The 57,476-nt window shown below is 59.5% G+C and carries 49 protein-coding genes and 1 tRNA gene (1 of these 50 running past the window's edge); 18 read left to right on the forward strand and 32 right to left on the reverse strand.

The features are described from left to right. Positions 1-353: 353 nt before the first annotated feature. Positions 354-2,531, reverse strand: a complete 2,178-nt coding sequence (locus ACP7EE_RS22455) for a malate synthase G (RefSeq protein ID WP_426236850.1) — start codon at positions 2,529-2,531, stop codon at positions 354-356. Positions 2,532-2,986: 455 nt separating this feature from the next. Between ACP7EE_RS22455 and ACP7EE_RS22460 the strand changes: the two genes are divergently transcribed. Beyond that, positions 2,987-3,505: a glycine cleavage system protein R gene (locus ACP7EE_RS22460; RefSeq protein WP_420647247.1), complete on the forward strand. Its 519-nt coding sequence runs from the start codon at positions 2,987-2,989 to the stop codon at positions 3,503-3,505. Positions 3,506-3,727: 222 nt separating this feature from the next. On the opposite strand, the gene rarD is transcribed toward ACP7EE_RS22460, so the two are convergent. The 5 genes from rarD to ACP7EE_RS22485 all read right to left on the reverse strand — a co-directional run bounded on the left by rarD (position 3,728) and on the right by ACP7EE_RS22485 (position 9,479). After that, positions 3,728-4,615 carry an EamA family transporter RarD gene (rarD, locus tag ACP7EE_RS22465; RefSeq protein WP_426236852.1) on the reverse strand — a complete coding sequence of 296 codons (888 nt, stop codon included), beginning with the start codon at positions 4,613-4,615 and terminating at the stop codon, positions 3,728-3,730. Between the two features lie 167 nt (positions 4,616-4,782). Next, positions 4,783-5,757 (reverse strand): serine/threonine protein kinase, encoded by a 975-nt coding sequence (locus ACP7EE_RS22470; protein WP_420647245.1) that lies wholly within the window; start codon positions 5,755-5,757, stop codon positions 4,783-4,785. A gap of 182 nt (positions 5,758-5,939) precedes the next feature. Then, positions 5,940-7,841 carry a PhoX family protein gene (locus tag ACP7EE_RS22475; protein WP_426236855.1) on the reverse strand — a complete coding sequence of 634 codons (1,902 nt, stop codon included), beginning with the start codon at positions 7,839-7,841 and terminating at the stop codon, positions 5,940-5,942. Positions 7,842-7,910: 69 nt separating this feature from the next. Further along, a complete protein-coding gene (locus ACP7EE_RS22480) occupies positions 7,911-8,675 on the reverse strand; it encodes a TOBE domain-containing protein (RefSeq protein ID WP_426236857.1) in 765 nt (254 codons plus the stop codon). A 63-nt stretch (positions 8,676-8,738) separates the two neighbouring features. Next, the gene (locus ACP7EE_RS22485; RefSeq protein ID WP_426236859.1) at positions 8,739-9,479 is read right to left on the reverse strand and encodes a ComF family protein; all 741 of its coding nucleotides are present in this window, start codon (positions 9,477-9,479) and stop codon (positions 8,739-8,741) included. A 91-nt stretch (positions 9,480-9,570) separates the two neighbouring features. On the opposite strand from ACP7EE_RS22485, the gene bioB reads away from it, so the two are divergent. The 10 genes from bioB to ACP7EE_RS22535 all read left to right on the forward strand — a co-directional run bounded on the left by bioB (position 9,571) and on the right by ACP7EE_RS22535 (position 21,859). Further along, positions 9,571-10,626: a biotin synthase BioB gene (gene bioB, locus ACP7EE_RS22490; protein WP_426236861.1), complete on the forward strand. Its 1,056-nt coding sequence runs from the start codon at positions 9,571-9,573 to the stop codon at positions 10,624-10,626. A gap of 7 nt (positions 10,627-10,633) precedes the next feature. Then, positions 10,634-11,812 (forward strand): 8-amino-7-oxononanoate synthase, encoded by a 1,179-nt coding sequence (gene bioF / locus ACP7EE_RS22495; protein ID WP_426236863.1) that lies wholly within the window; start codon positions 10,634-10,636, stop codon positions 11,810-11,812. Then, a complete protein-coding gene (locus ACP7EE_RS22500) occupies positions 11,805-12,536 on the forward strand; it encodes an alpha/beta fold hydrolase (RefSeq protein WP_426236865.1) in 732 nt (243 codons plus the stop codon). The genes bioF and ACP7EE_RS22500 overlap by 8 nt, the downstream gene beginning before the upstream one ends. After that, on the forward strand, positions 12,529-13,341 hold the full coding sequence (gene bioC, locus ACP7EE_RS22505) for a malonyl-ACP O-methyltransferase BioC (protein WP_426236867.1): 813 nt from the start codon (positions 12,529-12,531) through the stop codon (positions 13,339-13,341). The genes ACP7EE_RS22500 and bioC overlap by 8 nt, the downstream gene beginning before the upstream one ends. After that, the gene (bioD, locus tag ACP7EE_RS22510) at positions 13,338-14,018 is read left to right on the forward strand and encodes a dethiobiotin synthase (protein WP_420647237.1); all 681 of its coding nucleotides are present in this window, start codon (positions 13,338-13,340) and stop codon (positions 14,016-14,018) included. The genes bioC and bioD overlap by 4 nt, the downstream gene beginning before the upstream one ends. 106 nt (positions 14,019-14,124) lie before the next feature. Continuing rightward, complete coding sequence (locus ACP7EE_RS22515) at positions 14,125-14,421, forward strand: pyrroloquinoline quinone biosynthesis protein PqqE (protein ID WP_426205663.1); 297 nt, start codon at positions 14,125-14,127, stop codon at positions 14,419-14,421. Positions 14,422-14,698: 277 nt separating this feature from the next. Beyond that, complete coding sequence (locus ACP7EE_RS22520; RefSeq protein WP_420647235.1) at positions 14,699-16,504, forward strand: phenylacyl-CoA dehydrogenase; 1,806 nt, start codon at positions 14,699-14,701, stop codon at positions 16,502-16,504. Between the two features lie 229 nt (positions 16,505-16,733). Further along, positions 16,734-18,023 carry a GGDEF domain-containing protein gene (locus ACP7EE_RS22525; protein ID WP_420647234.1) on the forward strand — a complete coding sequence of 430 codons (1,290 nt, stop codon included), beginning with the start codon at positions 16,734-16,736 and terminating at the stop codon, positions 18,021-18,023. 89 nt (positions 18,024-18,112) lie between these two features. After that, positions 18,113-19,909, forward strand: coding sequence for an acyl-CoA dehydrogenase C-terminal domain-containing protein (locus ACP7EE_RS22530; RefSeq protein WP_426236869.1), 1,797 nt, complete (start codon positions 18,113-18,115; stop codon positions 19,907-19,909). A 171-nt stretch (positions 19,910-20,080) separates the two neighbouring features. After that, positions 20,081-21,859 carry an acyl-CoA dehydrogenase C-terminal domain-containing protein gene (locus tag ACP7EE_RS22535; protein WP_426236871.1) on the forward strand — a complete coding sequence of 593 codons (1,779 nt, stop codon included), beginning with the start codon at positions 20,081-20,083 and terminating at the stop codon, positions 21,857-21,859. A 227-nt stretch (positions 21,860-22,086) separates the two neighbouring features. Here ACP7EE_RS22535 and ACP7EE_RS22540 read toward each other — a convergent pair whose 3' ends face one another. Beyond that, positions 22,087-23,016, reverse strand: coding sequence for a LysR family transcriptional regulator (locus ACP7EE_RS22540; protein ID WP_426236873.1), 930 nt, complete (start codon positions 23,014-23,016; stop codon positions 22,087-22,089). A gap of 169 nt (positions 23,017-23,185) precedes the next feature. Between ACP7EE_RS22540 and ACP7EE_RS22545 the strand changes: the two genes are divergently transcribed. The 4 genes from ACP7EE_RS22545 to ACP7EE_RS22560 all read left to right on the forward strand — a co-directional run bounded on the left by ACP7EE_RS22545 (position 23,186) and on the right by ACP7EE_RS22560 (position 25,646). Beyond that, a complete protein-coding gene (locus ACP7EE_RS22545; RefSeq protein WP_426236875.1) occupies positions 23,186-24,457 on the forward strand; it encodes an aspartate aminotransferase family protein in 1,272 nt (423 codons plus the stop codon). Positions 24,458-24,707: 250 nt separating this feature from the next. Next, a complete protein-coding gene (locus ACP7EE_RS22550; protein ID WP_426205658.1) occupies positions 24,708-25,064 on the forward strand; it encodes a type II toxin-antitoxin system RelE/ParE family toxin in 357 nt (118 codons plus the stop codon). Continuing rightward, on the forward strand, positions 25,057-25,377 hold the full coding sequence (locus ACP7EE_RS22555; RefSeq protein WP_420647229.1) for a helix-turn-helix domain-containing protein: 321 nt from the start codon (positions 25,057-25,059) through the stop codon (positions 25,375-25,377). Before ACP7EE_RS22550 ends, ACP7EE_RS22555 begins: the two co-directional genes overlap by 8 nt. A 110-nt stretch (positions 25,378-25,487) precedes the next feature. Continuing rightward, complete coding sequence (locus ACP7EE_RS22560) at positions 25,488-25,646, forward strand: YqaE/Pmp3 family membrane protein (protein ID WP_003228885.1); 159 nt, start codon at positions 25,488-25,490, stop codon at positions 25,644-25,646. A 2-nt stretch (positions 25,647-25,648) separates the two neighbouring features. Here ACP7EE_RS22560 and ACP7EE_RS22565 read toward each other — a convergent pair whose 3' ends face one another. From ACP7EE_RS22565 to rpsU, 15 genes are all read right to left on the reverse strand, one after another. Beyond that, positions 25,649-27,457, reverse strand: a complete 1,809-nt coding sequence (locus ACP7EE_RS22565) for a prolyl oligopeptidase family serine peptidase (protein WP_426236877.1) — start codon at positions 27,455-27,457, stop codon at positions 25,649-25,651. After that, complete coding sequence (pqqE, locus tag ACP7EE_RS22570; RefSeq protein WP_426236927.1) at positions 27,423-28,559, reverse strand: pyrroloquinoline quinone biosynthesis protein PqqE; 1,137 nt, start codon at positions 28,557-28,559, stop codon at positions 27,423-27,425. Before pqqE ends, ACP7EE_RS22565 begins: the two co-directional genes overlap by 35 nt. Positions 28,560-28,566: 7 nt before the next feature. After that, positions 28,567-28,842: a pyrroloquinoline quinone biosynthesis peptide chaperone PqqD gene (gene pqqD / locus ACP7EE_RS22575; protein WP_426205655.1), complete on the reverse strand. Its 276-nt coding sequence runs from the start codon at positions 28,840-28,842 to the stop codon at positions 28,567-28,569. Then, positions 28,839-29,591: a pyrroloquinoline-quinone synthase PqqC gene (gene pqqC, locus ACP7EE_RS22580; protein ID WP_426205654.1), complete on the reverse strand. Its 753-nt coding sequence runs from the start codon at positions 29,589-29,591 to the stop codon at positions 28,839-28,841. The genes pqqD and pqqC overlap by 4 nt, the downstream gene beginning before the upstream one ends. A 109-nt stretch (positions 29,592-29,700) precedes the next feature. After that, entirely contained in the window at positions 29,701-30,612 is a 912-nt protein-coding gene (pqqB, locus tag ACP7EE_RS22585; protein WP_420647225.1) for a pyrroloquinoline quinone biosynthesis protein PqqB, read from the reverse strand. 80 nt (positions 30,613-30,692) lie between these two features. Next, on the reverse strand, positions 30,693-30,767 hold the full coding sequence (pqqA, locus tag ACP7EE_RS22590) for a pyrroloquinoline quinone precursor peptide PqqA (RefSeq protein ID WP_003444522.1): 75 nt from the start codon (positions 30,765-30,767) through the stop codon (positions 30,693-30,695). Positions 30,768-30,927: 160 nt separating this feature from the next. Beyond that, on the reverse strand, positions 30,928-33,351 hold the full coding sequence (gene pqqF, locus ACP7EE_RS22595; protein WP_426236879.1) for a pyrroloquinoline quinone biosynthesis protein PqqF: 2,424 nt from the start codon (positions 33,349-33,351) through the stop codon (positions 30,928-30,930). 38 nt (positions 33,352-33,389) lie between these two features. Continuing rightward, the gene (locus ACP7EE_RS22600) at positions 33,390-34,184 is read right to left on the reverse strand and encodes a carbon-nitrogen hydrolase family protein (RefSeq protein WP_426236881.1); all 795 of its coding nucleotides are present in this window, start codon (positions 34,182-34,184) and stop codon (positions 33,390-33,392) included. Positions 34,185-34,196: 12 nt separating this feature from the next. After that, a complete protein-coding gene (locus ACP7EE_RS22605; protein ID WP_426236883.1) occupies positions 34,197-35,879 on the reverse strand; it encodes a flavin monoamine oxidase family protein in 1,683 nt (560 codons plus the stop codon). A 146-nt stretch (positions 35,880-36,025) separates the two neighbouring features. Then, the gene (locus ACP7EE_RS22610) at positions 36,026-36,487 is read right to left on the reverse strand and encodes an Lrp/AsnC family transcriptional regulator (RefSeq protein ID WP_426205650.1); all 462 of its coding nucleotides are present in this window, start codon (positions 36,485-36,487) and stop codon (positions 36,026-36,028) included. Positions 36,488-36,546: 59 nt separating this feature from the next. Next, positions 36,547-36,623 (reverse strand) — tRNA-Ile (locus tag ACP7EE_RS22615). 15 nt (positions 36,624-36,638) lie between these two features. Then, positions 36,639-40,385 carry a bifunctional diguanylate cyclase/phosphodiesterase gene (locus ACP7EE_RS22620; RefSeq protein WP_426236884.1) on the reverse strand — a complete coding sequence of 1,249 codons (3,747 nt, stop codon included), beginning with the start codon at positions 40,383-40,385 and terminating at the stop codon, positions 36,639-36,641. 124 nt (positions 40,386-40,509) lie between these two features. Continuing rightward, entirely contained in the window at positions 40,510-42,354 is a 1,845-nt protein-coding gene (gene rpoD / locus ACP7EE_RS22625; RefSeq protein ID WP_420647218.1) for an RNA polymerase sigma factor RpoD, read from the reverse strand. A 67-nt stretch (positions 42,355-42,421) separates the two neighbouring features. Further along, a complete protein-coding gene (dnaG, locus tag ACP7EE_RS22630; protein ID WP_426236887.1) occupies positions 42,422-44,395 on the reverse strand; it encodes a DNA primase in 1,974 nt (657 codons plus the stop codon). A 483-nt stretch (positions 44,396-44,878) separates the two neighbouring features. Next, positions 44,879-45,094, reverse strand: a complete 216-nt coding sequence (rpsU, locus tag ACP7EE_RS22635) for a 30S ribosomal protein S21 (protein ID WP_002551877.1) — start codon at positions 45,092-45,094, stop codon at positions 44,879-44,881. Between the two features lie 202 nt (positions 45,095-45,296). Between rpsU and tsaD the strand changes: the two genes are divergently transcribed. Then, on the forward strand, positions 45,297-46,322 hold the full coding sequence (gene tsaD, locus ACP7EE_RS22640) for a tRNA (adenosine(37)-N6)-threonylcarbamoyltransferase complex transferase subunit TsaD (protein ID WP_420647216.1): 1,026 nt from the start codon (positions 45,297-45,299) through the stop codon (positions 46,320-46,322). Between the two features lie 23 nt (positions 46,323-46,345). Here the strand turns inward: tsaD and plsY are convergent, their stop codons facing one another. Then, a complete protein-coding gene (gene plsY, locus ACP7EE_RS22645) occupies positions 46,346-46,915 on the reverse strand; it encodes a glycerol-3-phosphate 1-O-acyltransferase PlsY (protein ID WP_426236888.1) in 570 nt (189 codons plus the stop codon). A 74-nt stretch (positions 46,916-46,989) separates the two neighbouring features. Here plsY and folB point away from each other — a divergent pair, with 74 nt between their 5' ends. Both folB and folK read left to right on the forward strand, forming a co-directional pair. Continuing rightward, entirely contained in the window at positions 46,990-47,346 is a 357-nt protein-coding gene (gene folB / locus ACP7EE_RS22650; protein ID WP_426205645.1) for a dihydroneopterin aldolase, read from the forward strand. Continuing rightward, the gene (gene folK / locus ACP7EE_RS22655) at positions 47,337-47,852 is read left to right on the forward strand and encodes a 2-amino-4-hydroxy-6-hydroxymethyldihydropteridine diphosphokinase (RefSeq protein ID WP_420647213.1); all 516 of its coding nucleotides are present in this window, start codon (positions 47,337-47,339) and stop codon (positions 47,850-47,852) included. Before folB ends, folK begins: the two co-directional genes overlap by 10 nt. 37 nt (positions 47,853-47,889) lie before the next feature. Here the strand turns inward: folK and ACP7EE_RS22660 are convergent, their stop codons facing one another. The 9 genes from ACP7EE_RS22660 to pdxA all read right to left on the reverse strand — a co-directional run. Beyond that, a complete protein-coding gene (locus tag ACP7EE_RS22660; RefSeq protein ID WP_426236890.1) occupies positions 47,890-49,113 on the reverse strand; it encodes a multifunctional CCA addition/repair protein in 1,224 nt (407 codons plus the stop codon). A 63-nt stretch (positions 49,114-49,176) separates the two neighbouring features. Beyond that, positions 49,177-50,748: a SpoVR family protein gene (locus ACP7EE_RS22665; RefSeq protein WP_420647211.1), complete on the reverse strand. Its 1,572-nt coding sequence runs from the start codon at positions 50,746-50,748 to the stop codon at positions 49,177-49,179. Continuing rightward, positions 50,745-52,016, reverse strand: coding sequence for a YeaH/YhbH family protein (locus tag ACP7EE_RS22670; RefSeq protein WP_420647210.1), 1,272 nt, complete (start codon positions 52,014-52,016; stop codon positions 50,745-50,747). Before ACP7EE_RS22670 ends, ACP7EE_RS22665 begins: the two co-directional genes overlap by 4 nt. Positions 52,017-52,136: 120 nt before the next feature. Then, complete coding sequence (locus ACP7EE_RS22675; RefSeq protein WP_420647209.1) at positions 52,137-54,059, reverse strand: PrkA family serine protein kinase; 1,923 nt, start codon at positions 54,057-54,059, stop codon at positions 52,137-52,139. A 296-nt stretch (positions 54,060-54,355) separates the two neighbouring features. Then, positions 54,356-54,685, reverse strand: a complete 330-nt coding sequence (glpE, locus tag ACP7EE_RS22680) for a thiosulfate sulfurtransferase GlpE (RefSeq protein WP_426205642.1) — start codon at positions 54,683-54,685, stop codon at positions 54,356-54,358. 33 nt (positions 54,686-54,718) lie between these two features. Next, positions 54,719-55,600, reverse strand: coding sequence for a symmetrical bis(5'-nucleosyl)-tetraphosphatase (locus ACP7EE_RS22685; protein WP_426205641.1), 882 nt, complete (start codon positions 55,598-55,600; stop codon positions 54,719-54,721). Then, positions 55,600-55,980: a Co2+/Mg2+ efflux protein ApaG gene (apaG, locus tag ACP7EE_RS22690; protein ID WP_420647206.1), complete on the reverse strand. Its 381-nt coding sequence runs from the start codon at positions 55,978-55,980 to the stop codon at positions 55,600-55,602. Before apaG ends, ACP7EE_RS22685 begins: the two co-directional genes overlap by 1 nt. A 112-nt stretch (positions 55,981-56,092) precedes the next feature. Further along, complete coding sequence (rsmA, locus tag ACP7EE_RS22695; RefSeq protein ID WP_420647205.1) at positions 56,093-56,911, reverse strand: 16S rRNA (adenine(1518)-N(6)/adenine(1519)-N(6))-dimethyltransferase RsmA; 819 nt, start codon at positions 56,909-56,911, stop codon at positions 56,093-56,095. Beyond that, positions 56,908-57,476: the 3' portion of a 4-hydroxythreonine-4-phosphate dehydrogenase PdxA gene (gene pdxA, locus ACP7EE_RS22700; protein ID WP_426236892.1), read on the reverse strand. The gene runs 421 nt beyond the window's last position; only the last 569 of its 990 coding nucleotides appear in the window; its start codon lies beyond the right edge, outside the window; its stop codon occupies positions 56,908-56,910. The genes rsmA and pdxA overlap by 4 nt, the downstream gene beginning before the upstream one ends.

Raw genomic sequence — 57,476 nt, forward strand, 5'->3', positions numbered from 1 at the left:
GGACTCTTGATTCCAGGGCATGGTCAGCACCTCCTGACCATGATTGATACCTGTAAACCATGTCCCCGGTCTCAAACGTAAAGGATGTACCCGGTATTTACCCACCCCAGCCCTCTCCCGGAGGGAGAGGGGGCCGACCTAAGTGTCTGCAGAGTGACATCGACCTGAAATGTCGCGGGTGAATATAGATCTCAAACGCAACAGAGATTGGCTCCCTTTCCCCCCTCGCCCCCTTGGGGGAGAGGGCTGGGGTGAGGGGGTAAGATCTCAGCCACACCACAAATGCCAAACGCACACAAAAAAAGCCCTGATCCGCAAGATCAGGGCTTTTTCGTGTCCGGCATCAGCGCAAGTTACAAGCCGTTGGCAGCCTTGAACTCACGACGCCGACGGTGCAACACCGGCTCGGTGTACCCGTTCGGCTGCTTCGTACCTTCGACAACCAACTCGACCGCCGCCTGGAAGGCGATGTTGCTGTCGAAGTTCGGGGCCAGCGGACGGTACAGCGGATCGTTGGCGTTCTGACGATCGACCACCGGCGCCATGCGCTTGAGGCTTTCCATGACCTGATCTTCAGTGACGATGCCGTGGCGCAGCCAGTTGGCGATGTGCTGGCTGGAGATGCGCAGGGTCGCACGGTCTTCCATCAGGCCGATGTCGTTGATATCCGGCACTTTCGAGCAACCCACGCCCTGGTCGATCCAGCGCACCACGTAACCGAGAATGCCCTGAGAGTTGTTGTCCAGTTCGTGCTTGATCTGCTCTGGCGTCCAGTTCGGGTTGACCGCCAGCGGGATGGTCAAGATGTCATCGACCGAAGCGCGCGCACGTTTGGCCAGCTCGGCCTGACGCGCGAACACGTCGACCTTGTGGTAATGCAGCGCATGCAGCGCGGCGGCGGTCGGCGATGGAACCCAGGCGGTGTTGGCGCCGGCCAATGGATGCGCGATTTTCTGTTCAAGCATCGCAGCCATCAGATCGGGCATGGCCCACATGCCTTTACCGATTTGCGCACGACCTTGCAGGCCGGTGCTCAGACCGATATCGACGTTCCAGTTCTCGTAGGCGCCGATCCACTTCTCGGCCTTCATGTCCGCCTTGCGCACCATCGGGCCGGCTTCCATGGAGGTGTGGATTTCGTCGCCGGTACGGTCGAGGAAACCGGTGTTGATGAACACCACGCGCTCGCTGGCGGCCTGGATGCACGCCTTGAGGTTGACTGTGGTGCGGCGCTCCTCGTCCATGATCCCGACTTTCAGGGTGTTGCGCTCGAGGCCGAGCACGTCTTCGATGCGGCCGAACAACTCGTTGGTGAACGCCGCTTCTTCCGGGCCGTGCATCTTCGGTTTGACGATGTAGACCGAGCCGGTGCGGGTGTTCTTGCGCGAGGTGTTGCCGTTGAGGTTGTGCATGGCCGCAAGGCAAGTGATCAGACCGTCGAGAATGCCTTCCGGTACTTCGTTGCCGTGCTTGTCGAGGATCGCGTCGATGGTCATCAGATGGCCAACGTTACGCACAAACAACAACGAACGGCCGTGCAGGGTCACTTCACTGCCATCGACGGCGGTATAAGTGCGGTCCGGGTTCATGGTGCGGGTGAAAGTCTGGCCGCCCTTGGAAACGGATTCCGCCAGATCGCCCTTCATCAGGCCGAGCCAGTTGCGGTAGATCAGCACTTTGTCGTCGGCATCGACAGCAGCCACGGAGTCTTCGCAGTCCATGATGGTGGTCAGCGCTGCTTCCATCAGGATGTCTTTGACGCCAGCAGCGTCGGTCTGGCCAACCGGGGTGTTGGCGTCGATCTGGATTTCGAAATGCAGACCGTTGTTCTTCAGCAGGATCGCAATCGGGGCATTTACGTCGCCCTGGAAACCGATCAACTGAGCGTCGTTGCGCAGGCCGCTGTTGCTGCCACCCTTGAGGGTCACCACCAGTTTGCCGTCAGCGATTTTGTAGCCGATGGAATCGACGTGGGAGCCAGCAGCCAATGGCGCGGCTTCGTCGAGGAAGGCGCGGGCGAAAGCGATGACTTTGTCGCCGCGAACCTTGTTGTAACCTTTGCCTTTTTCCGCACCACCGTCTTCGCTGATCGCGTCGGTGCCGTAGAGCGCGTCGTACAACGAACCCCAGCGGGCGTTCGAAGCGTTGAGGGCGAAGCGTGCGTTCATTACCGGCACAACCAGTTGCGGGCCGGCAGTACGGGCGATTTCGTCATCGACGTTCTGCGTGGTTGCCTGGAAATCAGCCGCTTCTGGCAGCAGATAACCGATCTCTTGCAGGAAGGCTTTATAGGCCACGGCGTCATGTGGTTGACCGGCACGGGATTGGTGCCAGCCGTCGACACGGGCCTGGAAGTCATCGCGTTTGGCGAGTAGGGCTTTGTTCTTTGGCGCCAGGTCGTGAATGACCTTTTCGGCACCTTCCCAGAATTTGTCGGCGGTGAGGCCGGTACCGGGAATGGCTTCGTTGTTCACGAAGTCGAACAGGACTTTGGCGACCTGCAGGCCACCGACTTGAACGTGTTCAGTCATTGCTTGCCTCACTCTGCTCAGCTATTGCGCTTTTCAGCTCTTCAATTTTGACAATGAAGCCTCTGGCCATTTAAACCACAAACCCCTCGACCAGTACATGCCATTGCTGGCGGCTGGGCTAGGTCCAATCAACGGCTTGAGGGCCTTCTGACGGGGCTTTCAGGGTTGCGAATGTGCCTTGGGCAGACATCGATCCGGCGTTATGTAGTGCTTGCTGCGGCATACTACATGATGAGTTGCGGTTGTGAAAATCAGACTAATAACGTCGTTCTGCGACCCCATGACGCATTGCGGTCACGGCGCGGAACGGGATGTTCTCAAAAAACCAATGGATTGTTCCAGTTAAATATAAAAAGTTGTACACGATTTGCGATTTCACGCGTCTGCGGCCGCGCGCCGAACGCTTGCCTATACTCATCCTTCTATAACAAAAGTCATGACAAGAGGGCTGCGCCATGGATCATCTCGTACTCACGGTCTTCGCTCCGGACAAGCCGGGGCAGGTCGAGCGCATCGCCCAATGCATCGCCGAACATGGCGGCAACTGGCTGGAGAGTCGCATGTCGCGGATGGCCGGGCAGTTCGCCGGGATTCTGCGGGTGGGCGTACCGGCGGAGGCTTACGACGAATTAGTCGATGCCTTACAAGCCCTGTCGGCGCATGGCATCCGCGTGCTGATTGCCGAGAGCGGCATCGAGCAGTCGTGCACCTGGAAACCGATTGCCATGGAGTTGGTGGGCAATGATCGTCCGGGAATCGTGCGCGATATCACCCGGCTGCTGAGTGAGCAGGGCGTCAATCTCGAACGGTTGGTGACCGAAGTGCGTCCGGCGCCGATGAGCAGCGAGCCGCTGTTCCACGCCGAGGCGATTCTGGCGGTGCCGCTGACGCTGTCGCTGGACGTGCTGCAAGCGCGCCTGGAAACCCTGGCTGATGATCTGATGGTGGAATTGGTGCTGCGCACCGAGGTTTAGCAAGGATCAGGTTATCCAGTTTTAACGTGCACCTGCCTGTGGATAACCTGTAGAGACCAGTCGCCAGGCCACGTCCGCCGTGGCCTGGCGAGGATTGATCAAAAAACCGCCAGCATTCAACGACTTGCGCACAATCGCCGGGGATCACGCTGTGGATAACCTTGGGGTGAAACGCTGCAGGCCACGAATAACGTGGCCTACAATGGTTTGTGCGTTTTTTGATCAGCTACGGCGGCGCAAACTTATCCACGCATCGACGCTGTACACCGCGAGACCGACCCAGATAAAGATGAATGCGACCAGTGTGCTGGACGACAAATGCTCATCGAACAGCAGCACGGCTTGCAGCAGTACCAAAGTCGGCGCCAGGTATTGCAGGAAGCCGATGGTGGTGTAGGGCAGGTGCCGCGTTGCGGCGTTGAAGCACACCAGCGGCACCAGAGTCACCGGGCCGGCGGCGACCAGCCACCACGCTTCGGAGGTGGTCCAGAATTCAGCCTGCGCACTGGTGGCACTCGGGTTGAACAGCAACCACGCCACGGCAATCGGCACCAACATCCAGGTTTCGACGACTAACCCGGGCAACGCCTTGACCGGCGCTTGCTTGCGGATCAAACCGTAGAAACCAAAAGTCAGCGCCAGCACCAGCGACACCCACGGCAGACTGCCGACCTGCCACACTTGCTGCGCCACGCCGACCGCCGCCAGCCCCACCGCGATCCACTGCATCCGGCGCAGACGTTCACCGAGGATCAACATCCCCAGCAACACGTTGACCAGCGGATTGATGTAGTAACCGAGGCTCGCTTCGAGCATGCGCCCGTTGTTCACCGACCAGACGTAAGTCAGCCAGTTGGCCGCAATCAAGGTGCCGCTCAGTGCAAGAACAGCCAGACGTTGCGGGTTCTCTCGCAGCTCTCGCCACCAGCCCGGATGCTTCCACACCATCAGCAACAGCGCGCCAAACAGTGCCGACCAGAGTACGCGGTGGATGATGATTTCTACCGCCGGCACTTCGGCGATGGCTTTGAAATAGAGCGGGAACAGGCCCCAGATGATGTAGGCACTCAGGCCCAGAATGTACCCGCGACGCGGGTTGGCGGCTTGCATGCAGAATCCTTGCTTAGGCAACTAACAAAGCAGCGATTGTAAGGAGGTTGTATAGATGTGTCGTGTCAGAAAACAAAAAGATCGCAGCCTTCGGCAGCTCCTACAGGTTCAATGTAGGAGCTGCCGAAGGCTCGGGCCGCGTTCGGACGATCTTTTGATCTTGAAAATTAAAACAGTTTCAGCGGTTCTTCGTTGAGCGCCGAGAGTTGCTCACGCAACGCCAGCACCTGATCGCCCCAATAGCGTTCGGTACCAAACCACGGAAAGCTGTGCGGGAACGCCGGGTCATCCCAACGGCGCGCCAGCCACGCGCTGTAATGCATCAGACGCAACGCACGCAGCGGTTCGATCAACGCAAGTTCACGCGGGTCGAAGTCGTGAAATTCGTTGTAGCCATCCATCAATTCCGACAACTGTCCGAGACATTCCTGACGGTCGCCGGCGAGCATCATCCAGATGTCCTGCACGGCCGGACCCATCCGGCAGTCGTCGAGGTCGACGATGTGGAACATCTCGTCGCGGCACATCATGTTGCCGGGGTGGCAATCGCCGTGCATGCGGATGTTCTGGTGCGGGGTGTTGGCGTAAACGTCTTCAACGCGTTTGAGCAGATCGCGGGCGACCGACTCGTAAGCCGGCAGCAGGCTCTTGGGGATGAAATTGCCTTCGAGCAAGGTGTTCAGCGAGGCATGCCCGAAGTTCTGCACGGCGAGCGCTTCGCGGTGTTCGAACGGACGCGTCGCGCCGACCGCGTGAATGCGCCCGAGCAACTGGCCGAGGCGATACAGCTGATCAAGATTGCCCGGCTCCGGCGCGCGGCCACCACGGCGGGGAAACAGGGTGAAACGAAAACCGGCGTGCTCGTGCAGGGTTTCACCGTTGTGAATCAGTGGCGCCACTACCGGAATATCGACGTCGGCCAATTCGAAGGTGAACTTGTGTTCTTCCAGAATGGCGTCGGTAGTCCAGCGTTGTGGACGGTAGAACTTGGCGATCAGCGGTTCGGAGTCTTCGATGCCGACCTGGTAGACGCGGTTTTCGTAGCTGTTGAGCGCCAGAATGCGCGCGTCACTCAGGAAGCCAATGCTTTCAACGGCATCGAGCACGAGATCTGGGGTGAGGGTTTCAAACGGATGGGCCATGCTGACTCCTGCGCGCAGCAGGCTGCCGCGTCCGGCCCGGCATGGTAGCGCAGATGGCAGCAGCAGAGGTGGTTGGTGTCTGTACCAACGCTATCGCTGGCAAGCCAGCTCCCACAAGGTATCGCGCAAAAACCTGTGGGAGCTGCGGTGCGACGATTCGACTTGCCAGCGATGAGGGCCGGTCAGGCGCCGACGATCCCGCCATCTTCACGGGAAATCGCCATCACCGAAGAGCGCGGCTTACCATTCGGCAGATGCTCAGGGAAGGTCGATCCACCGTTCTCCCCCGGATGCTGAATCCCGACAAACAGCGTCTTGTAATCCGGCGAAAAGCTGATCCCGGTGACTTCACAACCTACCGGCCCGACCATGAATCGGCGAATCTCGCCAGTTGCAGGGTCGGCGCAAAGCATCTGGTTGTTGCCCATCCCGGCAAAGTCCCCGGCATTGCTCGAATCGCCGTCAGTCAGAATCCACAGCCGCCCAGCCTTGTCGAAACCCAAGCCATCCGGGCTGTTGAACATGTTCTGTGGGGTGATGTTCTTCGAGCCACCCTTCGGCGTGCCGGCATGTACACCTGGATTGCCAGCGACCACGAACAGATCCCAGGCAAACGTCTTCGACGCGTGATCGTCGCGGTCGGTGCGCCAGCGCAGGATCTGCCCGTAGACGTTTTTCTCGCGCGGGTTTGGCCCACCGACCGGTTGGCCGTCTTCGCCGCGTTTGGCGTTGTTGGTCAGGGTGCAATAAACCTGGCAGTCTTTCGGGCTGACCACGATCCACTCCGGGCGGTCCATGCGCGTGGCGCCGACCACACTGGCGGCGAGGCGGGCGTGGATCAGCACTTCGCCCTGATCGGCGAAACCGCTGCTGGCGTCGATGCCGTTCTTGCCGTGGGTCAGTTCGATCCACTGGCCCTGGCCTTTCGGGTGATCGGGGTTGCTGTCGCCATTGTCGAACTTGGCCACGTACAGCGTGCCATGATCGAGCAGGTCGCGGTTGGCCTTGGCATTACGGTGATTGATGCGGTCGCGGCTGATGAATTTGTAGATGAACTCGCCGCGCTCGTCGTCGCCCATGTACACCACGGCGCGACCGTCGTCGGTCTCGGCCAGTGCGGCGTTTTCATGTTTGAAACGGCCCAGCGCGGTGCGTTTGACCGGGGTCGATTGCGGATCGAATGGATCGATCTCGACCACCCAGCCGTGACGATTGAGTTCGTTGGGGTTCTTCGCCATGTCGAAACGCGGATCGTGCGGGTGCCAGTTGATCTCGCGGCTGGCGACCGAGACGCCGTAGCGTTTCTGCGCCGCGTCAAATTGCTGCTGGGCGTTGCTGCTGCCGAAGCAATCGGTGAAGTTCTCTTCGCAGGTCAGATAAGTGCCCCACGGCGTCTTGCCGTTGGCGCAGTTCTGGAACGTGCCGAGGACTTTCTTGCCGTGTTTGTCGGCGCTGGTTTTCATCAGATCGTGGCCAGCGGCCGGGCCACTGATGCGCAGCGGCGAGTTACCGTGGATGCGCCGGTTGTAGCGCGAGCCCTGCACGAATTGCCACTGGCCATTCCTGCGCTGCACTTCGATCACCGACACGCCTTCACATGCCAGTGCCTTGCGCACATCTTCCGCCGACTGCGGCATGCCGCCATGCGGGTAGAGGTAGCGATAGTTGGTGTATTCGTTGTTGATCGCCATCAACGCGCGGTTTTTTTCGCCGGGGAATTCGAACAGGCTCATGCCGTCGTTGTTGTCGCCGAACTGCACTTCCTGTGCGGTCGCGGTGCCATTGCCGCTCGGGTCGAACGCCGGGCCGTTCTTTTGCAGCGGCTGGCCCCAACTGATCAGCACCGAAGACTTGTAGCCCTTGGGCAACGTGATGGTGTCAGTGGTGGCGGCCGCGATGCTGTCGAAACCCAGCAGACGGCTGTTGCCGGCGCTGACGCTGGCGGCCAGTACGCTACGGCTCAACAGGTTGCCACCGAGGAACATTGCGGCACCGCACAACGCGCCGGCGCTGATGAAACCGCGACGGCTGAGGCCGACCATTTTTTCCAGGTCAGTCGATTGGTTTTCTTCTAATAGGCTCACATCAGGCTCCCTGCATGGTTTTGGGTGCCACCTTAATGCGCGACGATGACGCTTTCGTTGCAGCGCTCTTTAGAGCGGTGTGCCAAGTAGCACATTGGATGGCGAGAACTGCACCTGCACCGGTTGTTCGAGGGTCAGGCCGCGGGTGCGCAAATCCAGCGGTTCGGCCAGCGCACACAAGGTCTGGCCGTTGGGCAGGGCGATGCGCACTTCGCTCGGGCCGTCCTCGGCGTCGAGGATCGCTTCGATGCGCCCGATCAGGTGGTTATGGCCTGCGACGGGTGAGTCGTTGACCGCGTGCAGATCCAGCCACCCGGCCTTGATCAGCGCGACTACTTCGGTGCCCGTTTGCAGCTCCAGATGCACGGTGCTGTCGTGAGTGATCTGCGCGTCGATGCGCAGGCCCTCGGCCAGCTCCAGACGGATCAGATCGTTGCGGCCCTGAGTTTCAATCGCCACGACTTTGCCGTGCAATTGATTGCGTGCACTGGTTCTGAGCATCAATCGTCCGAGCAGATCGAGGTCGCTGGCATCTTCAGCGGCTTCCAGCACTTGCGCCTGCAAGGCTTGCAGCTTCTGGTACAGGCGCAGCACGCGTTCGCCCTCAGTCGACAACCTCGCACCGCCGCCGCCCTTGCCGCCGACCACCCGCTCCACCAGCGGTTTTTGCGCGAGGTTGTTCAGTTCATCAATGGCATCCCACGCAGCCTTGTAACTCAGACCGGCGCTTTTTGCGGCGCGGGTGATCGAACCCTGTTCGGCGATGTGTTGCAGCAGGGCGATGCGCTGCGGGCGGCGGACGATGTGCTGGGACAATAAGGTGGGCAGGGACATGGCGGGTGCTTTGGGCTCGGTCGATGGGGGAGGAAGTTGGCCGCTTGCGGCGCTTGAGTCAAGTCAGGGCAATTCACCGGGTTTGGGCGTGCGCGCCAGGCAATAGACGTCGACCCGCGCGGCACCTGCAGCGCGCAACAGGCGGGCGAGTGCTTGCGCAGTGGCGCCGGTGGTCAGTACGTCGTCGACCAAGGCGAAATGTCGACCCTGCACATTGGCGTCGGGCTTCAGGGTGAAGGCATTGCGCAGATTGAATTTTCGCGCCTTGGCGTTGAGATCTTGTTGAGCGCTGGTGTCGTGAATGCGCCGCAGAATGGTTTCGTCGCAGGGCAGATCGAGCTGCTGCCCGAGCCAGCGCCCGAGCATCGCCGCTTGATTGAAACCGCGTTGGCGCAGACGCTTGGTCGCAAGTGGCACCGGCAGTAATGCATCGGGACGCGGCAAGTCTTCTTCGAAGCGATGTTGCAGGAATTGACCAAGAACGTCGGCGAGCAGGCGGCCAAACGGCCATTTGGCGTTGTGCTTGAAGCGCGTGATCAGACTGTCCACGGGAAAGCCATACATCCACGGCACAGCGACTTGCTCGAATGCTGGCGGATCTTTCAGGCAGCCGCCACAGGTCAGGCCGGACCCGGGCAACGGCAGGGCGCAAGTGATGCATTGATCGCCAAGCCAGGGCAGCTCGGTTTCGCAGGCCATGCACAGCGGTGTATCCGCATCCGCGGCTTCATCGCACAACAAGCAGTGTTGTTTGTTTTTTAACCAGATGTAAACCGGCTTCTCGCAGTATGGTTGACAGCGCATCGCTCTTCCTTAAATATGCCGAACATCCGTGTCGTGCTTGTGGTTATTCCTTATCCACGGGCACTTGCCAAGCATAACCAAGGAATCGCCCATGAGCGCCAGCACCTCTGCCACCCTGCGTCACGACTGGTCTTTGGCCGAAGTCAAAGCACTCTTCGTACAGCCATTCAACGACTTGCTGTTCCAGGCCCAGACCGTGCACCGCGCGCACTTCGACGCCAATCGCGTGCAGGTCTCGACCCTGTTGTCGATCAAAACCGGCGCCTGCCCGGAAGATTGCAAATATTGTCCGCAGTCCGGTCACTACAACACCGGCCTGGAAAAAGAAAAGCTGATGGAAGTGCAGAAAGTCCTCGAAGAGGCTGCCCGCGCCAAGGCCATCGGCTCGACGCGTTTCTGCATGGGCGCGGCGTGGAAGCATCCGTCGGCCAAAGACATGCCGTACGTGCTGAAAATGGTCGAAGGCGTGAAAGCTCTCGGTCTGGAAACCTGCATGACTCTCGGCCGCCTCGATCAGGATCAGACCGAAGCGCTGGCCAAGGCCGGTCTTGATTACTACAACCACAACCTCGACACCTCGCCCGAGTTCTACGGCAGCATCATCACCACTCGTACTTACAGCGAGCGCCTGCAAACCCTGGCTTACGTGCGTGATTCGGGGATGAAGATCTGCTCCGGCGGGATTCTCGGCATGGGCGAGTCGCTGGATGACCGCGCCAATCTGCTGATCCAGTTGGCCAACCTGCCGGAGCATCCGGAATCGGTGCCGATCAACATGCTGGTGAAAGTTGCCGGTACGCCGCTGGAGAATGCCGAGGACGTCGATCCGTTCGACTTCATCCGCATGCTCGCCGTGGCGCGCATCCTCATGCCGAAATCCCACGTGCGCCTGTCCGCCGGCCGCGAAGCGATGAACGAGCAGATGCAGGCCTTGGCGTTCTTCGCCGGTGCCAACTCGATTTTCTACGGCGACAAATTGCTGACCACCGCCAACCCGCAAGCGGACAAAGACATGCAACTGTTTGCGCGTCTGGGCATCCAGCCGGAAGCGCGCGAAGAACACGCCGATGAAGTGCATCAGGCCGCCATCGAGCAGGCGCTGGTGGAGCAGAAGAGCAGCGAGCAGTTCTATAACGCTGCGGTCTGAGGCCGGCATGTCTTTCGATCTCGCCGCACGCCTGACTGCCCGTCGTGCGGATAATCTTTATCGCCAACGACCGCTGCTTGAAAGCCCGCAAGGGCCGGAAGTGGTGGTCGATGGCCAGCCTTTGTTGGCGTTCTGCAACAACGATTACCTCGGCCTGGCCAATCACCCGCAAGTGATCGAAGCCTGGCGTGCCGGGGCTTCGAAGTGGGGCGTCGGTGGTGGCGCGTCGCATCTGGTGATCGGCCACAGTGGCCCGCATCACGCGCTGGAAGAAGCCTTGGCTGATCTCACCGGACGGCCACGTGCGTTGCTGTTCACCACCGGATACATGGCCAACCTCGGCGCGGTCACGGCGCTGGTCGGGCAGGGCGATACGGTGCTGGAAGATCGCCTGAATCACGCCTCGTTACTGGATGCCGGTTTGCTATCGGGAGCGCGTTTCAATCGTTATCTGCACAACGACGCCGAGAGTCTCGCCAAGCGTCTGGAGAAAGCTACCGGCAACACGCTGGTGGTCACCGACGGCGTGTTCAGCATGGACGGCGACCTTGCCGATTTACCAGCGCTGGCCCGCGAAGCCAAGGCCAAGGGCGCGTGGCTGATGGTCGATGACGCGCATGGCTTCGGACCGCTGGGGGCGAATGGCGGCGGCATCGTCGAGCATTTCGGTTTGAGTCAGAACGATGTGCCGGTGCTGGTCGGCACCCTCGGCAAAGCCTTCGGCACTGCTGGTGCGTTTGTCGCTGGCAGTGAAGAACTGATCGAAAGCCTGATCCAGTTCGCCCGCCCGTACATTTACACCACCAGTCAGCCACCGGCACTGGCCTGTGCGACGCTGAAAAGTCTGGAGCTGCTGCGCACTGAGCATTGGCGCCGTGAGCATTTGCACGTTTTGATCCGCCAGTTCCGTCAGGGTGCCGAGCAGATTGGTCTGGAGCTGATGGACAGCTTCACGCCGATCCAGCCGATCATGATTGGCGATGCCGGGCGCGCCATGCGGCTGTCGCAGATGTTGCGAGAGCGCGGGCTGATGGTCACGGCGATTCGTCCACCGACGGTTCCGGCTGGCAGCGCACGTCTGCGTGTGACCCTGACCGCTGCCCACAGCGAGACGCAGGTGCAGCTATTGTTGGATGGACTGGCCGATTGTTTTGCCCTGCTCAAGTCGGAGCCCGACCATGCGTGATCGCCTGATTCTGCTGCCCGGCTGGGGCCTCGGGGTTTCGCCGCTGGAACCGCTGGCTGCTGCGTTGCGCGGGCTCGACGAGCATCTGAATGTCGAGATCGAGCCGTTGCCGGAGCTGGCGTCCAGCGACGTGGCGCAATGGCTCGACGAACTCGAAGAGCGGATCCCGCAGGACGTCTGGCTCGGCGGCTGGTCGCTGGGCGGCATGCTCGCATCCGAACTGGCGGCGCGTCGTGGCGAGCGCTGCTGCGGCTTGCTGACGCTGGCGAGCAATCCTTCGTTTGTCGCCCATGATCAGTGGCCGAGTGCGATGCCGGGCGAGACGTTCGATGCGTTTCTTGCCGGTTGCCAGGCCGATCCGAAAATGACCCTCAAGCGTTTCTCGCTGCTGTGCGCGCAAGGTGCAGCGGACTCGCGCGGGTTATCGCGGCTGCTGCTCGGCGCGGCGCCGAATACCGCGCCGAGCGCGTTGATGGCCGGGCTGGAATTGCTCGCGCAAATCGACACGCGTGAAGCGTTGCAGGCGTTTCGCGGGCCGCAGTTGCATCTGTTCGGCGGACTGGATGCTTTGGTGCCGGCCGAGGCGGCGGGTGAGTTGTTCGCGTTTATTGCTGATATCGAGGTCGGTCTGATTGAACAGGCCAGCCATGCGTTTCTTCTGGAAGACCCGCATGGAGTGGCGGGTGCGATTCAGGCTTTTCTACATGAGAGTGGTAATGACTGATTTGTCTCTTGCTGCGCTGCCCGGCGGCTTGCCTGACAAGCGTCAGGTGGCGGCATCGTTTTCCCGTGCGGCGGCCAGTTACGACAGCGTCGCCGAGTTGCAGCGGGATGTCGGTGCGCAATTGCTCAATCGCTTGCCGGTGGATTTTGTTCCGTCGCGCTGGCTGGATCTGGGTTGCGGCACCGGTTATTTCACTCGCGCTTTAGCCGAGCGCTTCGGCGGCGACCAAGGCCTGGCGCTGGATATCGCCGAAGGCATGCTCAATCATGCGCGGCCGTTGGGTGGCGCGACACACTTCATAGCTGGCGATGCCGAGCGTTTGCCGTTGCAGGATGCGACCTGCGATCTGATCTTCTCCAGCCTCGCGGTGCAGTGGTGCGCTGATTTCGAGTCGGTGCTCAGCGAAGCCTTTCGCGTGCTGAAACCGGGGGGGATTTTCGCGTTTGCTAGTCTGTGTGCAGGAACGCTGTACGAATTGCGCGATAGCTGGCGTCAGGTCGATGGCATGGTGCATGTAAACCGTTTCCGCGAGTTCGCCCGGTATGAGCAATTGTGCGCAGCTAGCGGCTTGCGCGCAGTGAGTCTGGAGAACCAGCCGCATGTGCTGCATTACCCGGACGTGCGCAACCTGACGCATGAATTGAAGGCGCTGGGTGCGCACAATCTCAATCCGGGGCGGCCGGGCGGTTTGACCGGCCGGGCGCGGATTCTCGGGCTGGTCGAGGCTTACGAGCAGTTCCGCCAGCCAGCGGGATTGCCGGCGACTTATCGAGTGGTCTACGCCGTGTTGGAGAAACCGTTATGAGCGCAGCCTATTTCATCACCGGGACTGACACCGACGTCGGCAAGACCACCGTCGCTGCCGGCCTGTTGCACGCTGCGCGCTCGGCCGGGTTGAGCACGGCGGCGGGTAAACCGGTGGCGTCGGGTTGCGTCGTCACTCCGAAAGGGCTGCGCAACTCGGATGCGTTGGCCTTGCTGGCCGAGTGCTCGGTGCCGCTGACTTATCAACAGGTCAATCCGGTGGCGTTCGAACCGGCCATCGCCCCGCATCTGGCGGCGCGCGAGGCCGGTGTGGCGCTGACCGTGCAATCGTTGCTGGCGCCGATGCGCGAGATTCTGGCGCTGAATGCTGACTTCACGCTGATCGAAGGCGCGGGTGGTTGGCGGGTGCCGTTGGCCGACCAGGACAATCTGTCGGATCTGGCGATTGCGCTGCGATTGCCGGTGATTCTGGTGGTTGGCGTGCGGCTGGGGTGTATCAGCCATGCGTTGCTGACGGCCGAGGCGATCGCGCGTGACGGGCTGCAATTGGCCGGGTGGGTGGCGAATATCATCGATCCGAAGACTTCGCGGCTGGAGGAAAATCTGGCGACGCTGGCTGAGCGGATCCCCGCGCCGTGTCTGGGGCGGGTGCCGAAACTCAAGGCTGTCAGCGCCGAATCGGTTGCCGAGCATTTGCAACTCGATCTGCTCGACTGATTTTGCCTATGGCAAGGCACTGTGCCATTAGTGTTTTTGACGGGTGTTTTTTCGGCGGCTCTGGTTCAATGGCCGTCATTGATCCTTCCCAAGGACGAGAGCTCTTATGGAAATCTCAGGTAACACAGCTTTTTATGCCGGTCTGAGCAGCATTCAGAGTGGGCAGAACCGCGTCGATCAGGCTGCCAGCCAGATCGCCAACAATACAATCGAGCGTTCGGTCACCAGCCAGTCATCGGAGGTGCAGATCGATCGCTTGCGTGGTGTGGATCGCGCGCAGCAATCGGACCTCGCCAGCAGCGTGGTCGATATGGCTCTAGGCAAGATTCAAGCGGAGCTGGGCGTGAAAGTCGCCAAGGCATCCGACGAAGTGCTGGGTACATTGATCGATACCTACGCCTGATTTTTTGTATCCCCGCATTGCCAGACGCCGCGATTATTCGCGGCGTTTTTCGTTCTAAGTCGTTATCCCTCAACTAATCTTTTTCTAGTCCTGTATGACTCGATCGAGTGCATGGCGCGTGGCTGTGTCCGTCATTCACCGAACGCGATGACGAACGGCAAAAGATCGATGCTTGACAAGATTTCGGCGTAAACGTATGTTTCAAACAACTGTTTGACCGTCACAACAAATCAATGCGGTCGTTCATTCCCGGTTACATCAGCAGAGGTTTATCGCTATGCCTGACTACAAGGCCCCCTTGCGTGATATTCGCTTCGTACGTGACGAACTGCTCGGCTACGAAGCGCACTATCAGAGCCTTCCGGCTTGCGCGGACGCAACTCCGGACATGGTTGACGCCATCCTCGAAGAAGGCGCCAAGTTTTGTGAACAGGTATTGGCTCCGCTGAACCGCGTGGGCGACATCGAAGGCTGCACCTGGAGCGAGTCCGGCGTGAAAACCCCGACTGGCTTCAAAGAGGCTTACAAGCAATTCGTCGAAGGCGGCTGGCCGAGCCTGGCGCATGACGTCGAGCACGGTGGTCAGGGTCTGCCTGAGTCGCTGGGTCTGGCGGTCAGTGAGATGGTTGGTGAAGCCAACTGGTCGTGGGGCATGTATCCAGGCCTGTCGCACGGCGCGATGAACACCATCTCCGAGCACGGCACCCCTGAGCAGCAAGAGGCCTATCTGACCAAACTGGTCTCCGGCGAATGGACCGGCACCATGTGCCTGACCGAACCGCACTGCGGCACCGACCTGGGCATGCTGCGCACCAAGGCCGAACCTCAGGCCGACGGTTCCTACAAAGTCTCCGGCACCAAGATCTTCATCTCGGCCGGCGAACACGACATGGCCGACAACATCGTCCACATCGTACTGGCCCGCCTGCCGGACGCTCCTGCCGGCACCAAAGGTATCTCGCTGTTCATCGTGCCGAAGTTCATGCCGAACGAAGATGGCACCGTCGGCGCACGCAATGCCGTGACCTGTGGCTCGCTCGAACACAAAATGGGCATCCACGGCAACGCCACTTGCGTGATGAACTTCGACGGCGCGACCGGTTATCTGATCGGCCCGGCGAACAAAGGTCTGAACTGCATGTTCACCTTTATGAACACCGCTCGTCTGGGTACCGCGCTGCAAGGTCTGGCCCACGCCGAAATCGGCTTCCAGGGTGGCCTGAAATACGCTCGCGACCGTCTGCAAATGCGTTCGTTGACTGGCCCGAAAGCGCCGGAAAAGGCTGCTGACCCGATCATCGTTCACCCAGACGTACGCCGTATGCTGTTGACCATGAAGGCATTCGCCGAAGGCAACCGTGCGATGGTGTACTTCACCGCCAAGCAGGTCGACATCGTCAAATACGGCGTGGACGAAGAAGAGAAGAAGAAAGCCGACGCACTGTTGGCCTTCATGACGCCAATCGCCAAAGCCTTCATGACTGAAGTCGGTTTCGAATCGGCTAACCACGGCGTGCAAATCTACGGCGGCCACGGCTTCATCGCCGAGTGGGGCATGGAGCAGAACGTTCGCGACAGCCGCATTTCGATGCTGTACGAAGGCACCACCGGCATCCAGGCACTCGACCTGCTCGGCCGTAAAGTACTGATGACCCAAGGCGAAGCTCTGAAAAGCTTCACCAAGATCGTCCACAAGTTCTGCCAGACCAACGAAGGCAACGAAGCTGTTCAAGAGTTCGTCACGCCGCTGGCTGCACTGAACAAAGAGTGGGGCGAGCTGACCATGAAGGTCGGTATGGCCGCCATGAAAGATCGCGAAGAAGTCGGCGCGGCCTCTGTGGATTACCTGATGTACTCCGGTTATGCCTGCCTGGCTTACTTCTGGGCTGACATGGCACGTCTGGCAGCCGAGAAACTGGCAGCGGGCACCGGCGACGCAGCGTTCTACACTGCCAAGCTGCAAACCGCGCGCTTCTACTTCCAGCGCATCCTGCCGCGTACCCGTACGCACGTGGCTACCATGCTGTCGGGCGCCAACAACCTGATGGACATGAAAGAAGAAGACTTCGCACTGGGCTACTAAGCCCCAGCGCAGTCGCTGAGAAACCGCTGCTTCCGAAAGGAGCAGCGGTTTTTTTATGCGCCCTGGATAGCGATTGGCCTCCACGCCAAATATTCCCTGATGAAACGCTAAGAAAAGTCGAATTCCTGCCGTTAAAGAGGCTGCGATGTGACCTGCGTCACATCCGATGTGCTTAACTGCTCAAAATGCAGGCACAATGCCATCTTTTGCCGGGTCGGAGCTTTACCCCTTGCCGCGTTCTTCCGCCGTACGTTTCAGTCATTTCCTACCCTCCCTGCTGTTGTTGCTCGCGGGGCTGGCGGCTGCGTACGTGAAAGACCTCAGCGTGTTTTTCACATCGCTGTTCAACGTGTTGCCGACCTTGGTGCTGTTGCTCGGCGGTGCGTACTGCGCCGTTTACCGACGCCAGCGCGAACTGTTTCTGATGGTCACGGTGTACATCGCCTACTTCCTGCTCGACACCCAGACCGACTATTACCGCGACAACGGCAAGGTTCGTGAAGACGCCGCTGTGGTGTTCCACCTGGTCTGTCTGCTGCTGCCGCTGTTGTTCGGTCTGTTCGCGGCGTGGCAGGAGCGTACGCATCTGTTTCAGGACATGGTCGCGCGCTTCGCCGTGCTGCTGGCGTTCGGCAGTGTCGCGCTGGGGATTGAGCAAAGTTACCCACAGGCGCTACTGATGTGGCTCTCGGAGATTCGCTGGCCGGCGCTGCACGGCGCGTGGATGAGCCTGATTCAGCTGTCGTATCCTGTGTTCATCTCGGCATTCCTGTTGCTCGCCTGGCAGTACTGGCGCAATCCGCGTCCGCTGCACGCGGCGCAACTCGTCGGGTTGCTCGGCGTGTTCTGGATGCTGCCGAAGACCTTCATCTTGCCGTTCACCCTGAACATCATGTGCAGCCAGGTGATGCTGATGATTGCCGCAGCCGTCGCCCACGAAGCCTATCAAATGGCCTTCCGCGATGAGCTGACGGGTCTGCCGGGCCGTCGCGCACTCAATGAGCGCATGCAGCGGCTGGGTCGCAACTACGTGCTGGCGATGAGCGACGTCGATCACTTCAAGAAATTCAACGACACCCATGGCCACGATGTCGGTGACCAAGTGCTGCGACTGGTCGCCAGCAAGCTGTCGAAAATCAGCGGAGGCGGTAGGGCGTATCGCTATGGCGGTGAGGAATTCGCCTTGGTGTTCGCAGGCAAAACCCTTGAAGAATGCATGCCGCACCTGGAAGTCATTCGCGAGTCGATTGCGTCCTACAGTATTCAGCTGCGTAATCAGGAAAACCGCCCGAATGATGACCAGCAGGGGCGCCAGCGCCGCGCCGGTTCCGGGGCATCGAGTGTGTCGGTGACGGTGAGCATCGGCGTCGCCGAACGACTGGAGCAGCGCAACCCCGAGCAAGTCTTGAAATCTGCTGACGAAGCGCTCTACAGCGCCAAGGGTGCGGGCCGAAACTGCGTGGTAGCGTACGGTCAGAATCGCCGTGGCGCGGTGCGCATGGACAGCGCTGCGGGTTGAGTGATGACAGCGCATTCAGCGTCTGGAGAGTGATTGTGGGGGCTGGTGGCCGGCAGTAGGTTAGAGAAACCTGCTGACGGAGAAGTACCATGCCCGAGTACAAAGCCCCGCTGCGCGACATGCGTTTTCTGATCGACCACGTCTTCGACTTCCACGCCAACTACGCCGCCCTCGGCGCTCACGACGCCAGCCCGGACATGATCAACGCGATCCTCGACGAGGGCGCGAAGTTCTGTGAGAACGTTCTGGCCCCGCTCAATCGCAGTGGCGACGAAGAGGGCTGCCATTTCGACAATGGCGTGGTGACAACGCCTACAGGCTTCAAGCAGGCTTTCGCACAATATGTCGAAGGTGGCTGGCACGGTCTGGCGGCGGATCCGATGTATGGCGGCCAGGGGCTGCCCAGTTCGCTGGGATTGGTCATCAGCGAAATGATCGGCTCCAGCAACACCTCCTGGGGCATGTATCCGGGCCTGACCCACGGCGCGATGTCGGCGATCCACGCCCACGGCACCGAGGAACAGAAAAACACTTACCTGAACAAGCTCACGGCCGGCGACTGGACCGGCACCATGTGCCTGACCGAAGCCCATTGCGGCACCGATCTGGGCATCATCAAAACCCGCGCCGTGCCCCAGGCTGACGGCAGTTACGCGATCTCCGGCAGCAAGATTTTCATTTCCGCCGGCGAACACGATCTGAGCGACAACATCATCCACTTGGTGTTGGCCAAACTGCCGGACGCGCCGGCGGGGACCAAAGGGATCTCGCTATTCATCGTGCCGAAATTCTTGCCAGATTCTGCCGGCGAGGCGGGTGAACGCAATGGCGTTTCCTGTGGCTCGATCGAACACAAAATGGGCATCAAGGCCTCGGCCACTTGCGTGCTCAACTTCGACGGCGCCAAGGGCTTTTTGATTGGCGAGCCGAACAAGGGCCTGAACTGCATGTTCACCATGATGAACCACGCACGGCTCGGCACTGGCATGCAGGGTTTGTGTCTGGGCGAGGCGAGCTTTCAGGGGGCGGTCAGATACGCCAACGACCGCTTGCAGATGCGCGCCCTGACTGGCGCTAAAGCCCCGGAAAAACCAGCCGACCCGATCATCGTCCACCCCGACGTGCGGCGCATGCTCCTCACCATGAAAGCCTTCAACGAAGGCAATCGCGCACTGACTTACTTCACCGCGCAACTGCTGGATGTCGCGCACCTGAGCAGCGACGCCGAAGCGCGGAAGGAGGCAGAAGACTTGTTGGCGTTTCTCACGCCGATCTGCAAAGCGTTCATGACCGACACTGGCCTGGAAGTGACCAACCACGGCATGCAGGTGTTTGGCGGCCACGGATTCATTCGCGAGTGGGGCATGGAGCAGTTGGTGCGTGACTGCCGGATCGCGCCGATCTACGAAGGCACCAACGGCATTCAGGCGCTGGATCTGCTCGGGCGCAAGGTGCTCGGCAGTCAAGGGAAGTTGCTGCGCGGCTTTACCAAGATCGTGCACAAGTTCTGCGCGGCCAACGCCGGGCATCCACAGTTGGGTGAGTTTGTCGCGCAGCTTGAAGGCCTGAATCAGCAGTGGGGCGAGCTGACCATGCAGATCGGTATGGCGGCCATGAAGAATCCGGATGAGGTGGGCGCCGCGTCGGTGGATTACTTGATGTACAGCGGCTACATCATCCTCGGCTATCTGTGGCTGCGAATGGCATTGGTCGCGCAGGCGCAACTGGATGCGGGCGAGGGCGAGACGGATTACCTGCAGGGCAAATTGGCGACCTGCGAGTTCTATTTCAAGCGCTTGCTGCCGCGTACCACGGCGCATCGGGCGGCGATTGAGGCGGGGAGTGATTGTTTGATGAAATTGCCTGCAGAACTGTTCGCGCTGTAACGCGTTTCTGCTACCCATATTTAGCCCGCACACGCGGGCTTTTTGTTGGTGACTAAAAATAACAAATCAGTCACCGGTTGACCCTATGTGTCGCAAAAGTTGTTGAGGTACACTCCGGCTCAACGAAAACACATTCCCACGAATCACCGTTTAGATCCTGCGAGGTTTGCCATGGCTGACTACAAAGCGCCGCTGCGCGATATGCGCTTCGTCCTCAATGAAGTATTCGAAGTCGCCAAACTCTGGGCCGAACTGCCGGCACTGGCCGACACGGTCGATGCCGAGACCGTCGAAGCGATTCTCGAAGAGGCCGGCAAGGTCACCAGCAAAAGCATCGCACCGCTGAGCCGCGCAGCCGACGAAGAAGGCTGCCACTGGGCGGACGGTGCCGTCACCACTCCGGCCGGTTTCCCACAGGCTTATCAGACTTACGCTGAAGGCGGCTGGGTTGGCGTCGGTGGCGATCCTGAGTTCGGCGGTATGGGCATGCCCAAAGCCGTGTCGGCCCAGGTCGAAGAAATGGTCAACTCCGCCAGCCTGTCGTTCGGTCTGTACCCAATGCTGACTGCCGGCGCCTGCCTGTCGATCAACGCTCACGCCAGCGAAGAGCTCAAAGCCGCCTACTTGCCCAACATGTACGCCGGAGTCTGGGCCGGTTCGATGTGCCTGACCGAACCGCATGCCGGCACCGACCTGGGGATCATCCGCACCAAGGCCGAACCGCAGGCCGATGGTTCCTACAAGGTCAGCGGCACCAAGATCTTCATTACCGGTGGTGAACACGACCTGACCGAAAACATCATTCACCTGGTACTGGCCAAATTGCCGGACGCGCCGGCAGGGCCGAAAGGCATTTCGCTGTTCCTGGTGCCGAAGTTCATGGTCAATGCCGATGGCAGCCTGGGCGCGCGCAACCCGGCCAACTGCGGTTCGATCGAACACAAGATGGGCATCCAGGCCTCCGCAACCTGCGTGATGAACTTCGACGAAGCCGTGGGTTATCTGGTCGGCGAGCCGAACAAAGGCCTCAATGCCATGTTCACCATGATGAACTACGAGCGTCTGGGCGTCGGCATTCAAGGTCTGGCCACCGGCGAGCGCTCTTATCAGAACGCCGTCGAGTACGCGCGCGACCGTCTGCAAAGCCGTTCGCCGACCGGCGCGCAGAACAAGGACAAAGTCGCAGACCCGATCATCGTCCACCCGGACGTGCGCCGCATGCTGCTGACCATGAAAGCCTCGAACGAAGGCGGCCGTGCGTTCTCCACTTACGTGGCGATGCAACTCGACACTGCCAAGTTCAGCGAAGACGGGACCACGCGCAAACGTGCTGAAGATCTGGTGGCATTGCTCACGCCAGTAGCCAAGGCGTTCCTGACTGATCTGGGTCTGGAAACCACCGTTCACGGTCAGCAGATTTTCGGCGGCCATGGCTACATTCGCGAGTGGGGTCAGGAGCAACTGGTACGCGACGTGCGCATCACCCAGATCTACGAAGGCACCAACGGCATTCAGGCGCTGGACCTGGTCGGGCGCAAAATTGTTGGCAGCGGCGGGGCGTTCTACAAGCTGTTCGCCGATGAGATCCGTCACTTCACCGCGACTGCCAATGCTGATCTGGGCGAGTTCACCAAGCCGCTGAACGATGCGGTCGATACCCTCGACGAGCTGACTTCGTGGTTGCTGGACCGGGCGAAGAGCAACCCGAACGAAATCGGCGCTGCCTCGGTCGAATATCTGCAAGCGTTCGGCTACGTTTCCTACGCCTACATGTGGGCATTGATGGCTAAAGCGTCGTTGGGCAAAGAAGCGCAGGACGATTTCTACGCCAGCAAGCTTGGCACCGCGCGTTTCTACTTCGCCCGTTTGCTGCCGCGGATTCACTCGTTGAGCGCCTCGGTCAAGGCTGGCAGCGAGTCACTGTTCCTGCTCGACGCTGCACAGTTCTGACAATGTAACGTCATGTAAGCAATCTCTTACGTGACGTGCTGCTGTTCTCCCATATGCGCGGATTGGATCCACAGCTAATCTACATTTCATGGACGTCGCGCAGGAAGCGCAAAGCAACAACACGGACACGTAGGATTCTGCCAGGGTGGCGGAGTGAAATGGATGTCAGGGAAACAGTCTGCAAAGCCCCGCTTCGGCGGGGTTTTCTTTTGCCTGCAGAAAAGTACTCAGCTCAGGGGATCCGGCGGCGGCGCGACTTTCAGCGGCTTGTTCTCACGCTGCAACACCTCTTCCAGCAACGTCCGCAGCAACGCTAATGGAGCCTGCTGACGTTGCACATCGCGACACACCAGCCCGACTTTCAACGGCACGCGCGGTTCGCTCAGCGGCTTCCACAGCAGATCCTGATCGTCATATTCCATCTGCGAGCGCCCAGGCAGCACCGTCGCCAGTCGCATGTGCGGCAAGCTGTCGAGAATCCCCAGCATATTGTTCAGCTCGGCCTGCACCTGCGGACGTCGCCCGAGATTGGCCAGTTGCGCCTGCCAGATCTGCCGGATCTGAAATTCTTCCCCAAGCAACAGCATCGGCAACTCGGCGGCCTGCTTCATCGAGACCTTCTTGAATTCGCGCAACGGATGATCCGCCGGGATGACAAGCGCCAGTTCATCTTCGTACAGCAGCACGCCATGCAGCCCCGGCTGGCGCGGCGGCAGATAACTGATGCCGATATCCAGCGAGCCGTTGAGCAAGCGACGTTCAATCTCAATCCCGGTCAGCTCGTAGATCTGCACCACCAGATGCGGCTGCGCCTTGCGCACCCGCTCAAGCATTTGCGGCACCAGGCTGGTGTGCACCGTTTGCAGCACGCCAATCGCCAGCGTGCGCAGTGCCTGACCCTTGAAGTTGCCCAGCGCTTCTCGCGCCCGTTGCAACCCGTCGAGCAGCGGCACGGCGTGGTTGTACAAAGTGTGCGCGGCGAGCGTTGGCAGCAAGCGTTTGCTGCTGCGTTCGAACAGCGTGACGTCGAGGTTTTGCTCGAGCTGACGGATCTGCTGCGACAGCGCCGGTTGCGAGATCGACAGTCGTTCAGCGGCGCGGCCAACATGACCTTCTTCGTAGACCGCGACGAAATAACGCAGTTGTTTGAAATCCATAAGTAATACTTATCGAAAATGCTGGGAAATCGAAATGGCTCAGCGCCCTGTGTGGGCCTAGTCTAACCGCAATCACAGGGCTTACAGGGCCGGAAAGCGCGATGACCAGCGTTCGCTTCGACAGGGTTTACATAGGCAGTTCAAAAAACCTCAATCGAGGGTTTTTTTAATGAATCTGTTCAATTTAAGGCGCCCGGTGCCGAGCCTCGATGACTTGGCATTAGTGGCTTCGGACGACAGCGAGAATTCGCAGCGCCTGATGCCCAGTGTCGAGCGGCCGCCACAGGTCTTCGTACGTGGTCAGGGCTCTTGGCTGTGGGACAGCAATGACCGCGCTTATCTCGACTTCTCGCAGGCCGGTGGTGCCAACAGCCTCGGCCACAGTCCTTCGGCACTGGTCAAAGCCATCGCCAGTCAGGCGCAGGCGCTGATCAATCCCGGTTTCAATCTGCACAATCGCGGCATGCTCAGCCTCAGCGAACGTCTGTGCGCCAGCACCTCGAGCGATCAAGCCTATCTGCTCAACAGCGGCAGCGAAGCCTGCGAAGCGGCAATCAAACTGGCACGCAAGTGGGGGCAACTGCATCGCGGCGGCGCCTCGCGGATCATCGTCGCCAGACAAGGATGCCATGGTCGTAGTCTGGCGACGATTTCGGCGTCGGACAGTTCCAACCTGCACAACCGCTTTGCGCCGTTGCTGCCGGGTTTTGATCTGGTGCCGTTCAACGACTTGCCAGCGCTGCACGCTGCCGTTGATGCGCAGACCGTGGCGATCATGCTCGAGCCGATCCAGAGCGACGCCGGGGTGATACCAGCGACCGATCGTTACCTCAAAGGTGTAGAGCGCTTGTGTCGGGAGCTGGGAATTCTGCTGATTCTCGATGAAGTGCAAACCGGAATTGGTCGTTGCGGCACCTTACTTGCGGAACAATCCTACGGCGTGCGCGCCGATATCGTCGTGCTCGGCAAAGGCCTCGGCGGCGGTGTGCCTTTGGCCGCACTGCTGGCGCGCGGCAAGGCTTGCTGTTTCGACCCCGGCGAACTGGGCGGCACCCATCACGGCAATGCATTGATGACCGCTGCTGGGTTAGTGGTACTCGAAAGCGTGCAGGATCGCGCCTTCCTCGAACAAGTGCGAGACAACGGCCAACATCTGCGCGAAGGTCTCGCCCGGCTTGCCCACCGTTATGAACATGGCGAGTTGCGCGGGCAAGGACTGTTCTGGGGACTAAGCCTGTCGGAAGACTCCGCAGAAGCCGTAGTCAAAGCCGCGCTGCACGAAGGCTTGATACTCAACGCCCCGCAAGCCAATTGCCTGCGCTTCACCCCGGCACTCACCGTGAGCAAAGCCAATATCGATGAAATGCTCTTGCGCCTGGCCCGGGCCTTCTCCCGAGTACGCACTGCACAGCTGCAATGCCGCAAAGGAATTGCCGTCTGACCCGAAGTTTCCTACCCGATTTCAAGAACCGTCTCGCGGTAAAACGCACGCCCCATGCCTGATTATTTTGGTGTGGGGCGTTTTTTTGTGGCCGGGTTTTGCCAAAGCGTTTTAACGCTTGAGCGATTGCTGTGCCAATGCTCTTTTAAAAAGGAGTCGCAGGGAGTGCGGCTGCCAGCAAACCAATTTCGTTGAAAAACGGGTTTTGTAATCTGTACCACCAGGTGGTATGTTTTTGGAAGGGATACCGATGTCATTCAGGTTGTTCAAGACCAAGGGTTTCGCGATCAAGGCCGGCAGGGCATGGATTTCGGATGAGGAGCTGCTGGAGGCTTTTACTCAGATGCTCGATGGACAAGCAGACAACCTTGGTGGTGGTGTCTGGAAGAAACGCCTGAACTCCAATCGGCATCGTTCAATCGTTCTGGCAAAGGGCGGTCGCTACTGGATCTACCAAGTGCTGTTTGCCAAACAGGATCAAAGCAATATCAGACCCGCGGAGTTAGCGGATCTGCGCAAGTTGGCGAAGGCGTATGCACAACTTACCGAAGGACAAATCGAGGGATTGCTGGCTATGAAGGAGTTTGTGGAGATATCTCATGAGTAAAAAATACAAAGGTGAAGTGTTTGAATCCGTACACGACTCAGCCAAGGCTCTGCTCGCGGTGGGTGCAATCAGCAAGGCGACGATGCGAGAGTTCGATGATTCATGTCTTGCAACGGTTCCTGACGCGATCCCGGCTGATCAGATCAAGGCGTTGCGAGAGCGCAATCACGTCAGTCAACCAGTGTTTGCGCGCTATCTGAATACCAGTGCCTCGACAGTCAAACAGTGGGAATCCGGGGACAAGCACCCCAGCGGCATGGCACTGAAACTGCTGAGCATTGTGCAAAAACACGGCCTGCAAATTCTCGCCTGAGCTGGCCGTGAGCTATTAAACCTGTAATTGGCACTGAACCCTGACCAACGGCGCGGGTCGATTAGCGTGTATGGCTCAAAGTGAGCCAACCCCCAATCAGGAGCTGCCCCATGGACTTTATCCGCATCATCATCGCCATTCTGTTGCCACCACTGGGTGTGTTTCTGCAAGTCGGGTTCGGCGGCGCGTTCTGGCTGAATATTCTGCTGACACTGTGCGGTTACATTCCGGGGATCGTGCACGCGGTGTACATCATCGCCAAACGCTGATTTCAGTCGGCCAGTCCCATCACTCGCCGATAGAACCGCCACTCATGTTCCAGCGCATGGGCCTGATTGGCGGCACGGCGGAAGCCGTGGCGTTCGTCGGGGTAGTAATGCGCTTCGACCGGGATGCCGTTGTGTTCCAGGGCCGCGACCATGTCGCGGGTCTGTTGCGGGACCACCACGGCGTCCAACTCCCCCTGAAAGAACACCACTGGCACACGGATGTTGCTCGCATGCAGTAACGGCGTGCGGGCAGCGTAGCGTTCGGCATCCAGTTCAGGATCGCCGATCAGCCAGTCCAGATAATCGCCTTCGAATTTGTGCGTCGCACGGGCTAGCGCTACCGGGTCGCTGACGCCGTACAGGCTAGCGCCTGCGCGGAACACTTGATGAAACGCCAGCGCACACAACGTGGTGTAACCGCCGGCACTGCCGCCGCGGATGAATGCGCGTTCGCCATCGATCATCCCTTGGTCGGCCAGATACGCCACAACCGCGCAGGCGTCTTCGACGTCCACTTCACCCCAACTCAAATACAAAGCCTGGCGGTATTCCCGGCCATAGCCACTGCTGCCGCGATAGTTGAGGTCGGCGACGGCGAAGCCGCGTTGCGTCCAGTACTGGATGCGCGGGTCGAGCATCGGGTAGCAAGCGGAAGTCGGACCGCCGTGGATGAATACCACCAATGGCGGTTTGGCTTCGCCGCTCATGGCTGGATAAAAAAAGCCGTGAGCCTCGCCCGAACCGCTGGGATAACACAGGGTTTGTGGGCGGCTGATGCGTCCGGCAGGCAGTGGCGCGACGCCGCCGGCCAGCACTGCCACATCGTGTGTAGTGCGATCGATCGCAATGATCGCTGAAGGGCTGATCGGTGAAGCCGCGATGCAGTAGATGAATTGATCATCCATGGCCAAGTGGCGGAAGCGGCTGTAATCGCCGGTGAAATCTTCGTCGCGCAAAGCCAGACGCCCGAAACCACTTTCGCTCCAGGTCGCCAGATAACCGTCGCCCAACGGCAGCCAAGTGCAACCGCCCATTTGCCACGGCGCTGGCGCGTGATCCGCTTCGGCACTGGGTAATGCTGCGAAGCCATTTGCTGACTCGGCCCAGGGCTGCCAATAACCTGCGCGGTCGGTAAGGCAATACAGGCGTCCGTTTGCATCGAAGCGCGGTTGTTGAATCGACTCTTCACTTGTATTACCGGCCACGCAGCGCGGTGCCGAGAAACCTTGCCCGCTACGCTCGGCGACCATCAATCGAGTCGACGTCCACGGCTGATGCGGACGGCTCCATTCGATCCACGCCAGTCGCGTGCCATCTGGACTGATGATCGGCGAGCTATAAAAGTCCGCACCTTCGGCTAGCAGGTGACGTTTGCCATCAGCCAGATCAATCGCCACCAGCCGATGCTGATCAGCGTTTTCTTCGACCGCCAGAACCTGCCCATTAGCGCAATTCAGATCGCCATAACGGCAGTCGCCCGAGGTCAGCGCTTGCGGCGAACCCTCCAGCGTCTGCCGATAGATTTGCTGATCCGCCTCATTGACGAAAGCCACTCCGTCGGGTGTCAGACAAAACGCCCCACCGCCATATTCGTACACCCGACTGCGCGCACTGAAACCCGTTGGCGTCAGACAAACAGCCGCGCCATCGCGCCAATGCCAGATCCGGCATGCGGCGTCTTCGGGTCGGTATTCATTCCAGAACAAACCGTGCGCGCCCAGCTGCAGTTCAGCAAAATCCACCCCGGCGGCAACGGCCGCAGTGGCGCTGAAAGGCTCAGCCTTTGGCGATGAGTCGTGAGTTTCGTTCATTACGAAAGGCCAGTTGTTCAATGGTCTGGGTGGCATGCTCGGCTTCTTCGCGGGCCGCAAGGATCACGCCGTGATGTTCGGATTTACTGCACACAGGGTCGGCATTGCTGGCGTCTCCGGTAAGCATGAAGGCCTGGCAGCGGCAGCCGCCGAAATCCTGTTCCTTTTCGTCGCATGAGCGGCATGGCTCGGGCATCCAGTCGTAACCGCGAAAGCGGTTGAAGCCGAATGAGTCGTACCAGATGTGCTGCATGCTGTGATCGCGCACGTTGGGGAATTGAACCGGCAGCTGTCGGGCGCCATGACAGGGCAGGGCGGTGCCATCCGGCGTGACCGTCAGAAAGATGCTGCCCCAGCCATTCATGCAGGCTTTCGGGCGTTCTTCATAGTAATCCGGGGTGACGAATATCAGCTTGCACGGATGCCCTTCGGCTTCGAGCTTGGCGCGGTATTCGTTGGTGATGCGTTCGGCGCGCACCAGTTGTTCTTTGGTCGGCAACAGGCCGACACGATTGAGCTGCGCCCAGCCATAAAACTGGCAAGTCGCAAGCTCGACAAAGTCGGCTTCCAGCGCAATGCACAATTCGATAATGCGGTCGATCTTGTCGATGTTGTGCCGATGGGTAACGAAGTTCAGCACCATCGGATAGCCGTGGGCTTTCACCGCACGGGCCATCTCAAGCTTCTGCGCAAAAGCTTTTTTCGAGCCGGCGAGCAGGTTGTTCACTTGCTCGTCGCTGGCCTGAAAACTGATCTGGATGTGATCAAGGCCGGCCTTCTTGAAGTCGCTGATTTTTTGCTCGGTCAGACCGATGCCGGAAGTGATCAGGTTGGTGTAAAAGCCCAGTTTGCGCGCTTCGTAGATCAACTCGGCCAAATCCTGGCGCACCAACGGTTCGCCACCGGAGAAACCCAGTTGCGCCGCGCCCATCTCCCGCGCTTCAGTGAACACCTTGACCCACTGTTCGGTGCTCAGCTCTTTGCCTTGTTCGGCGAAATCCAGCGGATTGGAACAGTAAGGGCATTGCAGCGGGCAGCGATACGTCAGCTCGGCGAGCAGCCACAGTGGCAGGCCGATTTCCGGTTTGGGCGGCACTTGCACCGATGACTCAGGCAAGTTCGATCCAGTGCTGCGCACGGGCAACCTCCATGAATTGCTCGATGTCATCACCGAGTTCAGGCACGCCGGGGAACTGCCGGTCGAGTTCGGCAATGATCGCCGCAACATCGCGCTCACCGTCGATCAGACCGCCGATCAGCGCGGCGCTGTCATTAAGTTTGATCATGCCTTCGGGGTAGAGCAGCACGTGGCCTTTTTGCGCCGGTTCGTACTGGAAACGGTAGCCGGGACGCCAGGTCGGGGTCTTACTGCGGTCGAAACTCATAAGGTGATTCCTTTATGCCAGACCCGTTGCTCGGTGACGCTGTGATAAGGCGGGCGTTTCAGTTCGTAGGCCATGCTCATGGCATCGAGCATGCTCCAAAGGATGTCGAGTTTGAACTGGAGAATTTCCAGCATGCGCTCCTGACCTTCACGCGTCTTGTAATGCTCAAGCGTGATCGCCAGACCATGCTCGACATCGCGCCGCGCCTGACTGAGGCGGGTGCGGAAATATTCGTAACCGGCCGGGTCGATCCATGGGTAATGCTGCGGCCAACTGTCGAGGCGCGACTGGTGGATCTGTGGCGCGAACAGTTCGGTCAACGAGCTGCTGGCGGCTTCCTGCCAACTGGCACGGCGGGCAAAGTTGACGTAGGCGTCTACCGCGAAACGCACGCCGGGCAGCACCAGTTCCTGCGAGCGTAGCTGATCCGGATCCAGGCCGACCGCCTGGCCGAGACGCAGCCACGCTTCGATGCCGCCGTCTTCACCGGGGGCGCCATCGTGGTCGAGCAGGCGCTGAATCCACTCGCGGCGGATCTCGCGATCCGGGCAGTTGGCCAGAATCGCCGCGTCTTTCAGCGGGATGTTCACTTGATAATAGAAGCGGTTGGCAACCCAGCCCTGAATCTGTTCACGGCTGGCCCGGCCCTCATACATCGCCACGTGATACGGGTGATGGATGTGGTAGAAGGCGCCCTTGGCGCGCAGGGCCGCTTCGAATTCGGCGGGGGACAGCGGGGTGTCGGTCATTGCGGTTCTCCGGGGAACAACCGTTGGATTCTGTGGTGTCTGGTCGGACGCCATCGCTGGCAAGCCAGCTCCCACAAGGATTGTTGGTGTTCACAAAACCTGTGGTCAGCTACAACACAATACTCATGCCGTCATACGCCACTTCAACATTGCGCTTCACCAGCTCCGCACGCTCTGGCGAATCTTCGTCGAGGATCGGGTTGGTGTTGTTGATGTGGATAAGCACTTTGCGTTGCTCGGGAAGCTGTTCCAGCACTTCGAGCATGCCGCCGGGGCCGTTCTGCGCCAGATGGCCCATCTCACGACCGGTGCGCGTACCGACACCACGCCGTTGCATTTCATCGTCATCCCACATCGTGCCGTCCACCAGCAGACAGTCGCTGGCGGCCATGATTTCCAGCAGCGGCGCGTCGACCTTGCCTAACCCAGGGGCATAGAACAGTTTGCCGCCGGTTTTCAGGTCTTCGACGATCAGGCCGATGTTGTCGCCCGGATGCGGGTCGAAGCGGTGCGGCGAATACGGCGGCGCAGCGCTGCGCAACGGCAGCGGGGTGAAGCGCAGGTTCGGGCACGCGGCGACGCTGAAGCTCTGGTCGAGCTCGATGCGGTTCCAGTCCAGCCCGCCGTTCCAGTGCTTGAGCATGTTGAACAGCGGGAAACCGGTACTCAGGTCTTCGTGGACCATGTCCGTGCACCAGACCTGATGCGGGCAACCTTCGCGCAGGCTGAGCAGGCCGGTGGTGTGGTCGATCTGGCTGTCCATCAGGATGATCGCGCTGATGCCGGTGTCACGCAGGGCACGGCCCGGTTGCATCGGGGCGAAGCTCTGTAGCTGCGCGCGGATGTCCGGTGAGGCGTTGCACAACACCCAGTTCACGCCGTCATCGGAAATCGCGATGGACGATTGGGTGCGGGCCTGGGCATTCAGGCTGCCGTCGCGAAAACCGGCGCAGTTGACGCAGTTGCAGTTCCACTGCGGAAAACCACCGCCGGCGGCCGAACCCAGAATCTGGACGAACATGTGCGCTCCATCATTTCAACGCTGAAAATAAAACGCCCCGGCGAGCCGAGGCGTTGCACTGCAATTCTGCAAAGCAGAAATCAGCGGCTGGCGAAGTACATGGTGACTTCGAAGCCGATACGCAGGTCGGTGTAAGCAGGTTTGGTCCAAGCCATCAGGTGACTCCTTCTTCAAGGTGGGTGGGATAGCGCTATCCATAGGTATAGTCCACGGCAGCGCAGGGATGTTCAAAATGGTTAGGTGGCTATGTTACTCAAAATTTCAGTGGCTTTGCCCATGAATCTTTGAGAAAGCTCGTTGCAGGCGCGGTAATGATCATTTTGGCGCTTGCCATGGTGTGCCTGGCGAAGAGCTGGTGGCGAGGCAGAGCCAGCCGCCATCGGCGCGGATCAGGCGTTGTACAGCGCTGAGCAATGCAGGAGGTTCCAGTTGCTTTATCGCTGTGACCAGCGAAGGCAGGTAATCCGACGAGTGGCCGGCAAGTTTGGCCTGCCAGTGCAATTCGGCGGCGTCTTTATTGGACAGGGCGCAGTCGTCGAATTGGGTGACCAGCGCCTGGAGGTGTTGGTTGAAGCTGAGGTCGTCGAGGTTGTCGATCAGCGATGGCAGCTCGTTGATGAATTTCTCCATGTGTCCGAGCAACTCCGCAGGTGTGGTGCTCGGCGACTGCACACCGAATATCAGTCCCGTCTGGCCGTAAATCTGCCGCAATCCGCTGAACACCGCGTAGCCCAATTGCAACTCAACGCGCAGGCGCTGGTAGAACGGTGTCTGAAATAGATGAGCAAGCAGGCGCCATGCGGCTTCGTCCGTGATCTCGCGGCTGGCGGTTGGGCAGAACAGCAGTAGCGCGTGTTCGCTGGAGGAGGCCGTCTCAATGTGGCGCCACAGGTGCGGCCCGTTGATCGCGGGCAGCGGTGGCAACAGGTTGTCTGGTACGCCGGGAATGCGACTCAGCGCCAGCCCCATCGCTGACTGGGTTTGCGGGCTAAGGCCGAGGGCGAGGCCATCCCAGCGGGAAGTTGTCCACAGGTGTGTGGCGTCGTCGGAGCATTCGCTGGCTGGTAAGCATTGATCCGGCAATGCCTTGAGCAGTTGTCGGATCGGCATCAGCGGGATTTCTGGCTCGGCGTGCACAGAATCGGCATCAGCATGCGTCAGACTTTTCAGCGCATGCTCGAGGACGCTGGGCATCGGCTCCTGCAAACCGCTCAGCTTCAGCAGCCATTGATTGCCCGTGAGGCTGAGAGACAATTCGACCCCGGCCTGACGCGCATCCTCACTGACCTCACGCAGATTGCGTTGCAGAGTCGCTTGCAGCTCAGTCGTAGCCGCCGACTCGAGCTGCCAGCGCAGATACACCGCGCCTTCAACGCCATTATCCGGCAACGCCTGGCTGAACTGCATTGGCGAACGTTCACGACGGTTGCGCGATCGATCCTGAGCAAACGTGCGCAGGCCACGGTGGGCGCTGGTCTGGCCGCGAATCAGGCCGGCGTTGGCCAACGGCTCGTCAGCGCGCAAAAACGGGTTGGCGGCTGGCAGATGCCAGTGAGTGCTGAAGTTATCCACAGTGCCGAATTCGCGGAGGATGTGTTTCAGGGCAGCAACGCCTGCTTCGGTCAGAGCGCTGTCGCATTGTTCGAACCGCACCAGTTGCAGCGCGCCGCTGACTTGCTGCTGACAGGCGAGCAGAGCTGCATGTTCTTTACGCAGCGGCGTCCAGTCTTGCTGAGCGGCGAAGAAGCTCAGCCAATCGAGCAGATGTTCACGCAGGGCCTCGGCTGCCTCGGGTGCCGAAGTGAACTCCAGATGCACCAACGCCTGCCCGTCAAACGGATACAACGGCGTGGCTTTCAAACCGTCAGCCAGCGTCCGTTGCCGCAAGTGCGCCATCAGGCCGCCAGGTTTTGCGCTGTTCAACCAGTGGCAAAGAAACCCCAGCGCCTCGGCAGACGATTCCGGCAACGCTTCGAATGCAAACAGCCAGTCAACCCGACGCTTGGCCACCTGTTGATAACTTTTCGCCGTGCCGTTCATCAATGGCAGCGCAGGCTGTTGCGGCAACTTATCCCCAACCGGCAGCGCAGCCGCAAACTGCTCCGCCAAGTCGCGCAGTTCTTCCAGACTCTGCGGCCCCGCCAGACTCAACGTCATCTGCCCGGTGCGATAAAACTGCTGATGAAAATCCTTCAGCGCCTGCTGAAATTCCGCGTCCTGCACCGCCAGGCTGTCTCGATTCCCCGCATGAAACCCGCGTAACGGATGCGCCTCCGCCAAGCCGCCATACAAGGCAAACTGCTGCTGCGCCGCCACATCCTGCGACCAGGCGACGAACTCCGCGTGCAGCACTTCACGTTCACGCAACTGATCGTCCAGATTCATACGCGGATGCGCGAGCATGTCTGACAGACGCTGCAATCCACCGCTGAAGGACGCTGGCGGCAGTTCGAAAAAGAAATCAGTGGTGCGCTCGCGAGTGCTGGCATTCACCTGCCCGCCGTGACCTTGCACGTAGGCCATCAGCGCCTCATCTGCAGGAAACCGCTCAGTGCCGAGAAACAGCAAATGCTCAAGAAAATGCGCCAGCCCCGGCCACGCCAACGGCACGTCATGGCTACCGGCAGCCACCCGCAATGCAGCCGCGCTACGCTTCAGACTCGGTATATGACGCAAGGTCACGCGCAAGCCGTTGGCCAGGGTTTCAGAATGGGGGCGAGGGGTGATCGGCGCAGGCATGGGCACTTCCAGAACAGTGAAGTGCCAATGCTAGCGGATTAGCGCTGGTTGAGCGCGGCGTAAAGTTCGGGGCGACGGTCGTGCAGGTAGCGATTGGCCGCGCGAGAGTCGAGCATCAACTGGCGATCCAGCTCACCGACGATCAACGCTTCGTCGAGTCCGGCCTGAGCGATACGACTGCCATCCGGCGCGGCGATGCTGCTTTGGCCGCAGTAATGGATGTCGCCTTCGTGTCCGCAGTAGTTGGCGTAGGCCACATAGCATTGGTTCTCGAAGGCGCGGGAACGCACGGTGACATCGGCGACGAAATCGAACGGAATCATGTTCGCCGTCGGCACCAGAATCAGCTCGGCGCCAGCCAGTGCCAGACGCCGGGTGTTCTCCGGGAACTCCATGTCGTAGCAAATCAGAAAGCCGATTTTCCAGCCGTTGAGTTCGACGATTGGAAAATCGTCCTCCCCGGCGCTGAACATCGAGCGGTCGAGATCGCCAAACAGGTGCGTCTTGCGGTAGTTGCACAGCCGCTCGCCGTGCGCGTCGATCAACTGCACGGCGTTGTAGATCTGTCCGTCGGCGGTCCTTTCCGGATAACCGTAAGCGATCGCCAGACCGGCAGCCTTGGCGATCCGTCCGATTTGCTGCGCCCATTCACCGTTGTAGACCTCGGCCAAAGTACCGACCGCTTCTGTGCCGATGTTGTAGCCGGTAAGGAACATTTCCGGCAGCACCAACAGATCGGCGCCCTTGGCCTCCATCGCCAGTTGATGCAGGCGCTGCAGGTTGGCGGCGGGCTCCAGTGGCATCGGAGGACATTGGTAAAGGGCTACACGCATCGGGGATTCCTCTTACTCGGGCAGGGCGATAGGGCCAATGTTTTTGAACACATCACCCGGGCCCGGGTTCGCTTTATGTGTCGAACCGCCGAAATGCTTCATGATCCCCCACACTGCATTGAGTGAAGTCTGCACCGCGCCTTCGACCCATGCCGGTGTCCACGAAACGTCGTCGCCGGCGATGAAAATCCCGCGCTGCTCGGCAGGCATCTCGTCCTGCATGAAGTGCGCGTACATGCGCTGGTTATAGCGATAGTGGCCGGGCAGGGCGCCTTTGAAGGCGCCGAGGAAGTGCGGATCGGCTTCCCACGAGACGGTGATCGGGTCGCCGATGATCCGTGCCGCGATGTCGACTTTCGGATAGATCTTCTTCAGCGCGTTCAACGCCAGCTCCACGCGTTTTTCCACCGGATGCGGAAGCATTTTCAGCGCATCGCTCATCCACGAGTAAGACAGGCAGATCACGCCCGGTTTGTCGTCGCCATTGTCGAACAGGTAAGTGCCGCGGGTCAGGCGATCAGTGAGGGTCATGCTCATCAGGTCGCGGCCGGTTTCCGGGTCCTTGTCCTTCCAGAACGGCCGGTCGACCATCACGAAGGTCTTCGACGACTGCATATAACGGGTGCGGTCGAGGGCCATCCACATTTTTTGCGAGAACAGAGTTTCGTCGCATTCGATCTGCGTGGTCAGCAGCCAGCTCTGGCACGTGGTCAGCACGGCGGCATATTCACGGGTGTCACCATTGTTGTCGGTAACGGCGAAACGGCCATCGGGGGCGTGGGCAATTTTCTTCACCCCGGAGCGCGGCGCACCACGGTGCAGCGACTTGAGGCTGGTGCCTTCTGGCCAATGTACGCAGCGCTCTGGCACATGACGCCAGATGCCTTGCGGGACTTGTTCGACGCCGCCGACCACCAAGTGCTGATGATCGTCGCAGTTGGTCATCACCACGCGGAAGATTTCCAGCATCGAGTTGGGGAAGTCCGAATCCCAGCCGCCGGTACCGAAACCGACCTGGCCAAACACTTCGCGATGATGGAACGACAGCTTGGCGAAGGCTTCGGAGGTCGCAACGAAGTCGTAGAACGTGCGGTCGTCCCACAGCGGGACGAGGGTGTTCCACAGCTCTTTCAGGCGTGGCACGTCGCGGTCGCGGATCGCTTGCTGAATATCCGAGAACTGCGAGCCGGCTTCCAGTGCGTCGGCCCAGGCGTCAGCTACTTCCTGGAACAGTGCAGGAAGATCCGCCAGTTTCTGTGCGTAATGGGTTTTGCCTTCCAGGTCGATCACGGTGCTACCCGACGCCGGCGTCAACGGGTTTGGGAAGGGCTTGGTCTCGAGACCGAGTTTGTCGACGTAGTGATAGAACGCTGTGGACGACACCGGAAAACGCATGCCGCCGAGCTCGGCAACGATGCCGTCGGTGCCGTTGAAGGCTTGCGAGCGCAGACGCCCACCAAGCTTCGAAGCTTCGTAAACCACAGGCTTCAAGCCAAGTTTCATCAGCTCATAAGCCGCCACCAGACCGGCAATGCCCGCGCCGACAATCGCCACTTCGGCGCCGTGATTGTGTTCAGGAATGCTGCCGAGACCGGCCGGGTGTTCAATCCAGTCGTCAAACCCGAAAGGGAAATCCGGGCCGAAAATGGTCACCGGTTTTTTACCGTCTGCAGGATGGCGATTATTCTTGTTCATGGCTGACCTTGCTGGCGACCCGACGCGGAATGCGCGTCTGAGTATAGGAAAAGATGCCAGCCATTCTAGGAAGCGTAGAACACGTTAATAAGACGCAATGTGTCGTCTATTTGTCGGTTTGCGCTGCAATTTGACGATCGATCTGGTCAGACTGGCTGTCCGCGATCAATTTTGCTGCTGAGGATGATCGAGGTAGTGGTCTTCTCCACCCCATCAACGGTGCCGATCTGATCCAGCAGTTGATCCAGCTGCTCCGGCGAATCGGTGCGCAACCACGCCACATAATCAAACTCGCCACTCACCGCACACAGCTGCTGCACCTGTGCCATCGCACTGAGCCGGCGCAGCACTTCCTTGCCGGAGCGCGGCTGCACCTTGATCCCGACATACGCCTGCAACCCGCCATCGACCACCCGCTGGCCAAGACGCACGCCATAACCAGTGATGACCTTGGCTTTTTCCAGACGTGCCAGCCGCGAGGTGACAGTGGTGCGAGCGATCCCCAACTGCCGCGCAAGCATCGCCACGCTCTCGCGGGCATTGATCTGCAGGGCAGCGATCAACTGACGGTCGATTTCATCAAGCACGGGTGGGCGGATGTCGGGCAAGGGGCGGCTCCAGGCGGAACGCAGATATGAAAAAGCCGCGCAATGCGCGGCTTTCAATTTGGTGGGCCCACACGGATTTGAACCGTGGACCAAAGGATTATGAGTCCTCTGCTCTAACCAACTGAGCTATAGGCCCTCAGTAGGCCGCGGATTATAGCGATGGTTTCTCGGCTGTGCTATCCGAATAATCCGATACTGTAATGCGCAGAAACGTTGCGGCGAATTCTTCGGGGGGCAGGGGCAGGCTGACGATGTAGCCCTGGATCTGTTCGCAGCCTTCGGCGGCGAGGAATTGTTGCTGTGCCTGGGTTTCCACGCCTTCGGCAATCACGGTGAATTGCATGCTCCGGCCCAACGCGATGATGGCGCGCACAATCGCTGCATCGTGGGGGTCGTCGGGCAGTCCGCGGACGAACGACTGGTCGATCTTGAGGATGTCCAGCGGCAGGCGTTTGAGGTAACTGAGTGAAGAATAGCCAGTGCCAAAGTCGTCGATCGCCAGTTGCACGCCGAGGTGTTTGAGCTGATGCAGCACCGCCAGCGCCTCTTCGGCCTGGCTCATGATGAAGTTTTCGGTAATTTCCAGTTGCAGTAAATCCGGCCGCAGGCGGTTGTCCTTGAGCAGTTGTTCGATGCGCCCGAGCAGATTCGGCTGGCGCAGTTGCGCACCGGCGAGGTTTACCGAGAGCGGGCCGAGGGATTCGTAGACCTGGCCCCACTCGAACATTTGCCGACACGCAGTTTCGAGCACCCAATCGCCGATCTGCAGGATCATGCCGTTCTCTTCGGCGAGCGGGATAAAGTGCTCCGGCGGTACATCGCCGAAGGTCGGGTGACGCCAGCGAATCAACGCTTCGGCACCGACCAGGCTGTGGTCATCGAGACTGATTTTCGGTTGGTAATAGAGAAACAGTTCGTCGCGTTCAATGGCCCGGCGCAGCTCGTGTTCCAGTGCCACACGTTCGCTGGCCTGGGCGGTGAGGTCGCGGGTGTAGCTCTCGACCCGGTTGCGGCCTTTGGCTTTGGAGCGGTACATCGCCGCGTCGGCATTTTTCACCAGCGTGGCGACGTCACAGCCGTCGCGCGGATACAGGCTGGTGCCGATACTCGCGCTGATAAAGAACTCGTGCTCGCCCGCCTGGAACGGCGCGCCGAAGCAGTTCAGCAGTTTGGTGGCGATGTTGTCAGCGTCGCTGGCCTGCTGCAAACCGGGCAGCAGGATGATGAACTCGTCGCCGCCCAGCCGTGCGACGGTGTCGATGTCGCGCAGCTGCTCTTTGAGGCGCACGGCGATGCCTTTGAGCAGCAGGTCGCCGACCGGGTGGCCGAGGCTGTCATTGATGTGTTTGAAACGGTCGAGATCAAGGAACAACACGGCGCCCTGACCACCATTTTCCTGCTGGCTGTTCAGCGCCATCTGCAAACGGCTTTCGAACAGCGTGCGGTTCGGCAGGCCAGTCAGTGGGTCGTGATGGGCCTGATAGTCGAGTTTGGCCTGTGCGTGTTTGAGGCTGGAGATATCGGCAAATACCGCGACGAAGTGGGTGATGAATTTGTCGCGGTTGCGCACCGCGCTGATGGTCAGCCAGCTCGGGTACAGCTCGCCGTTCTTGCGCCGGTTGGAAATCTCGCCTTGCCAGTGACCTTCGTCGGTCAATTGATGCCACATCGCAGCGTAGAAGGCGCTGTCGTGCAGCCCGGAGGCAAGCAGTCGCGGGGTGTGGCCGAGTGCTTCGCTTTCGCTGTAGCCGGTGATTTCAGTGAACGCGCGATTGACCGCGCTGATGTGCTGTTGCGTGTCGGTGATCAACACGCCCTCGGCAGTGCTTTCAAAAACGGTTGCGGCCTGTTGCAGTTTTTCCTGCATCAAGTGTCGTTCGGTGATGTCGCGGGCGATGGTCAGCATGCAGTCTTCATCGCCGATCGGCAGCGGCCGCGCAGACACCTCGCACAGGCGAATCTGCCCGTCACTGCGGCGAATGTGGCAGGTGAAGTCGCGCACGAAACCGTCGCGGTGCAGCAGGTCGAGCATCTGTTTGCGCTCATTGAGATTGACCCAGATCCCTAGATCCAGCGCCGAGCGATCCACCGACATGGCGCTGTTGAAGCCGGTAATGCGGCTAAACCCTTCATTGACCTCCAGCAGCAGCCCATCGCGCTGGCGCGACAGCAGCAAACCGTCGGGCGAGGCGTGGAACGCCTTGGCGAACTTCTCTTCGGAGGTTTGCAGCTGCTGCTGGGTTTCCTTGAGCGGCGTGATGTCGCGCACCACCACGACCAGTGCCGGCGTAGTGTCGAGATCAAACGGCTCGGCGGAAATCAGCCCGGTGAACAACTGGCCATTGTTGCGGCGAAAGGGCATTTCCAGATTGCGGATGCTGCCAGCCTGCAAGCGCTGCAACAGCCCCGGACCGACGCCGGGAATGCCCCAGATATTCAGATTGGTGGCGGTCTCGCCGATTACATCCTCGGCTTTGAGGCCGATCTGTTCTTCGAAGGCCTTGTTGACCTCCAGCAGACAACCGTCGGACAGCCGCGCGATCACCAGAATGTCCGGGCATTGCTGGAACACCGAGGCGAACTTCTGTTCGGACAAGCGCAGGGCTTCCTCGGTGCGCTTGGTTTCGCTGATGTCGATCATCAGGCCGCGCATCACCGGCTCGTGGCCGTGCTCGATCAAGCTGACAATGTCGCGTACCCACAAGCAGCGGCCGTCGGCGGTGATCACGCGGTAATCGAGGCTGTGATCGCGCCCGGCCAGCACTTCGTGATCGCAGAAACTCTGGGCGCGGGTCAGATCCGCCGGGTGAATGATGTTGCGCCAGAAGCCCGGGATCAGCCAATGCGACAGTGGATATCCGAGCAACTCCTCAGCGTGAGGTGACACATAGCTGTAGGTGAAATCGCTGATGCGCGCTTCCCAGGCAATGGCCGACAGACTCTCCACCAGCCCGCGATAGTGGTATTCGCTGCTGCGCAGTTCCTGTTCGAGGTCGATGCGCCGGGCGATTTCCGAACTCAGGCGACGGTTGATGCGGATTACCACCGCCAGGATGATCATCAGCAGCAACAGGCCCGGCAAGCCGTATACCAACAGATCAGACCAGAATGTCCGATGATCGAGGACGTTGCCCACCCAGTGTTCCTGAATGCTGCTGATTTCCTCCGGCGACATGTCGGCCAGAATTTTGTCGAGAATCCCCACCAACATCTTGTTCTCGCGTGGCACGCCCATCGCCAGTTGATAGCGATATGGGGTTTCGCCGCTGACATACAGCCCATCGAGCTTGAGCTGGCGCAGGCTCCAGACGCTGGAGGCCAGATCGCCGACCACTGCATCGACTTCGTCGGTGGCCAGCGCCTGCAATGCCGAGCTGACATTGGGCATGGCCACCAGATTCAGGTCGGGATGGTGGGTGCGCAGCAGTTCATGTGGCGCGTAGTTCTCGACCACGGCGATCTTCAGGCCGTACAGGTCTTCGATCTTGCGCGGTTGTGGGCCGCCGACATGGGCGAGGATGACAATCGGGAAATCCAGATAAGGGCGGGTAAAGGACAAGTAGTTCTGGCGTTCAGGGGTGGACATGATTCCCGGAAGCAGGTCGATCTGGCCCTTCTTGACCTGTTCCAGCACCACCGTCCAGCTTACCGGTTCTATTGGCGTGAGCTTGATCGCCAGGCGCTGGCGAATCACGTCGATATAGTCCGCCGCCAAACCCTGATAGCGGTTCTGGTCGTCGCGAAACTCGAAGGGCGGCCACGATGCGTCGACACCCAGGCGCAAGTCCGGGTGGGCCGTCAGCCAGCTACGTTCTTCGTCGGTCAGAGTCAGCGCGCCAGCCGTTGCGGTCCAGGTCATCAGCGACAGCAAAAAAAGCACGGTCGGCAGTCTGGGCATAACGGTCTCGTTATGGCTCGGGGGAATGTTTCGAGTGTAGACGGGGTATGCACGGGGAGGGGGTTGCGAGGGATTTAATCTGCCACATAAACAAAACCCCCGGCCTGGGCCGGGGGTTCTGGTATCACTCGTCGAGGAAGGAGCGCAGATGCTCGCTTCGCGTCGGGTGGCGCAGCTTGCGCAGCGCCTTGGCTTCGATCTGACGGATCCGCTCACGCGTTACGTCAAACTGTTTGCCCACTTCTTCGAGTGTGTGGTCGGTGTTCATGTCGATACCGAAACGCATGCGCAGTACCTTGGCTTCACGGGCAGTGAGGCCGGACAGTACGTCGCGAGTCGCTTCTTTAAGGCTCTCGACAGTGGCGACATCGATTGGCGACTGCATGGTCGAGTCTTCGATGAAGTCACCCAGATGAGAGTCTTCGTCATCACCGATCGGGGTTTCCATGGAGATCGGCTCTTTAGCGATCTTCAATACCTTGCGGATCTTGTCCTCAGGCATTTCCATGCGTTCGCCCAGCTCTTCCGGGGTCGGTTCGCGACCCATTTCCTGCAACATCTGCCGGGAAATGCGGTTGAGCTTGTTGATCGTCTCGATCATGTGCACCGGAATACGGATGGTGCGGGCCTGGTCGGCGATCGAGCGAGTGATCGCCTGACGGATCCACCAGGTGGCATAAGTCGAGAACTTGTAACCACGACGGTATTCGAACTTGTCTACCGCTTTCATCAAGCCAATGTTGCCTTCCTGGATCAGATCGAGGAATTGCAGGCCACGGTTGGTGTACTTCTTGGCGATCGAGATCACCAGACGCAAGTTGGCTTCAACCATCTCTTTCTTCGCGCGGCGGGCCTTGGCCTCGCCGATCGACATGCGACGGTTGATGTCCTTGATTTCAGCGATGGTCAAACCGGTTTCGGTTTGCAGCGCGATCAGCTTTTGCTGGCAACGAACGATGTCAGGTTGCACGCGACCAATGGCTTCGGCGTATTTGCTCTTGCCTTTGGCCAGGCCGTCGGACCAGCTTTCGTCGACTTCGTTGCCCGGGAACTGGCGCAGGAAATCGGTACGCGGCATACGTGCATCACGTACACACAGCTGCATGATCGCGCGCTCTTGCTGACGCAGACGATCCAAGGCACTGCGAACACGCTCGACCAGGCCTTCGAATTGCTTCGGCACCAGTTTGATCGGCATGAACAGTTCGGCCAGCAGCGCCAACTCGGCAGTCGTTGCCTTGTTGTTGCGACCGTTCTTCTTCAGCGCCTTGCGGGCAACTTCCATCTGATCGGCGACAGCGCCAAAGCGCTGTGCAGCGATAACCGGGTCCGGACCGCTTTCGGCTTCTTCTTCGTCATCGGAAGATTCGGCGTCGTCCTCTTCGGTGTCGTCGTCGGCCTTCGCGGCTTTCGCCTCGACTGGCGGCGGCACTTCAGCAGGCGGCGCGATACCGTCGTCCGGGTCGATATAACCGCTCAGGACGTCAGAGAGGCGGCCACCTTCGGTGGTTACGCGGGTGTACTCGGAGAGTATGTGGTCAACCGTGCCTGGGAAGTGCGCAATTGCGCCCATCACTTCACGGATGCCCTCTTCGATACGCTTGGCGATTTCGATTTCGCCTTCGCGTGTCAGAAGCTCGACCGTACCCATTTCACGCATATACATGCGCACAGGGTCAGTGGTACGACCGATATCGGTCTCCACTGCTGCCAACGCGGCTGCTGCTTCTTCTGCAGCTGCCTCGTCGGTGTCGGCGTCGGCCAGCATAAGGGAATCCTTATCTGGCGCAGCCTCGAATACGTTGATCCCCATGTCATTAATCATGCGGATGATGTCTTCCACCTGTTCCGGATCTGAAATATCCTCCGGCAGGTGGTCATTGACCTCTGCGTAAGTCAGGTAACCCTGCTCACGACCTAATGTGATCAACTCTTTGATACGAGACTGCTGTTGCGCTTTTCCGGACATAACACCCTATCCACTGAAGGTCTTGGCGGGCAAAAAACAAGCCGAGGATTATACCTGAGCTATGACCTCACGCGCCAGTTGAGGTCGGGTTTGATGCGGAAACACTATTTTTTAAAAGGTCGCGCATCTGATTTGCTATCTGCATTTTTTGTTCCGCGGTCAATCCTGGGTCGTTCGCTTTTCTGATGAGATCGTCCAGGGTTTGTGTGTGTTGGCCGGCAGATAACCTAGTAATGGTGTCTAAAAACTGTTGTTCAAGGTTATTGCCGTCAATCAGCCATTCCTTTTCCGCTAGCGCCTTGAGCAGACGTCCCTGATCGGTACCGTGCCAGCGTGCCATCAGCTGAATTGAGTTTAGCTTAGGATTTTTCTGTAACGCCTCGATCAGTGCCACCAGCAACTGCGCGTAGGTGTTGGCCTCGTTCGCAAAGTGATTGGCGCTGTCCACCCTGGCCGCCATGTGCGGGTGGTGAATCAGAGTGCGAATCGCCGTGAACATTGGGGCTTCAACGCCGATCTTGGTGCGAGGAGGATGTTGCTGATCGCCCCCGCGCTTGCCGTTTTTGTCCCAGGGCTTCTTGTCCCATTTCTTGCCGCCGGCGCCGGGTTTCTTTGGCGTCCATTCCTGCTGCGGCGCGTACATGTCTTGCGCCTGCGGCTGATGGTAGTCGCTGTAATCCGGCATTGCGTCGTAATCGATGCCTGGATCGTAAGCGGGCGGCGCATGCTGTGGCGCGCTCTGGGCCAGCTGGCTGACGGTTTCACTGCTCAATCCGGTGATCTCGGTCAGGCGCTGGCGCATCAGAATACGCAGGTTGGCGCCGGGCACCTTGTCGATCAGCGGTGCTGCCAGCGTCGCCATGTGCGCCTTGCCTTCGAGCGAGCGCGGGTCGGCTTCTTCGGTCAATTGCTGGAAGAAATAATCTGCCAGCGGCTGCGCATGCTGGTTGATCCGCGCACGGAATGCGTCGGTGCCCTCGGAGCGCACCAGTGTGTCCGGATCTTCGCCTTCGGGCAGAAACAGAAAGCGCGCACGGCGCCCGTCCTGCAGGCTCGGCAGTGTTGCCTCCAGCGCGCGCCAGGCGGCGTTGCGGCCCGCTTGGTCGCCGTCGAAGCAAAACAATACGTTCGGCACTACGCGGAACAGGCGTTTCAGGTGTTCTTCGCTGGTAGCGGTACCCAGCGTTGCGACGGCATTGCGCAGGCCTTGCTGGGCCAGGGCGATAACGTCCATATAACCTTCGACGACAATGATTTCGTCGAGGTTGCGATTGTTCTTGCGTGCTTCATAGAGGCCATAGAGTTCCTGACCTTTATGGAATACCGGAGTTTCCGGCGAGTTCAGGTACTTCGGCTTGTCGTCGCCGAGGACGCGACCACCGAAGGCAATGATCCGACCCCGGGAATCGCGGATCGGGAACATCACGCGATCGCGAAAGCGGTCATAGCGTTTGCCGGTTTCGGCGTTTTCGATCAGCAGGCCGGCGTCGACCATGGCTTTCTGCTGCAAGGTGTCGCTGCTCAGGTGCTTGAACAGATTGTCCCAGCCCGGCGGAGCGAAACCGAGACCGAAATCCCGCGCGATCTCGCCGGTCAGGCCGCGACCTTTCAAATAATCCACGGCAGCTTTGCGTGACGGATGGCTCTTGAGCGCCTGTCGGTAAAAATCAGCGGCCGCGGTCAGTAACGGGTACAGCGGCGAATCAGTCGGCTGTCGCGGTTTGTGCGCGCGACCACTTTCTTCGCGTGGAATCTCCATGCCGGCAGCTTTCGCCAGATCTTCGATTGCCTGAGGGAAATCCAGGTTGTCGTGATCCATGAGAAAGCCGAGGGCGTTGCCGCCCGCGCCGCAGCCGAAGCAGTAATAGAACTGCTTGTCGGGGCTGACGCTGAACGATGGAGTTTTCTCTTTGTGAAACGGGCAGCAGGCGGTGTAGTTCTTACCGGCTTTTTTCAGCTGCACACGCGAGCTGACCACGTCGACGATGTCGGTGCGGTTCAGAAGGTCGTCAATGAAGCTCTGGGGAATTAGCCCGGCCATGGCGTTCTCGTCGTCTGCGCTGCAATAAGTCCGATGCGAAAGGCGAGCGGACACGGTAGCTTGCGTGAAGCGCGCAAAAGCTGCGGCTCGACCGGTGTCGGTTGCGTAATCGCTGTCGGGAAGTGTATCTGCCGAAAATCCACTGACGTTAATGCCGATCAGTTTTCGACTGTTTGAAAGTATTGCGCTGAATCCGCTGTTGGCCAGTGTGTGGCCCCGGATAGCTCATAAAGCGGGCACGCAAACAGGTGCCTTGGGCTGATCGTCGTAAGAGGAATCAGTGGGTGTGCTCGTCAGTAGCCTTGAAAGACTCGTCAGAAAAGACGTGCACCGCTGGCAAAAAAGCCAGGTCTGACGTGGTGAAGCAGATTTGTCTCGGTCGCGTGTGCGGCGTCGACGATGAAGCATCAAGCGATATCCGCAAATGCCAATAGCCCGGCTGAGGGCCGGGCTTGGCAGAAGCTTGCTACGATCGTCTGTGTATTAGTACAGACGAACGGCGCGGCGCTGTTCGCGCTGAACTTTCTTGGCGTGACGCTTAACAGCGGCTGCTGCTTTACGCTTACGCTCAGAAGTTGGCTTCTCGTAAAATTCGCGGCTACGAACTTCAGCCAGTACACCGGCTTTTTCGCAGGAGCGCTTGAAACGACGCAGAGCTACGTCGAAGGGTTCGTTCTCTTTAACTTTGACGGCTGGCATCCAGAGCTACCTTCTTTCATTACCGGGATCAACGTTCTCGTCGCAAAAAATTCGCGGCTGAGGTCGTCGGTTTTTAAGGGTTGCGGATGTTAACCCCTCATTGACCGGAATGCAAAGCCTCTGATCGAAAACCGCTGGTCGGGGCACCACTCGAGGACTATTATGCGCGCCTTCGAAGTCAGCCTAAACAAGGCGCAAACCCATGCTAGTACTGGGATTAGAAACCTCCTGCGACGAAACCGGTGTCGCTTTATACGATAGTGAGCGCGGTCTGCTGGCCGATGCACTATTCAGCCAGATCGACCTGCATCGCGCCTATGGTGGCGTGGTGCCGGAGCTGGCCTCGCGAGATCACGTCAAGCGCATGTTGCCCTTGATCCGGCAGGTGCTGGCCGAGGCCGACTGCGTGCCGACCGAGATCGACGCCATCGCCTACACCGCGGGTCCTGGCCTGGTTGGCGCGTTGCTGGTGGGTGCTTCCTGCGCTCAAGCGCTGGCGTTTGCCTGGGGCATTCCAGCGCTCGGCGTGCATCACATGGAAGGCCATTTGCTGGCGCCAATGCTCGAGCCAAAACCGCCGGAATTCCCGTTCGTCGCTTTGTTGGTCTCCGGTGGTCATACACAGCTGGTGCAGGTCGATGGCATCGGCCAATACACCCTGCTCGGTGAGACCCTGGATGACGCAGCGGGCGAAGCGTTCGACAAGACCGCGAAGATGATGGGCCTCAATTATCCGGGCGGGCCGGAAATCGCCAAGCTGGCGGAGCAGGGCGTTGCCGGACGTTTCACCTTCCCGCGTCCGATGTGCGATCGCCCAGGTCTGGAATTCAGCTTCAGTGGCCTGAAAACCTCTGCTCTGAACACTTGGCAGCAATGTGTCAGCGCCGGGGACGACGGTGAGCAAGCCCGTTGCGACATCGCTCTGGCGTTCCAGCAGGCCGTGGTGGAGACTTTGACCATCAAGTGCAAGCGTGCCCTCAAGCAGGCTGGCATGAAGCGTCTGGTGATCGCTGGCGGAGTCAGCGCCAACAAGGCTCTGCGGGTTTCGCTGGAAAAAATGCTCGGCGGCATGCACGGCGAGGTGTTTTACGCCCGTCCGGAGTTCTGCACCGACAATGGCGCGATGATCGCGTTTGCCGGTTGCCAGCGCTTGCAGGCCGGTCAGCAGGAAAGCCTGGCGATCAGCGTGCAGGCGCGCTGGCCGATGGAGCAGTTGTCGCCGCTGTGATGAGCGGGGCGCATGGGCGGTATTTAAAAATGCCGTTCGCGCCCGGCAAACAGGTCGCGTAGATTGCCGCGGTGGCGCCAGACGATCAGCAGCGTGAGCGCGCTCATCGGCAACAGCGCCGCAGGCTCCTGCCACGCAAATAGCGGCAGGGTCAGTGGCGTAGCGATGAGTGCTGCCAGCGAGCTGGTGCGTGTCAGGTAAAACGTCAGCAGCCAGGCGCACACGGCGAGCAGCGCGGCGGGCGGATACAGGCCCAGCAGCATGCCGGCCGCCGTGGCGACGCCTTTGCCACCGCGAAAGCGGAAGTACAACGGGAACAGGTGACCGATCACGGCGCACGCGCCGATCCACGCCTGATCCTGCAGCGACAGGCCGATTGCCGAAGCGAGCAGCACCGGCAGCAGGCCTTTGCACAGATCACCGAGCAGGGTCAGGATGGCGAGTTTGCGGCCGACCAGGCGCAGCATGTTGGTGGCGCCGGCATTGCCCGAGCCACTCATTCGCGGATCCGGGTTTCCGGTCAGGCGGCTGAGCAAAATGGCGAAGGACAGCGAGCCGAGCAGGTAGGCGAGAATCGCCAGTGACCAAAACATGCTAACTATTCCGGGCGAGGACGCCCTGATTCTAACGGCGCATCGCGCCCTTGTCGTGCAACGGAGAAAAAGGCTTGGACAGAGTGTTTATCGAGGGCCTGGAAGTCGACACCGTGATCGGTGCCTACGACTGGGAACGCGGCATCCGACAGTGCCTGCGTCTTGATCTGAGCTTCGCTTGGGATAATCGCCCGGCCGCAGCCGGTGACGACCTGACCCTGGCGCTCGACTACGCCAGTGTATCCGCACGGATTCAGGCCTTTGCCGAGCAGGCGCAGTTTCAACTGGTCGAGACGTTCGCCGAGCGCCTGGTCGAAGTGCTGATGAGCGAATTCAAGATCACTTGGGTGCGACTCAAGCTGACCAAGCCTGGTGCAGTGCCTGCCGCCAAGGGCGGTGTGGGCGTGGAGATCGAGCGCGGATGTCGCTGACTCAGGTCTACCTCGGGCTCGGTAGCAATATCGAGCGCGAAACTCATTTGCGGGCAGGTCTTGATGCATTGGCGACGTTTCTGGTGGATATCCGCTGTTCGGCGGTATTCGAGAGTCAGCCAGTGGGGATCAAGAGCGGTCCGTTCTTCAACTTCGTGGTGTCGGCGTTTACCGACCTGCCGTTGATGGAACTGGACCGCCGCTTGAAATTCATTGAGGCGGATAACGGCCGTTATGCGCCGGATCGCAAGGGTTTGCCGCTGGATATCGATGTACTGCTGTATGGCGATCTGGCGGGCAACTTCGACGGATTGCTCCTGCCGCGTGCAGAAATTCTGAAGAACGCCTTTGTGCTGTGGCCGTTGTCGCTGATTGCGCCGGATCGAGTACACCCGGGCGTGGGAAAAAGCTTCGCAACGTTGTGGGCCGAAGCGCAGATCGATCAGGTGCTGGCGCCGGTAGCGTTCGAGTGGCGCGGCGAGCAATTGACCCCGGCAAACATTTAAAACAACAGCTCGCAGCCTGCGAGCTTTTGATCTTGCCTCATGCGCGCTCTTTGTAAGCCTTCAAAGCCTTGAGCCGTTCACGCTTGAGCGCTTCGCCCAACTCCGGGCCTTTAAAACCCTTCTCCAGCAACGGCTGCACCGCCACGCCACGTGCAGCATTCGCCGCGCCACGCAGATAATCCGCCTGTGGATAACTGCGCTGCTCCAGTCCTTTACGTCCCCGAGCATCCATCTCACAGGCGACAATAAACTCCTCAAACCGCTGGGGTCGGCGATAAACGTCAAAGCTCTGCAGCAACTCCAGCAAAGTCGAAGCTTTCAGCTCCAGGGCGCGATGGCCATGGGTGTGATACTGACCAACCAGTAGTGCCAATTCCTGGCAGTCTTTCGGCGCTTTGAAGCGTTCGTTGACTGCTTTGATCAGCTTCAGGCCTGTGTGCTCATGCGCGATATGCCGTGGCCAGTGTTCTTCCGGCGTCAGACCTTTACCGAGGTCGTGCAGTAAGCAGGCCCAGCGCACTGTCAGCGGTTGTTTATGCAGCGCCGATTGCTCGAGCACGCTCAACGTGTGAATCCCGCTATCGATTTCCGGATGATGGATTTCCGGTTGTGGCACGCCGAACAACGCGTCGACCTCTGGCATCAGCACTTTCAGCGCGCCGCAGTCGCGCAACACCTGAATGAATACCTGCGGCTGATCTTCCATCAGTGCTCGGGAAATTTCCTTCCAGCTACGCTCAGCGGTCAGCGCCTCAAGCTCACCGGATTCGCTCAGCTCGCGCATCAGCTCAAGCGTCTCGGGCGCGACGGTAAATCCCAGTCCTGCATAACGAGCAGCGAACCGCGCAACACGCAACACTCGCAGGGGATCTTCGGCGAACGCCGGAGAAACGTGACGCAATACCCGATCATCCAGATCGCGTTGGCCATGATAGGGGTCGGTCAGATTCTGCTGATCATCCTCGGCCATGGCGTTGATGGTCAGGTCGCGGCGGATCAGGTCTTCTTCGAGGGTGACTTCGGGGCTGGCGTGAAAAGTGAACCCGCCATAACCGCGACCGCTTTTGCGCTCGGTGCGGGCAAGGGCATATTCCTCGCCGGTTTTCGGATGAAGGAACACCGGAAAATCCGCTCCCACCGGACGAAAGCCTTTAGCGAGCATCTCGTCCGCCGTGGCGCCGACCACAACCCAGTCGATATCGGTGACCGGTTTGCCCAGCAGGCGATCGCGGACCGCGCCGCCGACTTTATAAATCTGCATAAAAAACCTCCGTAAGCCCGACAGGATAACCCTTGCATCGGATTTGCGGAGGCCGGAACCGGATCAAAGATGAATTACGGCCAGGTCGAGTCGGCCGTAATCGCCTTCGCCGTGTTCACTGCGCGGTGGAACGTGGTGGGTTTTCATGATCTGGTCGCCTTGCAGGGTTTCCAGATGAATATCGAAGCCCCACAACCGGTGCAGGTGTTTGAGTACTTCCTCGGTGGATTCGCCCAGCGGTTTGCGGTCATGTTGCTGGTGGCGCAGGGTCAGCGAACGATCACCGCGGCGGTCGATGCTGTAGATCTGCACGTTGGGTTCGCGATTGCCGAGGTTGTATTGCGCTGCCAGGGTTTCACGAATGATCCGGTAACCGGGCTCGTCATGAATCGCTGGCACCAACAGGTCATCCTTCTGGTCGTCATCGAGAATGCTGAACAGCTTCAGGTCGCGGATCACTTTGGGTGACAGGTACTGCAGGATGAAACTCTCATCCTTGAAGCTGCTCATGGCGAACTTGATGCTCGACAACCAGTCGGAACCGGCCAGATCCGGGAACCAGTGGCGATCCTCATCGGTAGGTTCTTCGCACATGCGCCGAATGTCGCGGTACATGGCAAAACCCAGTGCGTACGGATTGATGCCGTTATAGTACGGGCTGTCGAAGCCAGGCTGAAACACCACGCTGGTGTGCGAGGTGAGGAACTCCATCATGAAGCCATCAGTGACCAGGCCTTCGTCGTACAGGTCGTTCATCAACGTGTAATGCCAGAACGTTGCCCAGCCTTCGTTCATCACCTGAGTCTGGCGTTGCGGGTAGAAATACTGAGCGATCTTGCGCACGATGCGCACGATCTCGCGTTGCCACGGCTCCAGCAGCGGTGCGTGCTTCTCGATGAAATACAGGATGTTTTCCTGCGGCTCGGCCGGGAAGCGGGCGTTGTCCTTGTCGCTGTATTTGTCCGCGCCTTTGGGGATCGTGCGCCACAGGTCGTTGATCTGTTTCTGCAGGTGTTCTTCGCGATCTTTTTGCCGGCGCCGTTCTTCTTCGGCGGAAATCGGATACGGACGTTTGTAGCGGTCGACTCCGTAGTTCATCAAGGCATGGCAGGAGTCGAGCAAGTCCTCCACCGCATCGATGCCGTGGCGTTCCTCGCATTGCATGATGTATTGCTTGGCGAACACCAGGTAATCGATGATCGAACTGGCGTCAGTCCAGGTGCGAAACAGGTAGTTGCCCTTGAAGAAGCTGTTATGGCCATAGCACGCGTGAGCCACCACCAGTGCCTGCATGCAAATGGTGTTCTCTTCCATCAAATAGGCGATGCACGGGTCCGAGTTGATCACAATCTCGTAGGCCAGCCCCATCTGTCCGCGACTGTAGGATTTTTCGGTGCTGAGGAAGTGTTTGCCGTAGGACCAATGGTGATAACCGAGCGGCATGCCGACTGATGCGTAGGCGTCCATCATCTGTTCGGCGGTAATCACTTCAATCTGGTTGGGATAAGTATCCAGCGCGTAGCCAGCCGCGATACGCGCGATTTCGCGGTCGTAGGCCTGGATCAGCTCGAACGTCCATTCAGAGCCGGTGGAAATCGGTTGGCGTTTCTGCTCTTTGGCGGTTTTGGCGGTCATGTCACTAACCTGCGCTGGAAGAGTTCACGGAAGACCGGATAGATATCCCCGGCCGAGACTAGTTGCTGCTGGGCAAAAGTGTCAGAAAAGGCTTCGGCTATGCGCTCGTATTCGTACCACAAGGCCTGATGTTCGCGCGGGGTGATCTCTACATAAGTGTAGTACTGCACAAACGGCATGATCTGGTTGATCAGGATGTCGCGGCAGATCGGCGAATCGTCATTCCAGTTGTCGCCATCGGAAGCCTGGGCGGCGTAGATGTTCCACTCGTTGCTCGAATAGCGTTCAGCCATGATCTCTTGCATCAGTTTCAGAGCGCTGGAAACAATGGTGCCGCCGGTTTCCCGCGAGTAGAAAAACTCCTCCTCGTCGACTTCCCGGGCGCTGGTGTGGTGGCGAATGAACACAACGTCGATCTTGTCGTAGTTCCGCTTGAGAAACAGGTAAAGCAGGATGAAGAAGCGCTTGGCGATGTCCTTGGTCGCCTGAGTCATCGAACCGGAAACGTCCATGAGGCAGAACATTACCGCTTTGGAGCTGGGGTTCGGCTGCTTGATCAGCAGGTTGTATTTCAGGTCGAACGTATCGAGGAACGGCACCCGATGGATGCGCGCGCTGAGCTTCTCGATTTCCGTTTCCAGCTCTTGAATGTCGCCGAAATTGTCCGGTTCTTCGCGTTTCAGCCGAGCCAGTTCTTCTTTCGCTTCACGCAATTTTTTGCGGCTGCTGCCGGACAATGCAATGCGTCGCGCATGCGCCGAGCGCAACGTGCGGATGATATTGATCCGGGATGGGTTGCCCTCGTTGCTGATGCCGGCGCGTACGGTCTTGAAGGTGTCTGTGCCGGTGAGATTGCGTTTCACCAGATTCGGTAGTTCGAGGTCTTCGAACATGAATTCGAGGAATTCTTCCTGGGTGATCTGGAAGACGAACTCGTCCATGCCTTCGCCGGAATTGCCGGCCTTGCCCGGACCGCGCCCACCACCGCCTCCCGGTGGACGGGCGATGTGTTCCCCGGCGGTAAATTCCTTGTTGCCCGGATGAACAACTGTCTGTTTGCCTCCGCGCCCGTGATGAAGCACCGGTTCGTCGATGTCGCGACCGGGAATGCTGATCTGTTCACCGTGCTCCATGTCGGTAATGGAGCGGCGGCTGACCGCCTCTTCGACAGCCTTCTTGATGTGGTCACGATAGCGTCGCAAAAAGCGCTGACGGTTCACCGTGCTCTTGTTCTTGCCATTCAGACGTCGGTCGATCACATAGCTCATGGGTGGCCCTCCGGGCAGCTTCAAGTTGTGAGCCGCAAGCTGCAAGTAGAAGCCGTTACCCGTAAACCGGGGTTCGCGCGCGTTCTTCTTGCCGCTTGCAGCCGGTAGCTTGCTGCTGCCTCACTGCGACTTCCGGACCCGTAGGTACCACTCGGAAAGAAGCCGTACCTGTTTGTCGGTGTAGCCACGTTCGACCATTCGTGTGACGAAGTCGTTGTGCTTTTGCTGATCCTCTTTGCTGGCCTTGGCATTGAAGCTGATGACCGGCAGCAGATCCTCGGTGTTCGAGAACATTTTCTTCTCGATGACCACCCGCAGTTTTTCGTAGCTGAGCCAGGTCGGGTTTTTGCCGTTGTTGTTGGCCCGGGCGCGCAACACGAAGTTGACGATCTCGTTGCGGAAATCCTTCGGATTGCTGATGCCGGCCGGTTTTTCGATCTTCTCCAGTTCCTCGTTGAGCGCGACGCGGTTGAGAATCTCGCCGGTTTCCGGATCGCGGTATTCCTGATCCTGAATCCAGAAGTCTGCGTACAGCACGTAGCGGTCGAAGATGTTCTGACCGTATTCGCTGTAGGACTCGAGGTAAGCGGTCTGGATCTCCTTGCCGATGAATTCGATATAGCGCGGGGCCAGGTATTCCTTGAGGAATCGCAGATAGCGCTCGCGAGTCTCAGCCTGGAACTGCTCTTGCTCGATTTGCTGCTCCAGCACATACAGCAGGTGCACCGGATTGGCGGCGATTTCATGCGGATCGAAGTTGAACACCTTGGACAGAATCTTGAAGGCGAAGCGCGTTGACAGGCCATTCATGCCTTCGTCAACGCCCGCCGAGTCGCGGTATTCCTGAATCGACTTGGCCTTCGGATCGGTGTCTTTGAGGTTTTCGCCGTCGTACACGCGCATCTTCGAGTAGATGTTGGAGTTTTCCGGCTCTTTGAGGCGCGAAAGCACGGTGAACTGCGCGAGCATTTTCAGGGTGTCAGGCGCGCAATGCGCTTTGGCCAGCGAGCTGTTGAACAGCAACTTGTCGTAGATTTTTACCTCGTCGCTGACGCGCAGGCAGTACGGCACTTTGACGATGTAAATCCGGTCGATGAACGCTTCGTTGTTCTTGTTGTTGCGGAAGGTGTGCCACTCCGATTCGTTGGAGTGGGCCAGCAGGATCCCGGTGAACGGAATCGCGCCCAGACCTTCTGTACTGTTGTAGTTGCCTTCCTGAGTCGCAGTCAGCAGTGGGTGCAGCACCTTGATCGGTGCCTTGAACATTTCGACGAATTCCATCAGGCCCTGGTTGGCCCGGCACAGCGCGCCCGAATAGCTGTAAGCGTCGGCGTCGTTCTGTGGATATTCTTCGAGTTTGCGGATATCGACCTTGCCCACCAGCGCCGAGATGTCCTGGTTGTTTTCATCACCCGGTTCGGTCTTGGCGACGGCGATCTGATTGAGGATCGACGGGTACAGCTTGACCACGCGGAACTGGCTGATGTCGCCGCCGAATTCGGCCAGGCGTTTGGTCGCCCATGGCGACATGATGGTGTTCAGGTAGCGTTTCGGAATGCCGAAGTCTTCCTCGAGGATCGCGCCATCTTCAGTGGCGTTGAACAGACCCAGAGGCGATTCGAAGACCGGCGAACCCTTGATCGCGTAGAACGGCACTTTCTCGATCAGCTGTTTGAGCTTCTCGGCCAGCGACGACTTACCGCCACCGACGGGACCGAGCAGATAGAGGATCTGTTTCTTTTCTTCCAGGCCCTGAGCAGCATGGCGGAAATACGACACGATCTGGTCGATGCATTCTTCCATCCCGTGGAAGTCTTCAAAGGCCGGATAGCGACGGATCACCTTGTTGGAAAAGATTCGCGACAGCCTCGAGTTGGTCGAGGTGTCGAGGAGCTCCGGTTCACCGATGGCCAGCAACAGACGCTCGGCGGCAGAAACGTAGGCGCTCCGGTCTTTTTTGCACAGCTCCAGGTACTCCTGCAGCGAGAGTTCTTCCTGGCGTGTGGACTCGAAGCGTTGTTGGAAGTGGCTAAAGATACTCATGACGTCACCTCGCTCGATACGTGGAGCCGACGCCGGATCACTCAGTCGATGCTGGCAACAGTCGTTTTTGACGACAGTTGTTTACCCCCCAGAACTCTTTCGAAGCAGACAACCCCGAAAGCTACTCCCGATGACCCGCGCGCCGGTGTACCGGCTCTCCCCTGATTTGGATGGCCTGGGCTTAAGGATAGTTGGGAATTCGGGAGGTAAAGGCGAGATACGTAATTAGTTGTGGCAGACCGTTCGTCTGCCACCGCCAAGCCCGCAGGAGCCGGGGCTTGGGCGTGACAAAAAAATTATTCGGACGTGCCTTGCGCCGTTTCCGCCGGATAAGTCGTACGCCACAGTTCAAAACCGCCGTCCATGCTGTAGACGTCAGAGAAGCCTTGGCTGATCAGGTAAGCGGCGGCGCCCTGGCTCGAATTACCGTGGTAGCAGACGACCACGGTCGGTGCGTCGAGGTCGGCAGCCTGGATGAAGGCGTGCAGGGAATGATTGTCCAGATGCTTCGAGCCGCTGATGTGCAGCGCAGCAAAAGTAGCGGGATCGCGGACGTCGACCACCACGGCGCCTTGCTCGCGCAGAGTCTGGGCCTGTTCTGGGGGAATACGTTTGAATTCGCTCATGGCGGGTTCCTGTGGCTCGGCTGAAAACGCAGTCTAGCGCGGGGCGCTGGCTGGCGAAGATTCGGTGATAAGTGGCGCGACTGCGGGCAGCAGGCCGCCGTGTTCGTCGCATTTGCACGACAGGCGCTCGCCGCTGTCGACGTTCATCAGGGTCAGGCTGCCGCCCCACACACATCCGGTGTCGAGGGCCGAGATGCCCGGCTCATGCACATTGCCTTCCAGCGCGGCCCAGTGGCCGAAGATTATCCGCAGACCACGGGTCTTGCGTTCCTTGTGCTGGAACCACGGCTTGTAGCCGGGCGGGGCGCTGTCGAGACCTTCCTTGCTTTTGAGGTCGAGCTTGCCCTCGGCGGTACAGAAGCGCATGCGCGTGAAATAGTTGGTGATCACCCGCAAGCGGGTCACACCTTTCAGATCGTTATCCCATTTCGCCGGTTCGTTGCCGTACATGCCATCGAGAAACGCCGGGAACAGGTTGTCGTCGCGCAATGCCGCTTCAACTTCGCCGGCGCACTTCAAGGCCCGGCGCAATGACCATTGCGGCGGAATGCCCGCATGCGTCATCGCCACTTCGCGGCGTTCGTCGTAGTGCATGAGCTTTTGCTGGCGCAGCCACTCCATCAATTCGGCGCAGTCAGGGGCTTCGACGATCTCGCGCAGGGTGTCGCTTTTTTTCATGCGCTCGATGTTCCTCGCGGCCGCGAGCAGGTGCAGATCATGGTTGCCCAGCACGCAGACCAGCGACTCGCGCATCCCATACAGGAAGCGCAGGGTCTCCAGCGATTGCGGGCCACGGTTGACCAGATCACCCACCAGCCACAGCCGATCGTGAGCCGGGTCGAAGGCGACTTGCTTGAGCAGGCACTTGAGTGGCTCAAGACAGCCTTGCAGGTCGCCGACGGCATAAGTCGTCATCAGTGCAGGGATCCGGGAACGGCGAGGCGGAAGGGTTTGATGACCGCGTCGAAGTGTTTGCCATCAGTCGCGACCATTTCGTAGGTGCCCTGCATGGTGCCGACCTTGGTGGTCATCACTGTGCCACTGCTGTAGGTGTGGCTCTGACCGGCGTCGATCAACGGCTGCTGACCGACGACGCCAGCACCACGAACCTCCTCGACATGCCCGTCGCCATCAGTGATCACCCAGTGCCGGGAAATCAGCCGGGCAGGCTGCTCGCCATTGTTGTGCACGGTGATGGTGTAGGCGAAGGCAAAGCGGTCTTGCTCGGGTTGTGATTGGTCTGCCAGATAGTGCGTAACGACACTGACGTCGACCTGATAACGAGGATCGGACATGCAAAAAGGCCTTAGAAGCGGAGCGCGGAGGCGTAGCTGATCGGGATTCAGTCTAGGCAAGTATCGGGCAGTAAACCAGACTGGCTGGCTGCCCGATAGCGATCATTGCCTGTCAGTCGGCTGCAGGTTGTGGCGCTGGCTGCTCGGCGAGCTTGTCGGCCAAGCGCACAAAAGCGGCGAGATCGAGCTGCTCGGGACGCAGGCTGCCATCGACGCCGGCGGCTTCGATCTCGTCGTTGCTCATCAATTGCTTGAGCGTATTGCGCAGGGTTTTGCGGCGCTGGTTGAAGGCTTCGCGCACGACGCGCTCCAGCAGTTTGTGATCCTTGGCCGGGTGCGGCAGCACAGCGTGTGGCACCAGACGCACGATGGCCGAGTCGACCTTCGGCGGCGGATTGAACGCGCCCGGGCCGACGTTGAACAGATGCTCAACGCGGCAGTGGTACTGAACCATGATCGACAGGCGACCCCAGTCACCGCCACCTGGGCCGGCAGCCAGACGCTCAACCACTTCTTTTTGCAGCATGAAGTGCATGTCGCGGATGATCCCTGCGTTGTTCAGCAGGTGAAAGATCAGCGGCGTGGAGATGTTGTACGGCAGGTTGCCAACCACGCGCAGGCTGTTCGGCGCGGCGTTGAGGCTATTGAAGTCGAACTTCAGCGCATCACCCTGATGCAGATTGAAGTTGCTCATGCCGGCGAACTGCTGGTTGAGGATCGGGATCAGGTCCTTGTCCAGCTCCACCACATCAAGTTGCCCGCCACTCTTGAGCAGCCCTTGGGTCAGCGCGCCCTGGCCCGGACCGATTTCCAGCAGGCGATCTTCGGGTTTGGCGTGGATGGAGCGCAGGATGCGGTCGATAACGCCGGCATCGTGCAGGAAGTTCTGGCCAAAGCGTTTACGCGCCTTGTGTTGGTAATGCTCAGTCATACATGGGTCTCGGCCATCTGGTAGGCGGTTTCCAGGGCGACTTGCAGGCTGCCGGTGTCGATCTTGCCGCTGCCGGCCAGATCCAGGGCAGTGCCGTGGTCGACCGAGGTGCGGATGATCGGCAAGCCGAGGGTCACGTTGACCGCCGCGCCGAAGCCTTTGTACTTCAGCACGGGCAGGCCCTGGTCGTGGTACATCGCCAGCACCGCGTCGCAGTGCTCCAGATATTTGGGGGTAAACAGAGTGTCGGCAGGCAGCGGGCCACGAAGGTCCATGCCCTCGCCGCGCAGGCGCTCTAATGTAGGTTCGATGATGTCGATTTCTTCATGGCCCAGATGTCCGCCTTCACCGGCGTGCGGGTTGAGCCCGCAGACCAGGATGCGCGGTTGGGCGATGCCGAATTTTTGTTGCAGGTCGCTGTGCAGAATCCGCGTGACCCGCTCCAGCCGCTCAGACGTGATCGCATCGGCAATCTCGCGCAAGGGCAGGTGGGTGGTGACCAGTGCCACGCGCAAACCGCGGGTGGCGAGCATCATCACCACTTGCGCGGTGTGCGTCAGGTCGG

Origin of the sequence: Pseudomonas sp. TWP3-2, assembly GCF_049897765.1 — a bacterium.
GTDB lineage: Bacteria > Pseudomonadota > Gammaproteobacteria > Pseudomonadales > Pseudomonadaceae > Aquipseudomonas.

Bases quoted from the DNA above. Each gene is read 5' to 3' on its own strand.
- ACP7EE_RS22455 (WP_426236850.1), bottom strand. From the start codon at position 2,531: ATGACTGAACACGTTCAAGTCGGTGGCCTGCAGGTCGCCAAAGTCCTG.
- ACP7EE_RS22460 (WP_420647247.1), top strand. From the start codon at position 2,987: ATGGATCATCTCGTACTCACGGTCTTCGCTCCGGACAAGCCGGGGCAG.
- rarD (WP_426236852.1), bottom strand. From the start codon at position 4,615: ATGCAAGCCGCCAACCCGCGTCGCGGGTACATTCTGGGCCTGAGTGCC.
- ACP7EE_RS22470 (WP_420647245.1), bottom strand. From the start codon at position 5,757: ATGGCCCATCCGTTTGAAACCCTCACCCCAGATCTCGTGCTCGATGCC.
- ACP7EE_RS22480 (WP_426236857.1), bottom strand. From the start codon at position 8,675: ATGTCCCTGCCCACCTTATTGTCCCAGCACATCGTCCGCCGCCCGCAG.
- ACP7EE_RS22485 (WP_426236859.1), bottom strand. From the start codon at position 9,479: ATGCGCTGTCAACCATACTGCGAGAAGCCGGTTTACATCTGGTTAAAA.
- bioB (WP_426236861.1), top strand. From the start codon at position 9,571: ATGAGCGCCAGCACCTCTGCCACCCTGCGTCACGACTGGTCTTTGGCC.
- bioF (WP_426236863.1), top strand. From the start codon at position 10,634: ATGTCTTTCGATCTCGCCGCACGCCTGACTGCCCGTCGTGCGGATAAT.
- ACP7EE_RS22500 (WP_426236865.1), top strand. From the start codon at position 11,805: ATGCGTGATCGCCTGATTCTGCTGCCCGGCTGGGGCCTCGGGGTTTCG.
- bioC (WP_426236867.1), top strand. From the start codon at position 12,529: ATGACTGATTTGTCTCTTGCTGCGCTGCCCGGCGGCTTGCCTGACAAG.
- bioD (WP_420647237.1), top strand. From the start codon at position 13,338: ATGAGCGCAGCCTATTTCATCACCGGGACTGACACCGACGTCGGCAAG.
- ACP7EE_RS22515 (WP_426205663.1), top strand. From the start codon at position 14,125: ATGGAAATCTCAGGTAACACAGCTTTTTATGCCGGTCTGAGCAGCATT.
- ACP7EE_RS22520 (WP_420647235.1), top strand. From the start codon at position 14,699: ATGCCTGACTACAAGGCCCCCTTGCGTGATATTCGCTTCGTACGTGAC.
- ACP7EE_RS22530 (WP_426236869.1), top strand. From the start codon at position 18,113: ATGCCCGAGTACAAAGCCCCGCTGCGCGACATGCGTTTTCTGATCGAC.
- ACP7EE_RS22535 (WP_426236871.1), top strand. From the start codon at position 20,081: ATGGCTGACTACAAAGCGCCGCTGCGCGATATGCGCTTCGTCCTCAAT.
- ACP7EE_RS22540 (WP_426236873.1), bottom strand. From the start codon at position 23,016: ATGGATTTCAAACAACTGCGTTATTTCGTCGCGGTCTACGAAGAAGGT.
- ACP7EE_RS22545 (WP_426236875.1), top strand. From the start codon at position 23,186: ATGAATCTGTTCAATTTAAGGCGCCCGGTGCCGAGCCTCGATGACTTG.
- ACP7EE_RS22550 (WP_426205658.1), top strand. From the start codon at position 24,708: ATGTCATTCAGGTTGTTCAAGACCAAGGGTTTCGCGATCAAGGCCGGC.
- ACP7EE_RS22555 (WP_420647229.1), top strand. From the start codon at position 25,057: ATGAGTAAAAAATACAAAGGTGAAGTGTTTGAATCCGTACACGACTCA.
- ACP7EE_RS22560 (WP_003228885.1), top strand. From the start codon at position 25,488: ATGGACTTTATCCGCATCATCATCGCCATTCTGTTGCCACCACTGGGT.
- ACP7EE_RS22565 (WP_426236877.1), bottom strand. From the start codon at position 27,457: ATGAACGAAACTCACGACTCATCGCCAAAGGCTGAGCCTTTCAGCGCC.
- pqqD (WP_426205655.1), bottom strand. From the start codon at position 28,842: ATGAGTTTCGACCGCAGTAAGACCCCGACCTGGCGTCCCGGCTACCGT.
- pqqC (WP_426205654.1), bottom strand. From the start codon at position 29,591: ATGACCGACACCCCGCTGTCCCCCGCCGAATTCGAAGCGGCCCTGCGC.
- pqqB (WP_420647225.1), bottom strand. From the start codon at position 30,612: ATGTTCGTCCAGATTCTGGGTTCGGCCGCCGGCGGTGGTTTTCCGCAG.
- pqqF (WP_426236879.1), bottom strand. From the start codon at position 33,351: ATGCCTGCGCCGATCACCCCTCGCCCCCATTCTGAAACCCTGGCCAAC.
- ACP7EE_RS22600 (WP_426236881.1), bottom strand. From the start codon at position 34,184: ATGCGTGTAGCCCTTTACCAATGTCCTCCGATGCCACTGGAGCCCGCC.
- ACP7EE_RS22605 (WP_426236883.1), bottom strand. From the start codon at position 35,879: ATGAACAAGAATAATCGCCATCCTGCAGACGGTAAAAAACCGGTGACC.
- ACP7EE_RS22620 (WP_426236884.1), bottom strand. From the start codon at position 40,385: ATGCCCAGACTGCCGACCGTGCTTTTTTTGCTGTCGCTGATGACCTGG.
- rpoD (WP_420647218.1), bottom strand. From the start codon at position 42,354: ATGTCCGGAAAAGCGCAACAGCAGTCTCGTATCAAAGAGTTGATCACA.
- dnaG (WP_426236887.1), bottom strand. From the start codon at position 44,395: ATGGCCGGGCTAATTCCCCAGAGCTTCATTGACGACCTTCTGAACCGC.
- rpsU (WP_002551877.1), bottom strand. From the start codon at position 45,094: ATGCCAGCCGTCAAAGTTAAAGAGAACGAACCCTTCGACGTAGCTCTG.
- tsaD (WP_420647216.1), top strand. From the start codon at position 45,297: ATGCTAGTACTGGGATTAGAAACCTCCTGCGACGAAACCGGTGTCGCT.
- plsY (WP_426236888.1), bottom strand. From the start codon at position 46,915: ATGTTTTGGTCACTGGCGATTCTCGCCTACCTGCTCGGCTCGCTGTCC.
- folK (WP_420647213.1), top strand. From the start codon at position 47,337: ATGTCGCTGACTCAGGTCTACCTCGGGCTCGGTAGCAATATCGAGCGC.
- ACP7EE_RS22660 (WP_426236890.1), bottom strand. From the start codon at position 49,113: ATGCAGATTTATAAAGTCGGCGGCGCGGTCCGCGATCGCCTGCTGGGC.
- ACP7EE_RS22665 (WP_420647211.1), bottom strand. From the start codon at position 50,748: ATGACCGCCAAAACCGCCAAAGAGCAGAAACGCCAACCGATTTCCACC.
- ACP7EE_RS22670 (WP_420647210.1), bottom strand. From the start codon at position 52,016: ATGAGCTATGTGATCGACCGACGTCTGAATGGCAAGAACAAGAGCACG.
- ACP7EE_RS22675 (WP_420647209.1), bottom strand. From the start codon at position 54,059: ATGAGTATCTTTAGCCACTTCCAACAACGCTTCGAGTCCACACGCCAG.
- glpE (WP_426205642.1), bottom strand. From the start codon at position 54,685: ATGAGCGAATTCAAACGTATTCCCCCAGAACAGGCCCAGACTCTGCGC.
- ACP7EE_RS22685 (WP_426205641.1), bottom strand. From the start codon at position 55,600: ATGACGACTTATGCCGTCGGCGACCTGCAAGGCTGTCTTGAGCCACTC.
- apaG (WP_420647206.1), bottom strand. From the start codon at position 55,980: ATGTCCGATCCTCGTTATCAGGTCGACGTCAGTGTCGTTACGCACTAT.
- rsmA (WP_420647205.1), bottom strand. From the start codon at position 56,911: ATGACTGAGCATTACCAACACAAGGCGCGTAAACGCTTTGGCCAGAAC.